The sequence below is a fragment of the Bacillus sp. (in: firmicutes) genome, assembly GCA_017656295.1.
In the GTDB taxonomy this organism is placed as follows: Bacteria; Bacillota; Bacilli; order Bacillales; family JACDOC01; genus JACDOC01.
Genome location: JACDOC010000018.1, coordinates 1 through 57,256 on the forward strand (window position 1 = coordinate 1; position 57,256 = coordinate 57,256).

Below are 57,256 nucleotides of genomic sequence, written 5' to 3' on the forward strand. Positions count from 1 at the left end.
TCTACGAAACGTCGATGCTTATAAAAATCAAAGAAATTTAAAGAAAAAACGAGTAAATCAATATTTTATAGAGGGAGGAGAGAAAATGAGAGACATCTTGCAAAAGTTTTTCGGCCGACCACAAGGTTTTTAGGAAGCATTGGTGGAAGGATTATGGCATTTACGAATAAGGAACTTAACGAATGGACATTGTCATTATTGAATATACGAAATTCTGATAGGGTATTAGAGATTGGATTTGGTCCCGGAATCGCAGTAGAGAAGATAAGTAATGTTATCAAAGAAGGAATAATCGTAGGAATTGATCCTTCAGAGGTAATGCTTTCTCAAGCGCAAAAGAGAAATGAGGTGGCCATAAGCGAAGGAAAAGTAAAGCTACATCTTGCAGAAATTGAGAATCTGCCTGTATTTGACGAGACATTTGATAAAATTTTTTCGATTAATTCAATTATTTTTTGGAATCAACCTATAAAAAGACTAAAAGACTTACGCAAATTGATGAAGCCAAACGGATTGATTGCCATTACAATCCAACCACGCTCTAAGGAGGCTAATAATGAAATCGCACTCGAGGAAGGTAAAAAATTAGTACAGTATCTCAAAGAGGCAGGGTTTTCACAAATTCAACTGGAAGTCAAAGAAATGAAGCCTGTTTTAGCTGTATGCGCTATGGATGTTAATCCATCGAGTTAGCAATCCGTTTGCAAATAGTTCCATTACTTTGTAAATAATAACAAAATGATCATTGAATTTATGAACGAATCAATATAGTTTATACAAAAAAAGTCAATTTGTAAGTAATATTTTTGTCTTTAAGGTAATCTAATAAATAAGTCACATGATTTAGCAATCATTCATTATGAAAGGAGAACCACACATGCCGAGCCAAAAGCTTGTTAACGCACTTGTTGAACAAATGAATTATGAATTCGAATCAGCCAATATTTATTTAGCGATGGCAGCATACTGTCAAGCGGAAAATTGGGATGGGTTTGCGAACTTCCTTTTAGTTCAAACAGAAGAAGAACGCTTTCACGGAATGAAAATTTTCCGTTACTTAAAAGATATTGGGGAGCGTGCGATGATTACAGGTTATGATACTCCGAAAAACGATTTTGAATCGATTTTAGACTGTTTTGAGTCTGCTTATGAACACGAAAAAGAAGTAACTAAGCGCATTTATGCTCTTTCTGACTTAGCCCTCGATGAACGAGATCACGGTACGATTCATTTCCTTAAATGGTATATTAATGAACAAATCGAAGAAGAAGCGATGTTTGATCACATTATTGTTCAATTAAAACGGCTTAATAACGATACCAATGGAATGTTTTTACTTGATCGTGAGTTTGCTGCAAGAACATTTAATCCTCCACAAGAATAAAATTTGGGAAAAACGGGGAAATGTTCAATTCGACCTTTTCTTTCAAATAGGATTGTCCTAAGAAACCAATCGTTGTTTTTAGTTCTTTTAAATGGAGATGGGGATTAGTAAAGCTTGGAACGAAAATCCAAGCGTTTTTCTATTTAAGAAAAGGGTAAATGTGTAAAAAAGCAAGAATGACATTCATGTGCATTAAAATGTTAATGGTAATTGTGAAAAAAGGGAGGGACCAATTATTCTAAAATACCTAATAATATATACTCTCTTTTAGTTACTACACCCGTTTCTGGTAAATGATGAACTCTTTGAAATAAATGAACAGCTCTCTCAGTTGTCTTATCAAAAATTCCATTTATCTTCCCATGATAAAAGCCCATTAGTTTTAGTCTTTCTTGGACGATTTGAACCAAATTCCCTTTTGAACCGAGAGATAAATTTTTTAAATCTCCATTTCCAATACCTGTGATAGGTCCTACTATATGTACAACCGTACCTTCAGATACGATTTCAAATAACTCTTCCACATCCTCGTTTCGCATTCTGATACAACCACTGCTTACATTATTACCGATCAACCAAGGTTTATTTGTTCCGTGAATTCCATACTCTCCCCAAGGTACGTTTAATCCTAACCAGCGAGTGCCAAAACCACCTCCCCACGATCTAGATTTTTTGGTAATCATAAATGTTCCAATAGGCGTAGGCGAATCCTCAGTTCCAGGTGATATTTTATATCTCTTGATGACTTTTACACCTTCAATTACGTAAAGCTCTTTCGTCCATAAATCAACCTTAATGTAAATTTTTTGAATTTTTTCACTGTGGACTTCACTAAATGGAGATATAGTTAAAAAGATGATCATAGAAATAAGAACAAAAAAATTAGTTCTTCTTATTTTGTTTTTCATCTCGATATAACTCCTTCAAAAAGTATTGTCCGTCTATATACCAGCGATCAATGATACTATCTCTTCTAATAATGAAATGGATATCCATTTTTTCTCTACCTTTATTTCTCTTATAGAATTCAACTTCAACTGGGATTTTCATTAAGATTTTTTCGTTCATGTCGTTCACAGGTGATAATGAACTATTTGTGATCTTAAAATAAGTAAAATCGTTTATTATTTTGGTCAACGGAGATAGGGTCTCTTTCGCAACCGTTAGTTCTAATAGTTGGTGATCGTGAGTGTTAATAGCTATTGCAAATATTTGAATTAGTTCATATGGGTCGATGCGATTCATGTAATCATGAATCTTTCCACCAGCTTTTAATATCATTATTTTATGAGATAAATCCATATGATCTGATCGATGGGTTGTACTTCCCCAAAAATGAATACAAAAATGTCCCGGAAAACCATTTTTAATAGCACCTGCACCATGAGGCATTCCATGCATGGATGCAGCAATCATCTGGTCATCAATAAGAACGATGATGGCTCTCCTATTCCAACTCCATTTTCCATTGTATATTTCTTTCATTATTTTTGTGTCTTTTCTACTTAGTGGTTGGACATCAGCATGCTTATTTCCCGCTCTTCTTTGAACTCTAAATTGTAAACCTGTTTCCACATCAACAACTGTAAAAGTTGTTCCTTTAGGCAGAATTTGATTGGCGATTTCCCAATGCAAAACTTCAATCATATAACTAATAGGGGTATCGTTGTCTTCATAATAATCTTCATTAGCTAATGCTTTCATTGGAAGGATCAAAAAAATAATAGAAAGGATCATCATATGAAATCTTAACTTCATCATTACATATACCTCACATTACATAAATTTCTTTTTTATTTTTAGCTACAAGAAAAACGAAATTGACGGTAATTATTAGAAATTGATGTTTGTTTAAAAATTGGACTCGGAGAACAGGGAGAAGATAATAAACTGAGTGAAAATAGGTTCGACCAAAATGGCGAATGACGAAGATAAGATGGCTTTTCTTTTAGAGGTTTTTGTAAGAAGACTTAGCTATTATAAAGAGAAGATAGACAGTCATATATCTACTGTGGACTGTTTATTTGAAATTATTGTGCGCGAGGAGGAAACGATCAAAGAACTACTCTTACAGGAAATAAAGGGGAAAGAGAAGATCGGCCGCGGAGATTTTGCTCATTTTTTGTTAAGAGGGCTCGAGTTCGTGCGAAACAATCCGATCATTCGCCGCGTTTATTTTGAAGGAGAACTTGACATGCTGATACGAAAGCTGCCGAAGGAACGAATTGAAAACCACATGGAGAAAGATGCCCATGTACTTTTTCCGCTATTGGAAGAGTGGGAGAAAAAAGGGGTGTTAAAGGAAACGAATCGTGATGTTATTATGAGTGTCATTCGTGCTTATTATTTTGCCTTCGTTCATGAGCAGCAAATAGGCTCTGAACATATTTTGCAAACTGCGCAATTTCTAGCAGAAGCGATCGCTGAAAAACTAATAAAGGATGAAGAGCAATGATTGAAGTGAATGAGGCCGTGAAATTGTTTGTAAATAACACCAATGAATGGTTTTGGGTGCAGTTTGTTATTGGTTTATGTATTCATATTTTGGTTATTGATTTACTGTTGAAGAGATTTCAACGAATGATTGGTTGAATCATGATAAAAGATGATGAGAACCTTTTATATTATTACCTATTTAGAGCACACTATTAAGAAACTTATTAAATACAGGAGTGGGAGCATGAAATTACAGGGAGACATTATTTCTGGTGAGTTTAATCAGCTGAAGAATGAATTTTATTTACAAAGAGTGAAACATTTTACGACAAATTCAACACTTAATGAAAATCAGTTAAAAACACTTTATGATTATTTAAATAAACATAAAAATGAAGCTGATGGACAAATCCTTACTTTGTATGATCAAATGCCTGTCCGTTTGAGTCAAGAAGAAATCAACCAATTGATGAATGAGCTGGATAAAATAAAGAATTGGTTTCATGAATGATAATTAATCAAAGCGGGGGAATTGAGTATTAAAATTTGTTATTATTTAAAGTGAGATGATAAATCACATGATAATATTCAGAACGTAAACGATATTCGTTTTTCTGTTTGTAAATTAAAAATGGAGGAAATTATGATTATTTCCTCCATTAATATTTATCGTGCGTTTGGAAATACACGCAGAACCATTTCATTAAATTCTTCAAAAAGTCCTTCGATTGGTTCTCCACGTTGAAGTTTATTTGTATAATCAGTCATACGATCAACAAAATCAGGGTTCGTTGAAACAAAAACATTTTGAATATTTCTGTCTGCTTGTTTTACTGCGTTTGAAATTTTATTTTCAACAGCTCTTGTCATTTCCCCTTTTGGTTGATCATCAAGCATTACTGCAACATAGGCATTGCGATTTGTGACAATGACATTTGCTTGGCGTACTCCTTCTAAGTTTTCTACACGATTAGCGGCTTCTTCTGCTATTTCCATTCTAGTTTGTTGGTTCGTACGGGGGGTTATATCCTGAGCTCGATTGTTGTCCCTTTGGTCATAGCGGACATTTTGTACATTGTTGTCCATATTCCTTGCTTCATCGTTAAAATTTGTTGCACAACCAAATACAAGTGGAATGGTTAAAGTAAATGTTATCACTAACTTTACATGTTTCATCAATATTCAATCCCCTTTCAAAATGATATTTATTGTTAATTTGCTTCTATTTTTCTTTTTTATGTACTGAATAGAAAGTATTTAGAGAAAAAAACGAAAAAGTTGAGTAATCATAAAGAAACTCGATGCAAATATTAATAAATCAGGTTTGACAATTCGAGTTCATTCGTACATTGATGAGATAAGTCATGCGGATGCAGTTTTATTTGCGAGTGGTCCAGGAATAAGGAAGCTTTGTAATGATGAAAATTATCTAAAAAGATTAAAGATAGACCCATCTAAACAGTTGGTAGGTTCTATGTGTTCAGGCTCTCTTATTTTAGGAGCTCTTGGTTTGTTAAACGGCAAGAAAGCAACTACATATCTAACAGCAAAAAGGGAGTTAGAGAAGTTTAATGTTTATGTAGTTGAAGAATCATTTGTTGTTGAAGGTAATATTGCAACTGCAGCTGGTTGTTTAGCAGCACAAAATTTAGTTGGATGGTTTATTGAAAGGCTTTTGACTAAGAAAGTAAGAGATGCAGTATTAAATTTAATTCATCCTGTTGGACAGGGGTTATCTTTAAATAAATGATTAACTTATTAGCAGGTAGCGAATGTTTAGTGAAGCATTTCTACTCCGAGATCTGTTAAACCGAAACAAATAAAGAATTTATGAAGAGGAGAAGAATCTCTCATTTTGAAAAAAACAGAGATAAGACAAGTTTATTTCCATTTTTCACACTTTCGATTGAATTTTAAAGATTATGTTAAAGTCGGTTTTTTCTCTTGTTTTAAATAAGTATGTAGTTATATACTTATTAAAGAGATCGTTACACTACAATATCTAAGTCATGGATATGTAAGATGTGACATCATTTTTTTAGAGTAGATGAAAAAATGGAGTAATTTCTTTCATTTCTTGCCTGCATATAAGGAAATAGTTATATAAATATACATAACAGGAGGTGTTCCTATGGCAAAAACAGTGGTGGAGATCGAAAAAGCATCATACGTTTTAAAGTTACTTGGTGATAAAACACGTTTGACGATCATGGCAATTTTAAATCAACGTGAGTGTTGTGTATGTGAACTTCATGAAGTGTTTGACATGAGTCAACCTTCTATTAGTCAGCATCTTCGCAAGTTAAAGGATGCAGGATTAGTAAAAGAGAATAGAAGAGGGCAGTGGATTTATTATTCACTTAATTCACAAAATGAGTTATATGATTTCATTCAAATTATTTTGGAACATATTCCAGATCAAACAGAGAATATTCGTAAGATTGAGGAAACCAACCCTACGCTCCGATGCGATTGTTAATCTAAAATGATATCTGTGGAAGCGCTTATTACGTTCATTTAACAAGGCATAATGGTTTCAACGGAAATATTAAAAAAATAACAACAAAGGTGGAATGAAACATGAAAAACAAAAAGACGATCTACTTCTTATGTACCGGTAACTCTTGCCGTAGCCAAATGGCTGAAGGATGGGCAAAGAAATATTTAGGAGACGAGTGGGAAGTTTATAGTGCAGGACTCGAAGCACACGGTTTAAACCCTAATGCAGTGAAAGCCATGAAAGAAGTAGGAATTGACATTTCTAATCAAACTTCTGATGTTATTGATCCAGAAATTTTAAATAAGGCTGATTTAGTGGTGACATTATGTGGACATGCTGCTGATCACTGCCCTGTTACTCCACCTCACGTAAAACGTGTACACTGGGGGTTTGATGACCCAGCAAGAGCAGAAGGTACGGAGGAAGAAAAATGGGCAGTGTTCCAACGTGTACGTGATGAAATCGGAGAGCGCATTAAACGATTTGCTGAGACTGGAGAATAGTCCATAAAAACCATATAAACCGAGAGATTTTTCTCTCGACTTTTTTAAAAGTGTAAATAAGTATATTATTATAAACTTTTTAAAGCGGGATGCACAACATACAAAATAATGATGTTAGGGGATGAAAGTAAATGAAAAAAGTCGAGATTTTTGATCCGGCGATGTGTTGTTCTACAGGTGTATGTGGGCCGAGCGTAGATCCGGAATTAACAAGAGTAGCATCAGCCGTATTTTCTTTAGAAAAGAAAGGTTTTGATATTAAACGATACAACTTAGCTAACGAGCCAGATAAATTCGCGGAAAACACAGAGGTTTCTAAAGTACTTCATGAAAAAGGTCCAGATGCTCTCCCTGTCGTATTAAGAGATGGGAAAGTGGTAAAGGTTGGTGCTTACCCGACCAATGAGGAGCTGGCAGAATGGTTTGGTGTTAATCCTGAAGAACTAAAAGCTGAAAAACCTCGTGTTCGTCTAAAATTAAATCTTAATAAATAAAGGAGGGATAAAAGGATGTTTCAATCCTTTCATCCTTATCATACGATTCAGACGCCTTTTCTCTTTTTTACTGGAAAAGGTGGGGTAGGGAAAACCTCAACAGCTTGTGCAACAGCTGTGGCATTAGCCGATGCCGGGAAAAAAGTGTTAATTGTAAGTACAGACCCGGCTTCTAATTTACAAGACGTATTTGAAATGGAATTAGGGACGAAACCAGTTCCTATACCCAGTGTAGAGAATCTATTTGCATGCAACATAGATCCTGAAGAAGCAGCGAGAGCCTATCGTGAAAAAGTAGTAGGACCCTATCGAGGTAAACTTCCAGATTCTGTCCTGACAACCATGGAAGAACAGTTATCTGGGGCATGTACAGTGGAGATTGCGGCTTTTGATGAGTTTACCAACTTAATAGCAAATGAAGAATTGGTTAGTCAATTTGATCACATCATTTTTGATACAGCTCCAACGGGTCATACGCTTCGGTTGCTTCAATTACCGATGGCTTGGACAGGCTTTTTAGAAGAAAGTACACATGGAGCTTCCTGCTTGGGCCCATTATCAGGTTTGAATGAGAAAAAGCAACTTTATGCTAAAACGATGGAAGTGTTGGAGAATCCAGAACAAACTACTTTATTGTTGGTTGCTCGTCCGGAACTCGCTTCTTTACAAGAAGCAAACCGAGCGTCCAAAGAATTAAAAGAAATTGGAATAAAAAACCAGTTATTAATTATTAACGGTCTTATGCAACAGTATTTAGAAAACGATAAGGTTTCAGTAGCCATTTATCAAAAACAACAACGGGCTTTAATAACAATGCCAAAAGAATTAAAGCAAATGGGCATTTATTCGTTACCGTTTGTTTCTTATTCTTTAACCGGAATCAAACATCTTCGTTATTTATTTAAAGGATACACGTTTTCGGCGAATGAGAATCAAGACATAGACTTAGCAGAAGTAAATCTTCACCATTTAACAGAAGTGGTTAACGAATTCTCTGAAAAACAGCCAAAGGTTATTTTTACAATGGGCAAAGGTGGCGTAGGCAAAACAACCATTGCTTCGGCCATCGCGGTGGGGTTAGTCGAAAAAGGACATCGGGTTCACTTAACAACCACGGACCCTGCAGCCCATTTGGATTTTATGTTTCCAAATCAAAATCATGATGTAAAGGAACTTCTTACCATCAGTAAAATAGATCCAAAAGCAGAAGTAAAAGCCTATACACAAGAGGTATTGTCAAAGGCGCTGGAAGAGTTAGAGGAGGAAGAACTCGCTTATTTAGAAGAGGATTTAAAGTCACCTTGTACGGAAGAACTCGCTGTATTTAGAGCGTTTGCTGAAGTAGTCGCCAAATCCGAAGGAGAAATCGTGATTATTGATACAGCTCCAACGGGACATACCTTACTCTTATTAGATGCGGCTCAATCCTATCATAAAGAACTAGTCCGTTCGACTGGAGAAGTACCTGAGAGTGTCGCGAAGTTACTGCCCCGTTTACGAAATCCAAAAGAAACTAGTGTTGTTATTGTGACTTTGGCAGAAGCAACACCTGTTCTAGAGGCACAACGCTTACAGGAGGATTTAAAAAGAGCAAACATTGAGCCGAAATGGTGGGTTATCAACCAAAGCCTATATGCAACCGAAACGATTGATCCCGTATTAAGAGGAAGAGCACATGCTGAAAAAACATGGATTCAGAAAGTCCAACAAGATTTAGCTTCTCATTGCGCTATTATCCCTTGGCAGCCAGAAGAGAAAATTGGATACGACAAGGTAAAAGAATATACTCAAGATTAACAAAGCTGATCCTACCCGGAGAGAATCGTATGATAAAAATACCGTACATCACAAAAATCAAATTTTTATCGGTGGAGCAGATGACGTAGAAAACATGAAATGAAAGAAATATTGAAACGTTTGTTTCACCAGAAGGTTAACGAAAAACCACTTATTAAGAAAGGAGAAGGGGAAGATGGTGATTACTGATCAAGCAAAACTAGCATTACAAGATATTTTAAAGGAAAACGGTAAAGAAGGGATTCGTCTTTACTCTGCAGGTGAAGGATGTTGCGGTCCACAACTTGGTTTATCATTAGAAGATCCTCAAACTACAGATCGGGTGGAGAAAATGAATGGTATTCAGGTAGCGATTGATGAGCAAGTGTCTTCTATCATCGAAGGAATTACACTAGATGCAGAGGAAACAGGAGAAGGTATCCATTTTGTCTTATTAGGGTTAAATCAAAGTTGTTGAAATCAAAATAAATAGGCAAAAAACGCTGACGACGTAAAAAAAGTTGTCAGCTTTTAATTTAAGCTAATAAATATACTCTAAATATTAAATTAAAAGATTACATTAAAAGGCAAAGCATTGAGACCAGTCATGGTGCTCCTTATTAGCTCAGAACTGGCAGGCTTACCGGAATGAACATATTACACACTATCTTTAGAAAGAATCTAGTCTTTTCGTTTGTAGGTTTGTCATGACGATGCCGACGTGATCAGGATCTTTATTATATTCCATTGAAGGAGGAACTTCATTTGAACATGTTGAAAATTATATTTGTCAATTAATAAGAGAGAAAGGGTGATACTATTCAAATCATTGAAGTGAAAGAAAGCCAAGATGATGCAAAAAAAGATGTTATTAATAGTGAATGCTGCCCATTTTCATCTATTTGTGATTGTTGTTAATTGTATTTTGAAAAGCGTGATGACCCATAGCTAGTTCCTTTACTGTATAGAATAGAAGGAGTTGATTAATCGTTTGAATATTCGTGGCTTTTGTAAAGAGGATTGGTTGCAAGTGAAGGAAATTTACGAGCAAGGAATGGCAACAGGACAAGCAACGTTTGAAACGGCAGTACCATCATTAGAAAAATGGGAATCGACTATTGCCGCAAATTTATGTTTAGTTGCTGAAGACGAAGAAGGCATTCAAGGCTGGTGTAAGATAAGTAAAGTATCGGATCGCTGCGTGTATGAAGGAGTGGGAGAGGTTAGTGTGTATGTTCGAGAAGTGAGTCGAGGAAAAGGAGTTGGCAAACAACTTTTACAAGCTATTATCAAAGAATCAGAGGAAAAAGGATTTTGGACATTAACTGCAGGCATTTTCCCTGAAAACATACCAAGTTTACGTTTACATCAAAGTGTTGGATTTCGTAAAATCGGCATCCGACAACGGATAGGAAAGTTAAATGGGGTATGGCGTGATGTCGTGTTACTCGAGCGTCGTAGTCAAATTGTGGGTATGGATTGATATGACTATTAGGTGAAATTACTATTTGCCTATAAAAATAGTGACAGCGTTATTCTAGGATTCGATTTCAAACCAAATAATTCTGTCAAAAAATTAGAACTAAGTAAAATGGTGTCATTTAGCCAAGTGATATTCATTGTAAAATAAAAATTAAATTATGATTCATGTGTTCCATTTTCACGGTCATGCACTATGAATTACTTTTGACAACAAGCTTGATTTCAACTTTTGGAAAACAACAACCAAGCCGGATATATGTAAACTTTCCATTGATGGAAATTTCAATTATTGATTGTGTTCGGTTGTGGAAAGACTCGTATTTTACTAATTTTTATGGAGGATAAAGAAGTTGATTAAAGCACTAGTATTTGATTTTGATGGATTAATTGTAGATACTGAGTCACTTTGGTTTGATGTGTATAAGGACGTACTAGTCGAATATGACTGTGAGTTAAAGTTAGAAGATTTTGCATTAAGTATCGGAACGAAAGATGACGTGTTGTACGAACGGCTGACCAAAATAGCACGAAAGCCTATCAATCGGATAGAGATCGATCGAAATACACATGAGAGGTATCAACAACAAATGAGTCAATTACACCTACGTGAAGGGGTAAATGAGTATTTAAAAGCGGCAAAAGAACTTGGTTTGAAAATAGGTCTGGCATCTAGTTCAAGCAGATATTGGGTGCAAGGCTTTTTAGAGAAGTTTAACATCAAGGAATATTTCGAAGTTGTAAAAACATCAGATAATGTTAAAAAAGTAAAGCCTGATCCTGAACTCTACTTACAGGCCATTCAGGAGCTTGGAGTGAAACCATACGAGGCTTTGGCCTTTGAAGACTCAAAAAATGGTCTGATAGCAGCTACTAAGGCAGGGTTACATTGTGTTATTGTTCCAAACTCAGTTACCAGCTTTTTAGACTTTTCCGGACATTTACACCGCCTATCATCCATGGAAGAAATTGAATTAAAGGATTTGTTGCATTTAATCGAATCCAAATTAGTGAAAGAATGAAAAATAATTTAGCTAAAAATGATGTGTTTATTGAACCTATATAAAATAGGGTATAAATTCGTATAAAAGTTTCCTGAAAAGGCGTTTTTTTAGAAAAGGACAATGGCGAGCAGGTACTACCCATATACATATAAACGAGTTTAAAATCGAACATGAATGATAATATTGTGTTTATAAATTATCGGCAGTTATGTTCAATAGCAATATAAAGGTAATTGCGTCCTGTTATAAATCACCCAAGTGGGAGCCACGGGTTTGATGTTCGTGATGATAACAAGACATCTCGTATAGCTATTGAGCGAGTTTTGGAGTTCTGTAGAGAACATTTGATTCAAATTGAGGATATTGATTAAATCTTAATTACTTCAGAAAACGTTGGTTCGATTTATAACATCAATAAATCAAGCTAGCTTCAAAATAGTCTTCAACAGACTGGTGCCATTCTTTAATAAGAATCGGCACTTTTTCATTTTATAAGCGAAACCGCAAAAAAGATCAAAATGTTAATCTTCGTATAAGTATAATATGGATAAAAGGAATAAACAGGAAGTGGTGAAGATCTTGAGTTACTTGAAGCAAATACAAAGGGCGGTTGATTATATTGAAGAAAATCTAAGTAACGAACTATCGATTACGGAGATATCACAACAGGTAAATTTCTCAATGTACCATTTTCATCGAATTTTTCAATCCTTTGTTGGAGAGTCATTAACAGAATATATAAGAAGGCGCAGGCTAACGGCTGCAGCTCACTTACTTAGAAACACAAATCTTCGCATTATTGATATCGCTTGTGAATATGGATTTAATTCTCAAGAAGCATTTACGAGAGCATTTAAAAAAATGTTTGGCATCACCCCCGGAATGTATCGCAGACAAAAACAGAGACTTTTGCTAAAAGAAAAACCGCGTTTAACAATTTCAATGTTAAAACATTTTGAGGGAGGCTTATTAATGGAACCAAGGATTGTAATTAAAGAAGGATTTACTGTAGTCGGCATGAAGTGTTCAACTACATTAAAAAACAATAAAGTTCCACAGTTGTGGGATGAATTTCTCTCAAGAATACATGAAATAAAAAATAGATCAGATGATAAAGTAGCCATGGGAATTAGTGAATTTTGCCAGAATCCACATGACGAAGAATTCACTTATGTTGCATGTGTACCTGTAATGAGAATCGACGAAATCCCCGAGGGAATGGTAGTAAAGACCGTTCCGAGAAATAAGTACGTTGTTGTTACGCACAAAGGGAGTATGGAAACGCTTGGGAACGCATATGATTTCATTTATGCTACTTGGCTTCCAAAGTCCGGTTATGAACTTGCCGAAGCGGATGATTTCGAAGTGTACGATGAGCGATTTCTTGGACCAGAAGATGAAAAGTCTGAGATTGATATATATGTACCCATAAAATAGCGTTGTGTATAAGCTTAATGGGCAATATTTGAATACCTTTAATCGGATAGGGTACTAGACTAAGAATTATTTCATAAATTTGGAATTAATATAATTTATTAAGCAAAAGAGCGCGATGCTTAAATAAGGCATCGCTTCATATGTTCAATCGGGGCCAGCGTCCCAGTAATAATATGGGGCCTTTTCTTTCTCAAGAAACTAGGGATTGGCTGCTTTTTTGATCACAATTATTAATAAGAGGTTTTAAAGAAATGAGTGCGTTACGAGGGAGATTATAGAGTGAGATTAGTCTAATAATAATATATCTGGGGTAATGAATAGGTAATTGGTAAAAATAAGAATGACTGGACAGATTCGCACGTTAATGATTTAGAAAGGAGAAAAAAATGGACAAAAAACGAATGGAGAATAACCAATCTAAAGAGTTAAAAAAGAAGCCGGAAGATGATCTTTATGGAATCGATACTGAGACTAGCTTACAGTCAGTTAACTTCGCAACAACTGAAAATCCTTATTTAAACCAACATTTCCAAGAAGAGCCTAATGACTAAAAAATTTTTCGTTTCGATTTTAAGCATATAACGATTTTAAACCCTAGCACGCTTCATAAATGGGATGGACCATTCCATGGAAGACCGGAGTTAGTCGAACAAATGACAGAAGAATTAAGAGAATTGCTAAAGTAATCAATATCACTCAAGTTCATGTTTTTTCTCTAAGCGAAACGTTGCAGCTAGCAAACTTCTTGAGAATCCGAAAACGTTGATGGATTAACGATATATAACATCCTGTATAAACAATAAATTCAGAAATACTAAAACCCCTTGAGCTTCAAGGGGTTTTGTAGAATAGAACTACCGAAAGAAATAATGATGATGTTATCTAATTTTTATAGAGTACATTCAAGAGGGGGACTTATTCACCATAGCTCTGAATCATATTCGCGATATGAGTATAAGCACCACCTGCTCGTAAAGCGGCTGCTACTAGAATAGCCTCCGAGAGCTCTTCTTTAGTCGCACCTTCTTTTTGAGCAGATTTTGTATGAACGTCAATGCAGTATGGACATTCCGTGGTATGGGCTACAGCAACAGCAATTAACTCTTTTAGCTTAGCACTCAATTTTCCTTCTTTGGTCGCTACATTGCTAAAATTGTTAAATGCGCTAAAACCATCAGGGGCCCATTGTTTCAAATTAGCTAGTTTTTTTAGGTTCGAACGGCGGTAGAAGGTGTCATCTGCTTCCTGATCTAGTGCATTTTGCATATGGGTACTATGAGTCATTGCTCCACCAGCTTCAATAGCAGCTGTTACAAACGCTGCTTCCACCAATTCTTCAAGGGATGCGCCTGCTGCTTTTGCATTACGGGTATGCACATCAATACAATAAGGACATTCAGTAGCGTGTGCCACAGCGACTGCGATGATTTCTTTCTCCTTCTTTGTAAGCGCGCCTTCTTCCATCACAGCATGGTTAAATTTTTGAAAAGCTTGATATTGTTCAGGAACTAAATCTCCCAGCTTAGCAAAATGACGTAAATTTTCCTTTTGATATAAGTTGTTTGCCATTATTCTGCGTCCTTTCTTTATGGTCTTAGAGTTAATTTTTTAAAATCCGTTGTATTATATGTAGATGGTCTGGTTATTTAGAAGAAATCAATCGATATAATCGCTTAATCGTTTCGACATGTAATGCTTCATGGTAAAAGCTAAACAATAATGTCTCACCCAATGTGTAAAACGTAGTGCCTGCTCGGTTTGTAAATGGAGTTGGCAGTTTTTCATGCAAACGTCCTTGAATAAAGTCTTTTATTCTTGTTTTTTGTTCTGTCAAGACCACGGCAATCTCTGCTAATGATGGCGGCGTTCCTTCCCATTCTGCCGGTTTCGTTCCGGCACCGAAAAACTGCTCATATTCTTTTGGAATACCCATTTCTTCTCCTAAAACTCGAAAGACGAGCTTTTCCTGAACGGATGCAATGTGACCAAAGTTCCAGCGAATATTGTTGTTAAAACCTTTTGGAACGATATCCGAAATCTCTTCTGGAATTTTTTTTATCATTTGCTCAGTAATCCCACGCACGGTTTCCAAATGACGAATAATTGTTGGTTCCAAGAAAAACCCCTCCCAACTTTTTAAAGATCTTAGAATAACTATTTCTTGGTCTTCACGTTTATTCCTTTCAATAGGAAGTTTTTTTAGGTCCGAATTCTGGTTTCGGTATGAAAATCAATGCAGAAATTAAAAAAAACATAAATTTTTCCTGGTTCTAGTGTAAAAAATCAATTAAAGACCTAAGACATTCTGACTAGTAAGGACAAATGATAAATTTAAATATTCTACGTGATTGGGAGGGAGATTAAAATGTTATTATTTAGATGGTTAAGCGGAAGAAGAAGATTGCTCTTTAATTAAAATAGTCTCTGCTATCAATTGTTGTTAAATTTTGACCAAAAGAAAAACCGCATGATGAGCGGTTAATTGAACGATTGAACCCCATGTGAAGTAACTAAATATATCGTTAAACTGTTACTGAACCGACAAACCCGATTCTTTTATCTCAATGTTTTTGAACTAAAGTCTCACCATCATGATTCTCCCCATAACCGTTTCGTTATCATCCGCTCCCACCAGTTCCACGGAAGAACATTTTTTAAGATAATTCCTAATTTCACGCCTTTGCCAACCGGATACCGCAATTTTGGAGAGGGAGACTTTGCCACTTGCACAATCTGTTGGATCACTTCATCCGGAGGAGGTGCCGTGTCAGCAACGTGGTTGACATATTTCCATATGGACTTCATCTTTTTAACATAAGGGGAATTCGGATTGATCGTTACCGCTTCTAACCCTTTTGACCAGATATCCGTTTTATAGGATCCCGGTTCAATCAACACAACATGAACGCCGTACGGTAGCATCTCCAAACGCAAAGACTCACTGAATCCTTCTACCGCAAACTTGGATGCTGCATAAGGCCCCATAGAAGGGAATCCGATCCGTCCGCTGATACTGCTTATATTCACAATCTTGCCGCTTCTGCGTTCTCTCATCGACGGCAAAACCGCTTTTGTAACTGCTACTAAACCGAAAAAATTGGTTTCAAATTGCCGCCGCCATTCTTCAACAGCAAGTTCCTCCGTGAAGCCGCCTGTTGCATACCCCGCATTGTTCACCAACAGATCAATTCGACCATAACGGTCGATCACATCCTGAATTACAGTTTCCACAGCGGAAAAATCGGTTACATCCAATTGGACAATTTCCATCTGATTCGTTACACCTGCTTCTTTCGCCACCGCTTCCAGCCGTCCTTTGTTATCCAAGTTCCTCATAGAAGCTAGCACACGATAGCCTTCGCCGGCAAGTGCTACACATGTCAGCAACCCAAAGCCGCTTGAAGCTCCTGTAACAAACGCAACCGGTTGTTTGTCAATAGTTTGATTCACAATATTCCCTCCAACGTCTTACCGTTTCTTTCTCCACTCGAACCCTCTTTGTATAACCGTATCTCCATATTTTTCAACGAGTTGTTCGATTGCTTGTAATAAAGGTTCGCGTTTAGCATCTTCTTCATAGGAAAATAAATCAAGCTGTTTAACAGCGTGTTTTCGATCGACGACATCAAGAGCCGTAACCCCTAATAGTCGCACAGGGTCTCCTGTCCAATGTTTTTTAAATAGTTGAACGACATGATGAAAAATATCTTTCATGTGAAGGGCGGGATTCTCTAACTTTTTGCTTCGGGTGACGGTATGAAAATCAGAGTAGCGAATCGTAATTTGAATATTCTTCGTTACAACCGATTTTTGTTTCATTCGTTCACAGACAGAACTAGTCAATTTCTCCAACGTTTCTACCAGTGTCTGCTCATCAATGACGTTATGCGGTAGTGTGGTAGAGTTTCCTATACTTTTGATCTCGGCAGCAGCATTCGGATCCACCGGATGATGGTCAACACCGTTCGCACGTTCCCGAAGATAGACACCATTTATCCCTAAGGTATTTTTTAATAAGCCTTCCTGTGCTTTTGCTAAATCCCCGATGGTATAAATACCGATTTCATGTAATTTTCTTGCAGTTTTTTCGCCAACTCCATGCATTTTTTGAACGGGAAGCGGCCACAAGATGTTGGGAACATCCCGCTTGCGAAGAACGGTAATTCCTAATGGTTTTCTCATGTTACTAGCCATTTTCGCTAAAAACTTGTTTGGTGCGATTCCAATACTTACGGGAATTTGGTAGGTCTCAAGCAGCCCTTTTTGAATCCGATTGGCAATCTCTAAAGGGGTTCCCATTTCGTAACAATCCGTTATATCCATATACCCTTCATCAATCGATGCCGGCTCTAAAAGAGGGGAGAAGTTCGATAGAAAATCAAAGATTTTTGCACTCATTTCTCGATACAGGTCAAAATTCGGAGGACGTACTACCAAATCTGGGCACTTCTTTTTTGCTTCCCAAAGTGACATAGTAGTATAAACGCCTTTTTCCCGCGCAAGATAGTTGCAGGTAAGGATAATTCCACGGCGTTCTTTTGGGTTTCCAGCTACGGCTAATGGTTTGTCACGAAGAGAAGGGGAGTAAGCAGCTTCTACAGATGCGAAAAAAGCGTTGCAATCAATATGAAGTATTACCCGTCCATTTTTGGGATACATCTCTTTCATAGAACCACCTTATTCCAATTTTTAAAACCATGCCCACTAAGATGTGTACCAAACATTTCTATGAAAATATTAACACTCCACACGCCTGAAGAAGCGGGATTCTTGAGTAATTTGAGAGATGTATTTTCCTAGCATCTCAATATTGTTTGACGGACTTAATTGATGATACGCTCGTAATCTACTTTATGTTCGAGCAACCTTTTCCAACGAACGAACACCTGTTTTTATTTTATCACCATCATGCGCTGTGGAGCAATGAAGCGGTTATAAGACAGCCTTTGCTCGGAAGAGAACTACAAACTTTTTTCAATATTTTGGATGTATTTACTTAAAAAAAGAAAAAATTGAAAAAATTAATTGTAAAGCGCTTTCATATTGTTTATAATGCAACTAAACCGGTTTATTAAAAAAGGACATAACGAACTAAATCGATTTAGTTAAAGAGAGAAGGGAAATCCTTGAAAAAAGTAACCATGGCCGACGTTGCGAAACGGGCGAATGTTTCAAAAAGTACAGTGTCGCAATATTTGAACAAACGCTACGATTATATGAGCGAGAAAACAAAAAAGCGTATTACAAAAGCGATTGAAGAATTAGGTTATCAACCAAATTTTATTGCCCGAAGCTTAAAACAAAAATCGACAGCAACGATTGGCGTTATCGTTTTCAATGTTTTGCAAATGCTCACAACACAGGTGCTGCGGGCAATCGAAGATGTCTGCCAGCAACGTGATTTTCACGTCATTGTCTGCAATACAGATGATGATCCAGTGAAAGAGAAAAAATATATTGAAATGCTGCGCGCGAAGCAAGTCGATGGATTAATTATTTTCCCAACGGGGAAAAATGTCAATCTATATGAAAAAATGGTGGAAGAACAATTTCCACTCGTGTTTGTTGACCGAATGGTTCCTGAAGTAGAGGTAGATGCGATTCTACTTGATAACCATCAGGCGGCAGCATTGGCTGTCGATTATTTTGTCCAGCAAGGATATGAACGAATTGGCATTGTTACGCCGCCGATCGCACCCCATGTTATTCCAAGGATGGAGCGAATTGAGGGGTTTCGTCAAGCACTTTCCGACAATAGGCTTCCGATTATGGAAGAGTATATGGTGGGGTTGGAAATTCCTTCGATAAAAGGACGGTTAGCCAACTTGTTTTCTTCCTCACACCCTCCGGAGGCGTTATTTGCCATTAACGATTTAACATTGATGGAAATTCTAACTTTTGTTAAGGATCATCATTTGAGAATACCAGATGATATAGCACTCATTAGCATCGACGATGTGCCGTTTGCCCATATTTATACACCGGCATTAACAACGATCGCCCAACCGACATTTGAGATGGGGAAAAAAGCAGCAGAGCGGCTGTTTATGCAAATCGAACAAAAAACGAAACATCGTCCGCAAATTTTACGCTTTCCACCTACGTTTATCGAACGGGGGTCTGCGAAACGAAGAACGTAACATGAAAGAGGGAAACGACAGTGAATAGAGAAGTTGTTATTGGAGTTGATATTGGAACAACAAGTACAAAAGCAGTCGTGTTCGGGGAACATGGACATGTGCTTTCATCTCACGCGGTGGATTATCCGATTGTGCAGCCGTATCCTAGCTGGGCAGAGCAAGACCCGGATGTGATTTTTTCTGCTGTTGTCGAAAGTGTAAGCGTTGCCATTGCAAAGGCGAATGTGACTTCCAAGCAAGTCAAAGCAATCGGATTCAGTGCGGCGATGCATTCGCTAATAGCACTAGATGCATCAGGCCATCCGCTTACCCGCTGTATTATTTGGGCGGATAATCGCAGTGTTGAGCAAGCGGAGCGTCTATTGAACGAGATGGACGGATTAGATATTTATAAGCGGACGGGAACGCCGATTCATCCGATGTCGCCCCTTCCAAAATTGCTTTGGTTCAAGGAAAGTATGCCGGAGTTATTTGATAAAGCCGATAAATTTGTTTCGATAAAAGAATATGTGTTGTACCGGTTATATGATCAATACGTGGTCGACTATTCCATTGCCTCGGCAACGGGACTGTTCTGTTTAGATACGCTCGATTGGGATGCGGAAGTTCTCCGCCTTCTTGGTATTTCAAAAGCTCAGCTATCGAATCTTGTGCCAACGACACATATAATGCGTGGAATGAAAAAGGAATGGGCAGAACGAATGGCGCTTGCTCCTGATGTACCTGTTGTTGTCGGAGCTAGTGACGGCGTGCTTGCAAATATTGGCGTCGGTGCGGTTTTGAGTGGCGAAGCTGCCATTACGATCGGAACGAGCGGTGCGGTCCGTACAATTTCATCCGTGCAAAAAACCGATGAAAAAGGACGAACATTTTGTTATGCGCTTACACCAGATCATTGGGTTGTCGGCGGACCGACCAATAACGGCGGAATATTGCTGAGATGGCTGCGCGATGAGTTTGGCGGACAAGAGCGTGAGGTGGCGAAAAAACTTGGTGTCGATCCATATGACTTATTGACAAAGTATGCTGAGCGCGTTCCTGCCGGTGCGGAAGGATTGCTGTTTCTCCCGTTTTTATCAGGAGAGCGCGCACCATACTGGAATGCAAACGCAAGAGGCACGTTTTTTGGCATTAGCCTTCATCATAAGCGGGAACATTTTATCCGAGCCGTGATGGAAGGGGTATGCATGAGCGTCTTATCTGTAGTGTTAGCGATTCGTGATGTCACAGGACCGCTGTCGGAAATTCGCGTTTCGGGTGGATTTGCGAAATCGGCGTTTTGGCGGCAAATGCTTGCCGATATGATGGGAAAAGAATTACTTGTTCCCGAAACGCATGAAGCTTCTGCTTTAGGGGCTGCTTCACTGGCTTTGTATGCCCTTGGTGAAATTCCGTCATTAGATACAGTCAAATCATGGATTCGTATTTCATCCCATCATATTCCAAATGAAGCCAATACATTTATCTATTCGGAATTATTCGGTATGTATGTACGTTTATATGAACGGTTAAAAGATGAATTTGATAGTATCGCTTCGTTTCAGCAAAAGTATTCTTAAACGGGGCGAGATTTTCCCGAATACTAAATCGGTTTAGAAATCGAACATTAGGGAAGTTTGCGATTGTCAAAGGTGCCATTGTTGGATAGTGATTAAAATGCATCACTTTTTTTGTAAACGGTTACTTATATACCAGATTACTATCAATCATGATGCAATATCGCTCTTTAAATGAAGGCATGTTGTGGACAAGTGATTGCTGTATGCAGAAATGAGTTTGAAAATCATAAAATAAATAATCATTTAAGGGAATGGGGGAGTTAAAGTTATGTCTGGATCTGCTTTAATTTTAATCGTGATCGCTGGAATTAGCTTACTTTTATTTCTCATCATACGTTCTAAATTACATGCATTTGTTGCCTTGTTATTAGTAAGTTTGCTCGTAGGTGTTGCAGCTGGTATGCCATTAAAAGGGGTCATTGAATCTATTCAAAACGGAATGGGTGGTACCCTTGGTTTTGTTGCCGTTGTTGTTGGTTTAGGAGCGATGTTCGGACAAATGTTGGAAGTATCAGGCGGTGCAGAGCGGCTGGCGCAAACGCTCATAAAAAAATTCGGTGAAAATAAAGCACAATGGGCGCTTGGTATTACTGGATTTATCGTTGCGATTCCTGTATTTTTTGATGTTGGTTTTATTATTCTTGTTCCGATTGTTTATGGATTGGCAAAGAAAACAGGCCGGTCTCTTCTTTACTACGGAATTCCGCTGTTAGCTGGCTTAGCAGTTACACATAGTTTTATCCCGCCAACACCTGGGCCCATCGCTGTCGCCGAGTTAATTGGTGCTGACCTTGGTTGGGTTATTTTATTCGGATTTATTGCTGGTATTCCAGCTATGATTCTAGCAGGTCCAATGTTTGGGAAATATATTGCGAAAAAAATCCATGCGACGATACCAGATTATATGGAAATCGAGGAGAAAAAATTTGATAAAGATCTTCCGAGCTTCGGACTCATTGCTAGCATTATTTTCATTCCTTTAGTGTTAATTTTAGCTAATACGGTTTCTGGTGTTGTCCTTCCAGAAAAAAGCGGATTGCGTTCTTTCTTTACATTCTTAGGGCATCCATTTGTCGCTTTAACGATCGCAACACTACTTGCTTTTTACCTGTTGGGGCAAAAAAGAGGGTTCACGAAACAAGAAATTCAAGGTATTGCGACAAAAGCATTGGAGCCTGCTGGAATTATTATTCTCGTAACAGGGGCAGGCGGCGTGTTCAAGCAAATTTTAATTGATTCTGGCGTTGGGAACGTGTTAGGAGATATGATGGCTTCTTCTTCACTGCCGCCAGTTTTATTGGCATTTTTAATTGCAGCAATTGTTCGCGTGTCACAAGGTTCAGCTACAGTAGCGATGGTAACGTCTGCCGGTTTGATTGCTCCTTTGATTGAAACGCTTGGCCTTACTGGACCAGTGCTAGGTTTGATCGTTATCGCTATTGCGGCTGGTGCAACAATCCTTTCCCATGTGAATGATTCTGGATTTTGGCTTGTCAACCGTTATTTCGGCTTAGATGTAAAAGACACGCTAAAGTCATGGACGATTATGGAAACAATTATTGCTATTGTCGGTTTTGCGGTCGTATTGGTTCTTAGTTGGTTTATTTCATAGTTTGTATGCATAATTAATTACCCAGAAGTAATAGACCGTTATAGTAGATTAGGTAGGAGGAATAGCCAGTGAATAAAACTCAATTAATTGAAGCCGTAGCAGAAAAAGCAGGGTTAATAAAGAAAGATGCAACGAAAGCAGTAGATGCAGTATTTGAAGTTATTCAAAACTCATTAGCAAATGGGGATAAAGTACAGCTAATTGGTTTTGGAAATTTTGAAGTTCGTGAACGTGCTGCTCGTACGGGTCGAAATCCTCAAACTGGGGAAGTAATTGAAATTCCGGCAAGTAAGGTTCCTGCGTTTAAGCCAGGTAAACAATTAAAAGAGACGGTAAATAACTAGGTATAGTCTTGAGTTTTTATTATAGGCTCTGTTAAAGAACATTGTTGAAATTTGAAACCCAACCAAGTTCTTGCTTTAATTGCAATTAGAACAAAGGTTCGGGAGTGTAAATGATGGACAAAGCGTTCAGTAACCTATTAAAGTACATCGACAAGTTACCCCATACTAAAAAGGAACAAGTTTATCAATGGTTAAATCGTTATGTTGACCCCACCTCTTCCGTTGGTGGTCGATTAATTAACGAAATGCGGGAAACCCGTTTTAAAGATGGTTTCGAGTGTCCCCATTGTACATCTGAACACGTTGTTCGATTCGGAAAAGTCAAGAGTCGTCAACGGTATCGTTGTAAAAGTTGCCTTAAAACCTTTACGGATACGACTAACACTGTTCTTTATCGCACCCGAAAAGGTGACGAATGGATTATATTTGTTGACTGTATGTTCAAAGGCTACTCCCTTCGAAAATCGGCTGAAATCGTAGGGGTTACTTGGGTTACGCTTTTTTACTGGAGACATAAACTGCTGTCTGCCATAAAAAAATGGATTTTGACCATTTTGAAGGTATCGTTGAAGTTGACGAAACCTATTTCTTATATTCACAAAAAGGGCAACGTGGCATTACGGAACGTAAACCTCGTAAGCGTGGCGGTAAGTCTAAACATAGAGGAATCCGCCATGAACAAGTATGTGTTCTTGTTGCAAGAGACCGTACAAAAGCAACCGTCTCCAAAGTATCTTGTATGGGGCGTATTGTGAAAACCAAAGTTGAAAATATCATTGGTTCTAAACTATCGTCTGACAATGTGCTTGTTACCGATACTTGGAGAGCATACAAAACCTATGCAAAAGAAAAAGGATTAGAGCATTACCGAATCAAATCCGATGGTGAAAAGCACGTGATAAAAGGCTTATATCACATTCAAAATGTCAACAGTTTTCATTCTCGGATGAAGAAGTGGATTGACCGTTTTAAAGGTGTCGCTACCAAATATCTTGATAATTACCTTGCTTGGTTCTTGTTTGTAGATAGTCGCAGTAACGAAAATACCAAGCAACATATAAAAGAGCTTCTGCTTACATCATCTGTATTTGGAAATGACAGAAACTTATGATAGTTTACGTCTATCTAAGTTCAGTGCTTAAAAAAGTCATTAACGGGCAATCGGCTTAAAAATATTGGGAGAGGAGAACTCAATTTATGGAAATAAGGAAACCAAACGATTCGGAATATAAAAAGATTTTATCACTTTCACCACAAGCATTATTCGATGGTACATTAGGCGAGGCAAAACCGTCAGATGAAAAAGTCAAACAACTTATTGAACCATTATTGCAGAAAGGAAGCTATTATTTAATAGCAACTGAAGGTGATATTCTAATGGGTTGGATTCTTATAGGAACAAGTAAAGACCAATTTACTGAAAAGATATATGGATTTATTTATGAATTGTTTGTGTTAGAAGAATTTAGAGGAAATGGAATTTCAAAACGATTGATGGAGACTGGTATCGAACATCTTAAACAAGATGGATATTCAGAGGTTCGTTTAAGTGTATATGCAGGAAATCAAGCCATTAAACTGTATGAAAAATTGGGATTCAAAATTAGAACCTTTACAATGAGTATGCCCATTTAAAACAACTATCTTTATTTAACAGCTAATAGGCAGGTTTTTGAGAATTGGGGAACCAATAAAAATGGTTTCCCAACATTTTATCGAAAAATCAACATTAAACATTAACAGAGCCTTATTATAAAAAGGGTCATGTAAAAATACCTTCAATGATTTCCATTGAAACGAGCTGAATAAATAAGAAAAAGCCGCGAGCCACATTCGCGGCTTTTTCTATAAGCTTTTATTCTGTTGAAAAAAACAATGAGGAGACTATAAAGATAGAAATACGCATGAGGGGAAACGAAAATGTATATTAGAGATATCATTTTTCAGTCATTTACAATTTTGATTTCTGTTATCGTCGCAAATAAATTTTTTGTTTATTCATCAAAGAAGTAGTAAATACATTGTTTTCATTTTAGCAACAATTTATAAGAAAACACCAAAAAAACGGAGTCAGTTTTTATTCAACCTGCTCCTTTAAATTACCTATATATTCATGTAGTTTGCTTTCTTCATACTCATTTAGTTCTCTCATAGGAATAATCGATTGAGAAGCAGGATTTGTTCCACGAACTTCAGCAATCAATTGATTACCTTTGAAGATATTGTACGTTGGTTTTCCATCTGAACTTTCTATTGGTTCGTGACGAAACATCGATTTTGACTTACTTTCTTCCACTTAAATACATCTCCTTTTTTTAAAATACTTTTTTATAGAATTCGTAGCATAACTATAGTCAAATGTTTGATATAGGGGGGAATGCATAGCCCAACGAACCAAAACTTTTAAGGTATAGAGCTAGTTGGGAAAGGTTTATTTTGGCCTTCATATGAGTGTCTGTGATCAACTGCTTTTATTGTTCTTTTTGTGTAAATGGTATAGGTAAGGTCATTTTTTATTTTCCCTTTTATCCATCTAAGTATCCGTAAAATGTCATCTTTAAAGTGATTAACACAAGATTCCATCGGAGTTTTCTTTAAATAAGTACCAAAACTCCGTAAATTGACACCTATATATTAAAGAGAATGAAATATTACCACTTATGCATACTATATATAAAAAGGAGAATGTCTCTTATGAGTAAATGGAACAAAGAAAGTTCACCAAACAACAACTTATCTGCAGCTGAATTTAAAATTTCTGAAGTCGAAACAGAGCATGAGTTTTCAGAAGAATTATCAGATGGAATGGAAAGAAACGAGTACATAAAGGACCAACAAAGAAAAAATAAATAAAAAACTCCTAGTCATAAAACCTGCTGTTATAAATGAAAAAAGTTTTAAAAGATATCTAAAAAAGGAAAGAGGCCTTAAATGTTTGTAGAACCGGGTCGCGAGGAAGGATATTTGAAGTACCGAAAAGCAAATAAGTTGAGACAGGTGAAACTCCTGTAGGTTAATACTGTGGGGGGCGTAATCTCTCCTAGCCTTTACATACGAAAGGAGTGCATGTTTGAATCCTGTCGGAGGCATCATCTTTTTCTCGGGTTAATCGACGAACAGGTGCGATGCTTAATGAACGGGCATCGCCTTTGTTATTTGTAAACAAAAGTATGGTATGGCCCAGGGCTTTTAAGGTAATAGCAATCATACAAATCATACAAACCGTTTAAAATATTTGGGATGGATGAACACTAGTGAGGTCAACACTTAAGATGACATCATAACAATCATTTGTCAGGAGGATAAAAGTGGAATTCTTAGGACTTGATATGTCAACACTCATGAAAGTTATTATGGTTGATCTCATTCTTAGCGGAGATAATGCAGTTGTAATTGCATTAGCTGCTAGAAATGTACCTGCAGAACATCAAAAAAAAGCGATCTTTTGGGGAACATTCGGTGCGATTGTTTTGAGATTAATTTTCGCAGCCATTATTGTTTGGTTATTGAGAATTCCGTTGATTTCTGCAATTGGCGGAATTTTGCTTGTTCGAATTGCTTATAATTTACTCGCCGGAAAAGAAAAAGAACACAAAGCTGGGGGGACCACGGTGGCATCAGCAGTTAAAACAATTATTATTGCAGATGCGGTTATGTCACTAGATAACGTTTTGGCATTAGCGGGTGTTGCACACGGGTTCCTACCAATCTTAATTGGTATTTTAATTTCTATTCCAATCATTATTTGGGGAAGTCAACTCATATTAAGAGTTATGGAAAATTTTCCTATTATTATTTATGCGGGCGCTGGTCTATTAGCTTATACTGCAGGTGAAATGATTGTTGGAGATCAAAAAGTAGATGAATTTCTCCATTCTATAGCTCCAAACTTAAAACAAATTATCCATGTTGGATTACCAATTGCATTAGTAATTATTGTAGTAGGAATTGGGTACTTGAAAAGAAGTAAAAAAAATGATTGAAGCCTGTACGAAGATTAAACGAACGGATGGGAATGTTTAGTGGAAATGAAAAAAGGTTTTCGATTTATCCTTAGACAAAAAAGTGCATACATTTCAAAATTAGTGGTAATCCTTTTCTTATTGAAAGATTGGACGCTTTCCTTTTGGAAGGCGTCTTGTTTTGTTTTTAGGACCATATAGTTGAATAATCATCCATTTTTTGGCAATAGAATGGGATACTTCAAATCGGTATCGCTGTATATCTAGAATTTATTTCCTATCCTCATTTAGGTAAATGTTCTTATTTTATTTTTTTGTATTGATTTTGATAATCATTATCATTTATCCTGTTAATGTATAACGAAAATGAAAATCATTATCAATTAACAAAAGATATGATTTTCAAAAGAGGAGTGTTTAACTATGGAAGCAACCATTTATACTCATCCAAGTAATGAAGCATTATTATCTATTCAAGCACAAAGGGAATCAAATGCACGATCCTATCCAAGAAGATTGCCTCTTGCTATTAAAAGAGCAGAAGGAGTTTATGTTACAGACATGGATGACAAGCAATATATAGATTGTTTAGCGGGAGCAGGTACACTTGCGTTAGGTCATAATCACGCGGTTGTCCGTGAAGCGATTGAAGAAGTATTAAAGTCTTATTTGCCATTACATACACTTGATTTGACAACGCCAGTTAAAGAGGCCTTTATTGATGAATTATTTGCTTCTTTACCACGTTCATTTGCGGAAAAAGCAAAAATCCAATTTTGCGGGCCAACAGGCGGTGACGCAATAGAAGCTGCCTTAAAGCTAGTCAAAACGGCAACTGGCAACAGAGCGATTCTGTCGTTTCATGGGGGATATCATGGTTCCACACATGGCACCTTGAGTGTTAGCGGGACTACTGATCCGAAAAAGAAAATTCATGCACTTGTACCAGATACGCATTTTCTTCCATATCCATATGAATACCGTTGTCCGTTCGGGATTGGAAAAGATGGACACCGTATTAGCAGTACGTACATTGAGAATTTACTAGATGACCCGGAAAGCGGAATTGTCACTCCGGCGGGTGTCATTGTAGAGGTGGTACAGGGTGAGGGTGGTTCAATCCCCGCTCCAATAGAATGGTTAAAAGAGCTTCGCCGCATCACAAAAGAACGAAACATTCCACTTATTATTGATGAAGTACAAACTGGCATCGGCCGAACAGGAAAAATGTTTGCATTTGAGCATGCTGGAATCGAGCCTGATGTTCTTGTTCTTTCAAAAGCAATCGGAGGAAGTCTACCGCTCTCCGTTGTGCTTTACGACCGTCGTCTTGATAAATGGGAACCTGGGGCCCATATCGGAACATTCAGAGGAAATCAAATGGCGATGGCTGCCGGTCGAGCCACAATACGGTTTGTGAAGGAGAATCAACTGCCGGAGTACGCACATAATATGGGATCTTACATAATCAAGGAATTAACATCCATTCAAAATCAAGTTCATTCAATTGGTGATGTAAGAGGGAGAGGGCTCATGATTGGTGTAGAAATCATTAATCCAATGAGGCAGCCAAACCAAATTGGTAGTTATCCGGCTTATCCTGAGCTAGCTAAAAACATTCAACAAGAATGCTTTAAACGAGGGGTTATTTTAGAAGTTGGAGGGCGTTTTAGCAGCGTCATTCGTCTACTGCCGCCATTAATCATCACACAAGAGCAAATTGATGAAGTGTTGGACCGTTTCTATCAAGCGATAATAAGCGCCGAATCCCAATTTGGATTGCGTTAGAAGGTGAACATATGAATACAAACTTTGCTCATTGGTTTCTTCATCCTAGTGGTGAAAGTATAAAAACATACCGTGCACTTATGGATTCGGTTGTTACGGTAATTGAGAATGAAACAATGAGGATTAATAAACCTTTTTCGGGAGCTTCTCGTCAAGAGATTGAGTCAAAAGTAAAAGAGATGTTTAATTTCTCAACTGTCGCTCAGAAGATGGATGTTGTGCTGGAAGAGATTCGAAATGTCATTGTGAGAAATTCTTTATGGATTTCTCACCCATCATCTATGGCGCACCTTCATTGCCCACCTTTACTTCCGTCAATAGCTGCGGAGGTAGTAATCAATGCACTCAACCAATCCATGGATTCATGGGATCAAAGCCCTGCTGCTACTTATGTTGAAACGGAACTGATCAAATTCTTCACCAAGCAGATTGGTTATTCTCATGATTCGGATGGGATCTTTACAAGTGGAGGAACTCAATCCAATTATATGGGATTGCTGCTCGCTAGAAATAAAGCTTGCCAAACAAACTTTTCGGTTAACGTTCAGGAGGAAGGTCTTCCGATTGAGGCGAAAAGATTACGAATTCTTTGCTCGGAGCATGCTCATTTCACGGTCCAACAATCGGCGGCACAGCTTGGATTGGGAATGAATGCGGTCGTAAAAGTTGCGACAAATGACAAGCATCAACTGTGTATAAATGATGCCAGGAATAAGATTGTCCAGCTTCGGCGACAAGGATTCCTTCCATTTATGATCGTGGCAACAGCAGGGACAACAGATTTTGGAAGTATCGATGGTCTAAAAGATATAGCAAATTTAGCGAATGAAGAACAATTATGGCTGCACGTCGATGCCGCTTACGGAGGAGCCCTGTTATTTTCCCATCAATATCGGCACTTGGTCAGCGATTTACACTTAGCCGATTCGATTACGATCGATTTTCATAAACTTTACTATCAAACCATTAGCTGCGGAGCATTTTTTGTAAAACATAAACAGGACTTTAAGCAAATTGCTTACTTTGCAGATTACTTGAATCCTAAAGAAGATCAGAATAACGGTATCATCAACCTTGTGGAAAAAAGTGTTCAAACAACCAAACGGTTCGATGCCTTAAAACTTTTGTTCACTTTTAAGTTGATGGGGACTCATTTGTTTGGAGAGATGGTCGATTACACGATTAATCTTGCGAAAGAAACAGCCAAACTGCTAAAGAACGATTCTCGTTTCGAGGTACTAAATGAACCAAAAATCAATGCTGTATTATTCCGTTACATTCCATCACAACATCGGGAAGACCCATCGTATGTTGACAAAATCAATCTTGAGCTTCAACGTGCTTTCTACCAAAGCGGTGAACTAATTATGGCAAAAACAAGGCAAGACGGAAAAGTGTACTTGAAATTTACAATGCTCAATCCTCTCAATACAATCAGCAAGATGAAGATGCACATTGAACGAATCAAGCAAGCTGGGGAAAAAATAGAGAAAGAGCAAGGAGCGAATAGGTATGAATATTCCGTTTATTACTAATCATCTTACCATACAAAATTTGATTAATTGTTATGTGAAAGAAACAGGAAAAGGGGAGTGGAAGCTTCCAAATGAGGTTCCTATTCTAATAGAAGAAAAAGAGATTGAGCATGTATTAGTCATTCCGTTTCATCATCTGTCTGTTACATTATACATTCCCGTTCGATATAAATCTGTAACAGAACGTCATCTGTTTTCACCTTTTATGTATTATCAAATGAAGAATGATCATGTGAAACAACTTGATTTCATTACATTAATTACTTTCATGCAAAAAGAATTCTCTCTCACATCCAATAAGCCCATTCAAACGGAGGAGCTTATGATTCGGACAATTTTAAGCTATCAAAATATGAAAAGAATTATATCAGAGCGATTCGATAGCTTAGAAGAATGCTATCAGACGGAAAAAACGTTTCTTCAATCAGAACAATCCTTGTTAATCGGACATCAACTGCATCCGACGCCAAAAAGCCGTCAAGGAATTGATGAAGATGAAGAACATATTTTTGCGCCAGAGAGGAAAGGGGCTTTTCAGCTTCATTATTTCCGTGCAGCAAACGATATTGTAGAGGAAGACTCTATTTTGTCCCAAAAGGCTTCGATACTTATAAAAGAAGAGTTAATGAATGACCCTTTCGTTGCTCAATCATTTAAAGAAAGATATTGCCAGGACGATGGTTTTTCATTGATCCCTGTTCATCCGCTGCAAGCGAGAAAGCTGTTGGGACGAGAAGATGTGTGCCATCAAATTCAAAAAGGAAAGCTTGCCTATTTAGGACCGCAAGGCCGAAAATTTTATCCGACATCTTCCGTTCGGACGGTGTATCATCCGGAAGCACGATTTATGTACAAATTTTCGATTCCGGTGAAAATCACCAATTCGTTGCGCGTAAATAAGCGGAAAGAGCTGGATCGCGGTGTTGAAGTGAGCCGTCTACTGCAAAATGAGCTTCGTGAACAACTGGCAGCGCACCATCCGGCATTTCATATCATTCAAGACCCTGCTTTCATAAACTTAAAGCTTGAAACAGAAGAAACAGGGTTTGAAGTGGTGATCCGTGAAAATCCGTTTCAAAAGGGCAAGGATACACGCACGACGTTGCTTGCCGCACTTTGTCAAGATCATATAACGGGGGGCGCTTCCCATTTAGCAAATATCATTTCTGAAATAGCGAGCAGGGAGGACATTTCAACCAGCAAGGCAAGTGAACAGTGGTTTACTCGCTATTTGCAAGTGAGTTTAAGGCCGCTTTACTGGTTATACGCAGTTTATGGGATCGCTCTGGAAGCACACCAGCAAAATTCTGTGATAAAACTCGATGAACAAGGCTATCCATCAACCTTTTATTATCGTGATAACCAAGGCTATTATTTTATGGAATCAAAGGCTCAAAAATTAAAACAGCTCGTTCCATCATTAAATGAAAAAAGCGATACGATATGTGCTGACTCTATCGCAGAGGAACGATTCCGTTATTATGTCTTTTTCAACCACTTGTTCGGTTTGATTAATGCATTCGGAGTCAATCAATTGATCAATGAAAAGCGATTATTATTATTGCTGAAAGAAGAACTGAAAGACCTCAAAAAGAATTTAGGTGATCATACGAACTTATTGGATTCTTTATTAAATGAAAAAAAGTTGCCATGCAAGGCCAACTTACTGACAAGATTGCACGATATGGATGAGCTTGTCGGACCGCTTGAGACTCAATCTGTTTACGTAAATGTAAACAATCCATTGGCTTTGACTGTAGGTGAGTTGTATGAAGTCTAAAGTTTTCATCAAACAAGATTATCCTTTTGAGCGATACGATCCTATTATCAAAAAGACGATTACATTTCGTCAAGTAAATATGAAAGAAGATTTAAAACGGCTTCACTCATGGATGCACGAAGAACATGTCATCCCTTTTTGGAAGTTAAACATTTCACTTGCAGATTATGCTGATCATTTACAAAAGTTTTTACAGGATGATCATCAAACTCTCTTGATTGGTGAACTGGATGGTGTACCGATGAGTTATTGGGAGTCATACTGGGTGAAGGGTGATATTATCGGTAACTATTATGAGTTTGATGAATATGATCAAGGCATTCATTTACTGATCGGACCGAAAGAGTTTCTAGGAAAAGGTTTCATCTATCCGTTGATGATGACAATTTTATACAAAAAACTACAAATACCAGAAACAAAAAAAATCATTGCAGAACCGGATATTCGAAACGAAAAAATGATTCATGTATTCAAAAAATGCGGTTTTCAACCTGTAAAGGAGGTCCAATTGCCTGACAAAACAGGGTTATTAATGGTATGCGAGCGGAAGGTATTTGAAAGAAGGTGGACAGATTGGCAAATGAACCAATTTTAGACGTGATTGGAGTGGGAATCGGTCCTTTTAATCTAGGATTAGCAGCATTGCTTGATAAGACGGAATGCCAGTCACTATTTTTTGATAAAAAACCATGCTTTGAGTGGCATCCAGGAATGCTTTTGGAAGGAACAACCTTGCAAGTGCCGTTTATGGCCGATGCTGTAACCATGGTAGATCCGACAAGTCATTATAGTTTTTTAAATTACTTACATGAACACAAGAGATTATATCGATTTTACTTTTTTGAAAAATTTCATATTCCACGAACAGAATACAATCATTATTGCCAATGGATTGCCCGGCAGCTCCCACAGCTTCAGTTCGGGGTCGAAGTGCAGAATATTGAGCAAACAGATGAAGGGTATTTTCGTGTTACCGTATACTCCAATAACGAAAAGAAACAAAAAATTTATCAGGCCAATCATGTTGTATTAGGAGTAGGAACGAGACCGTATGTTCACGAGAATTTTCAATCATTGCTTGGTGACCAAGTATTTCATTCTTCACAGTATTTGTACAAGCGGGAAAACATCCTAAAAGCGAGCTCGATTACAGTCATCGGTTCGGGACAGAGTGCAGCCGAAATTTTTCATGACCTATTATTAAAACAACCGGATCATGATTATCAATTGTCATGGTACACAAGGTCCAAAGGATTTTATCCGATGGAGTATTCAAAGCTTGGGTTGGAACATTTCTCGCCTGATTATACACGTTACTTTTATCAATTGCCGCAACAAAAGAAAAAAGCCGTCTTAAGCAATCAGTCTTTACTGTACAAAGGAATCAGCTTTTCCACGATTGCTAATATTTATGATTTATTGTATGAGCGAACCGTTGGTAACAAAACACCGAACGTTCATCTGCAGGCATTGACTGAACTGGTGTCCATTGAAGAATGGAACAATCGATATTATTTATCTCTGTATCAGCACGAACAGGAAAAAGGGATAAACATAGAAAGTGATGTAGTCATTTTAGCAACAGGTTATCAGCCTTATATCCCTAATTGTTTAAAAGGAATGATGAATATCGTCGAGTGGGATGAATCAGGCCAGCTTGTCATTCAAGAGGATTATAGAGTGAAGTTAAAAACCGAAAGTCAAAACCATTTATTTATTCAAAACGGAGAGCTTCACACGCACGGCGTGGGAGCCCCTGATTTAGGACTCGGAGCGTTTCGAAATGCGACCATTATCAATCAAATAGTAGGAAAAAAAATATATCAAACATATGAAACCAATGTATTTCAACAGTTTGGTGTATAGGGCGAAAAAATAGATGATGCATTTCGGAAATACAGTTTGAAGAATCACATAGTTAATTTATTGGAAGGAAGTATGCATTCGTTTCCATTTTATTTAAATCTATTAAATCAAAAATAAAAAGGGAGTTGAACATGATGGGAATTTGTGAAACACCTCTACACATGTTAACAGAGAAAGCTTGGAACGACGCCGATCAAAAGCTGTTAGCGAAAATGCTTCAAGAGTTCATGTATGAAGAAATTATCACTCCAAACCTTCTTAGTGAATCAGGAGACGTTCAAACTTACGAATGGATAGATAAAAAGAAAACAGTATATCGTTTTCAAGCAAAGCCCCGATTGTTTGATAGTTTCTACGTAATACCAGAGAGCATTGAAATAATAACAACTGAAGCAAAATATATACCGTTGTCTCTTTCTCTTTTACTTAGCATCCAGGAAGAAGGAAACATGTCAAGCTCAACTGCAGGACATTTAATAAAAGAATATTTACATACCCTAGTAGCGGACACTCACTTAATAGAAAAATCAAAAACGACAAATGAGCTGATTGAATTAGATTATGCTGAACTGGAAGGGGAAATGACTGGACATCCGTGGATTACATATAATAAAGGCCGCATCGGTTTTGATTATGATGATTATGTAATGTATGCGCCTGAACAAAAGAGAAAGGTGCAGCTTTCTTGGATTGCCGTTCATAAAAACATCGCCACGTTCCATTCAGTTGAAGGATTGTCATATAACCATGTCATGGAACAAGAGCTTGATGAAAAAATACGTCAACGCTTTGTAAAAAAATTAGAGGCAAGGGGAATACAAGAAAAGGATTATTATTTTATGCCGATTCATGCTTGGCAATGGAACAATATCATTGTTTCCATGTTTGCAGCAGAAATTGCAAGAAATGAGATCATTCCTCTAGGTGAAGGGGAAGATGAGTATCTTCCTCAACAGTCGATTCGCACATTCGTGAATGTAACAAATAAGAAGAAATACCATGTTAAGCTCCCGATGAGCATATTAAATACGCTCGTATACCGTGGATTACCAAGCGAGCGAACGGTCATTGCACCTAAAGTAACAACCTTTATAAAAAACATACTGGAAAACGATTCGTTTTTAAGGGAAGAATGCCGTCTTGGTTTATTAGGTGAAGTAGCGACGATCAATGTCAACCATCGGACTTTCGAGAAGCTACAGGGAGCTCCATACCAATATCTTGAAATGCTAGGTGTTGTTTGGAGGGAGAGCGTTTATAATAAATTAAAAGAAAATGAACATGCTATAACACATGCGGCATTGTTACATGTCGATCATGAAGGAACGCCGTTTGTGTCAAAATTAATTCACAAATCAGGTCTCACTGTCGAACAGTGGGTTCAAAAACTCGCAAAAGCGATTTTGCCACCGCTTCTTCATTACTTATATCAGTACGGTACTGTATTTTCACCGCATGGCCAAAATACAGTGCTTGTGCTAAGAGACTACAAGCCAGAACGCATCATTATGAAAGATTTTGTAGATGATGTAAATATTAGTGACCAGCCACTTCCAGAACTAAAAATTTTAACGCCTGAGTTGAAAAAAGTTTTACGCAGTGAGCCTCCTGAAGGGTTAACTCAATTCATTTTAACCGGATTATTCATTTGCCACTTCCGTTATTTAAGCAATATTCTTCAGGAAAACGAACATTTCTCTGAATATCGTTTCTGGAGTATTATTCGAGAGGAAATTCTTTCTTACCAACGAAGATTTTCTCATTTACAAGAGCGGTTCAAGCTATTTGATTTATTGCGTCCGACCTTCACGAAGCTTACGCTCAATCGAAATCGTATGTTTGATTACGGTTATGAAGACGGAGATGACCGTCCACATGCGAGCGAATATGGAACCGTCACTAATGCCCTTAATCAAGTAGCCGTTCAAGAAATAAACTCAGTTGAGCGATAAAAGAAATTAGAGTGTGTAATTCCTTTACAAATACTTATGCGAACTCCTCTAGAAGTAAAGCTAGAGGAGATTTTTATATGATCCTTTCCATAAAGTTGACGGTTTGAGCTAAGCAGTAATATAACTGTCTATTTTACATATATATATAATTGTTAAAATTTCCGTATCATAGTTTTTGAAGTCTGTTCATCTTGTTTATGATTTGTACCTTTCCTATTCGCTCAAAAGTAACATGAGTGAACTGAAGGGTTAATTTTTTTAAAACCAATTTTTTTCTTGATGCAAATTGACAGAACTTTTAGATTAATAATTGAATAAACCTGTGAATGCTTATTTTGAACAATTAAGCGGCTGTAGAAGGTGATAAATCAATCATTTCAGGTAAGTGCAGTTTTACTTTTTTTGCAAAATTTATTTCAGCTTCTAAGTTCGATGCAGATGATTAGCAGCATAAATCGTCCAGCAGGCGGACAAAAGCTGGAGAATTTATTCTCATCGGGAGGGAAAAGTTGATGAAAAAATATCCTCTCATCATGATCAGCATCATTATTCTTTTAATAGGCTGTTCAAATGAACAACAAGAAGATCTTCAAGAGGAACTACAGGTAAATAACAACAGTAATATGGAAATCATCGCGCAAGATTTAAGTGTGCCATGGGCGATCGACTGGGATGGTTCATCTTTTTATATTTCAGAGCGGACTGGCTCAATAGTAAAAATTACAGGCAATAAAAAAATTAGACAGAATCTACATTTAGAAAAGAAGCTTTCAACAGCAGCTGAAGCTGGTGTATTAGGTTTTGTGCTTCATCCTGAGAAAAGGAATACCGCCTTTCTTTACTATACATATGAGGATGAAAGCGGGCGATTTAATCGAGTTGTAGAAATACGAGAAAAGAATAATGAATGGTTTGAGGAAAAAGTTTTGCTTGATCACATTCCAAGCGGTGACCTTCATCATGGTGGAAGAATAAAAATCGGACCTAACAAAAAATTGTACGTCACAACTGGAGATGCGACAGTACCGATGATTGCCCAAGACAGGACATCTCTTAACGGAAAAATTTTACGCATGAATCTTGATGGTACCATACCGGACGATAATCCTTATGCCAACTCCCTTGTCTATAGCTATGGACACCGCAACCCACAAGGCTTGGCATGGGATGAAACGGGTCAGCTTTATAGCTCTGATCATGGCTCAATCGGACATGATGAAATCAATCTAATTAAGCCGAAAGGAAACTATGGCTGGCCTATTATTCAGGGAGATGAGACAAGAGAGGGGATGATCGCACCTTTGTTCCATTCGGGGGATGATACATGGGCGCCATCTGGAATTGCCTATCATCAAAGGATATTGTATGTTGCACAGCTCCGAGGGGAAGGGATTTTAGCATTCGATTTAAGAAATAAAACATATAAACAAATTGTTTCCAACGTAGGTCGCGTGCGGGATGTATTCATATTGGGAGATCATTTATATTTTGTCACAAACAACACGGATGGAAGAGGGACGCCAACCGTTCATGATGACAAATTGATCAAAATTCCACTACGGAAAGCTTTTTGATGCAATTTTAGTAATTTAGGTTGATGCAAAAGAAGTGTTTTGAACTTTATTTTTTAAACCTCAATTACTGATTTCGCAAGGCATTTTAGGGTAACATACCCATCACTCAATGTAGAACCGTGTATCGAATTTTGATAGCGAATATGGTGTTTCTGAAGTAAGTATTTATAATTGGATTCTAAATACGTAATTGATTACTGCATCCTACACCAAACTAGTGTAAAGTTCAGTAAATAGGGAGACTAAGGTAAAGGGTACTAGGCACGTGTCGAAAGCGATATTCAGGCATGGTTGATGTAAAAACATTCTTGTTCAACAATCGGGCGCATTTCTGTAGGAACGCGCCTTTTTTACTTTTGGGCCAGATTCTTAAATAAAAGAGGGTAATTCTTCAAAGCAATTTTTTTAACCGGGGCAATTTAGTCGAAGTTAATCATTTAAATAGATGAGGATATAAAGGAGATTAAATTTATTTGAAGGTAAATGTATTAAATTTTATGAGTTGGGAAGCACTCAAAATGCATAACTGTACTATCTAACTGAATAAGATGGCGATAAGCCTTCTTTTTATAGCTCAGGGTCTGATAAACATTGTTTAGGAGGAAAAGAATGTCAAGTTATATATATATCCTGAGTTTCACCTAATCAAATGAATTCGATCATCAGAAATGGACTTAAAAAAACCGAAATTCCCAAGAAGATCATCATTGTTGGTGCAGGTATGGCAGGACTCGTCTCGGCCTCTTTACTTAAGCAAGCTGGACACCATGTTACAATTCTTGAAGCTTCCGGAAGGGTGGGAGGACGGGTCTATACGCTGCGAGCCGATTTTAGGGATGGGCAGTTTCTTGAAGCTGGTGCGATGCGTATTCCAAATAATCATTTCTTTACTTTGGAATATATAAAAAAATTCCAACTTCCGGTTAACGAGTTTATCAATTCGACTCCTAACGACATTATCTATTTAAGAGGAAAAAAAGCTCGTTTAAAGACATATGAACAGAACCCTGATATTTTTGGCTTTTTGGTAGCCCCACATGAAAGAGGGAAAACCGCTACGGAGTTGCTTCAATCAGCAATAAAACCCGTGACAGATTTTATTAACCAAAACCCACGGAAAAATTGGCCTGTGGTGGTAAAACAATTGAATCAATACTCGATGGAAGCTTTTTTGAAAGATAACCCGTTTGGAGTATCGTTATCTCCGGGGGCCGTCGATCTACTCAAAGTACTTCTTACAATAGAAGGATTTCCTGAGCTTTCTTTCCTGGAACTGTTACGTGAACTATTGGTTTTGTTTGCCCCTAATATTCGCTTCTATGAGATCACGGGCGGTAACGACCTACTTCCTAAAGCTTTTCTCCCTCAATTGAAAGATAATATTCTGTTCGGACAAAAGGTGAAGAAAATTGTACAGCACAACAACCAAGTAACCATTCATGCTGTCAATAAAATTTTCGAGCCATTTCAAATCACCGGTGATCTTGCGATTATAACTATTCCTTTTTCAGTCTTACAATTTGTGGAGGTTGAACCAGTTAACTCTTTTTCTCACGAAAAATGGAAGGCGATTCGAGAACTTCACTATGTGGGCTCTACGAAGATCGGTATCCAATTTAAGAGCAGGTTCTGGGAAAGGGAAGGGATGTATGGTGGAAAAACAGCTTCTGATCTCCCTATTACGCTTACTCATTACCCGAGCTATGGCCTCGGTAAACCAGGACCGGGTGTTGTTTTGGCTAGTTATACATGGGAGGATGATGCTGTACCTTGGGACAGTTTGTCCGATGAAGATCGCTTCGAATATGCATTAAAAAACTTGGCTACCATCCATGGTAAACAGGTGTATCGTGAGTTTGAAACAGGAGCGTCCCACAGTTGGATTCGAGATCCATATTCTGGTGGAGCTTTTACGATGTTTAAACCATATCAGGCAATGGAACTATCTCCTTATATTTCCACTCCCGAAGGAAGAGTTCATTTTGCAGGCGAACATGCCTCATCTACCCACGCTTGGATCCAAGGTGCAATCGAATCCGGAATACATGTTGCACATGAAGTCAATAACTTACCAAGAACTTTCTTCAGTCCTAGTCACTTATAAAAAAGAGGATAATAGTGTAGAAACATTACCCTTTAATATACTTTTACCTGTTTTGCACAAAACTAAAACTTACAATTATTGGCATGATCAACATAATTATGGATTATCGGTAGTTCATCTTTCCATTTAGTGGTGCCGTTAGCATAAGAAAAAAATTGAATATCAAGGCGTTGAGAAAATTAAATATAAAAATTGATTTTATCTTTATAGTCCTTCCTATATTTTTCCTTGTTTTTTTAATTTATGATTATTTTACAGGTTGTGAAGGTTGCGTAAAGATTGATTTACGTTACTTTTTTTATTCATTAATAGCTTTAATAATCTATTTTGTATCTAAAAAAAGAAAAAATAAATCATAATTTCTTAAACCAAAGGGTGCTTTCGTTTAAGAATTAGATACTTAAGGTTGACCAATATTTTTTAGTGAAATTTAGGTCACCCTTTTTTTATTAACAAGGTTTTCATGCAATCATTTGTCTTGTAACCAATAACATAATAGTATTTCAGACCGCAGCTTAAATTTTTTACTTATGTCGGTTTTCCAATTTGAACTTAAATAGTTGCTATTACAAATTCTATACAAGCAAAAAAGGAGAGCCGTTCACTTCTTACAATGACGAGCTCTCCTTCTTTTTTATCCTATCAATCTTTTGACAAACTTCGGGCGGTGTCTGGCACGTCATCCACCTTCCGATATTTAATGAAGGTTGGATTTAGTCCGTTTCCGAGTGTGCCGTATGCGTGCCCTTGGCGCGGTTCGATGAGTTCGTGCTGCTGATAATACACACGCGGCGTCTTCCAAAGTGCAATGAGCGCTTTTCTCATCGGCATTTCATGATAGCGATCCGGCCACATTTTTTTGAGATGTTCTTTCACGAGCGGATAATATTTTGAACTCATCGTTGGAAATATATGATGCTCGGTGTGATACGAAAAGTTAAAATGCAAGACATCGACCCATTTCGGAACGGTAACCGAAAGGCTGTTTGCAAGCGGATCGTTGACCGGTACTAATGGATTTAAACGATGATTGGTCGAAATGTAACTCATGACGATGAAGTTTCCAATCAAGAGCGGCAAGAAAAAGGCAAAGAACCACTTTCCAAATCCGATGACAAACAACAAGCTAATCCACGTCGCCCAAGGCAATAGAAACTGCCAAAACACGACTTGACGATTTTTCGGCTCAAAATCTTTGAAAAAATAAAACAGCATCCGAATGGAATGAAGCGTAAATGTGATCGTCAATGCACTAAAGGCAAAGAACGCGCGAATCACAAGCGGAATTCGATATACCCAGTGCAATAAACGACTTTTCGCTAACTTTTCTAAACTCGGCCATGCATCAGGGTCCAATTCCTCATGTTGGGTATACACATGATGATTGACGTTGTGCCACTTTCGCCACAACTTCGGACCTGTGCATAATGGCCAAAATGCAATGGCTCCAAAGAAATCGCGCAACCACGGACGACGAACGACCGTACCGTGTAAAATTTCGTGACCTAAAAACCCTAGTGACGCAAAACAAAAACCAAGTACGAGAGAAATGAGGAAATTCCACAATGGATGAAGATTCATCAAGGAAATGACAAAGAGTCCACTGATCGCAATGATGAGGTAGACAAGACCACCAAACAAACGAGAAGGAACGGGCTGAAACACTTCCTTCGGCAAGTGCGGCGAAATTTTCGACGCATACCAACCGAACGTATAAAATTCTTTCATTCAAATAGATCTCCTTTCAAATATACCGACCATTCTTACGGAATGGATGCACTACTCCGTAATGAGAGGCGCGAAATCACACACGAAAAATATTAAGAATTTTCAAACCAAATCGTTCGTTTTTATCGTAACACCTGTAAGTTTATCCTGTCAAACTTTTTTATTACTTGGTAATATTATCTAGTATCAATTCCTTTCTCTTTCTGAGATGAGGAACTAACCAATATATGGGATAAAACGTGTGAAAATATGAATTGTTTGCGGCTGAAAATAGTAAAAATTTTAAATGGGATGTATGAAAATAATAAACGTAGATAAAAGCGAAGTCGAATGTTTGAAAAAAATAGTTCGAACATTAGCTAGTATAAATGGTTTGCGTGCGATGTTAGATAATGACATTCATTAAAAAATGCTTTAAGGAATTAGAACCACTGCCCGGTACAAAAAAATAATACTGATCGCTAATATATTTTTTAAAGGGTGCCAGGCACGTGTCGAAATTCTCCTCTTGTAAGCGACGTAGTTGTTTTTGTAACTTGGCATAATCATCTGGTGTGACAGTTGATTCATCTTCCAAGTTCATAGGGGAAAATCTCTTAATCCATTTATAAATGCTTACTTCAGAAACGTCATATTCGCTACTTAAGTTTTTAACAAAAGTACCTGAGTGATAAAGTTCAACAACTGTTCTCTTGAAATCGTCATTAAATGATTTTGACACTACTTTCCCCATAAGGACACTTCCTTTCACTTTATAGTCTTGTAAATTTATCAAGAACTTAACTAAGATGTGTCCATGAAATTATACTAACACCAGTGATTAAAATTATTTTTCATTATAAAAATTTTTGAAAACTCACGGATTGTCTAAAAAACTTTGGGAAAGGGTTGAAGATAAGAATTATCGGAAATGTGGTACAGAAAAGAAATTAGAGGTGTTTAAGAAGGTGCAAGCAATTGTCGTTACTTTCGTATGGAAGTCCGAACTCCATACGGAAAATGTTGCTATTATGCATTGAAAGCCTCTAACAAACGATTGACTCGAAAGGAAGCCGAGGAAATGGTTCGCAAGATGGTCCATAAGTATGAAGACCATCGAATGTATAGAGAATGGTTGAAAAAGGATTTGATTTTTATTTGTAGAAATTATTGGTGTGGAAAATAGTTCTTTTTAGAAAGGAAGTAATAAGATGCGACAAATCATTGCTCTAGGCGGCGGAGGGTTCTCAATGGAACCGGATAACCCGTTATTAGATCTGTACATATTGAAACAAGCAAAGAAAACTACTCCAAAGATTTGTTTTATTCCTACTGCTAGCGGGGATTCAGATATTTATATATCAAGGTATTATAACTTTTTTAATAAACAAAATTGTAACCCTTCTCATTTATCTTTATTTAAACCGCCAACAAGGGATTTAGAGGGGTTTTTACTGGAGAAGGATATTATATATGTTGGTGGAGGAAATACAAGAAACTTATTAGTTTTATGGAAAGAGTGGGGGTTAGATAATATTTTGAGAAAAGCTTGGAACCAAGGGATTGTTTTAGCTGGCATTAGTGCTGGTTCTATATGTTGGTTCGAGGAAGGCGTCACAGATTCATTTGGAGAAGGATTAGAACCAATTAAATGCTTAGGATTTCTAAAGGGCAGTAATTGTCCGCATTATGATGGAGAGTCAGACAGAAGACCTTCGTATCATAAACTAATTGATTCTGGAGACTTACAAGCTGGTATTGCAGCGGATGATGGAGTTGCTATCCATTATATAGAACAAAACATAAGTAATATAGTTAGTTCTAGACCAAAGGCAAAGGCTTATAAGGTTTATTTAAATCACAAGGATATGAAGGTTATTGAGGAAGAGCTTCAGACGAATTTTTTGGGTGAAATGAGAAATTAGTACCCAGAAAGTTTGAATAATTGGTAAAATTCTTTTATATATAAAGATACAATGGAGAGGAAAAGGGATGGGATTATCAGAACAGCTAATCAAGAAGATATTCCGCAACTTTTAAATTTAATGTATCAATACATTGTGGATTTTTATAAAAGACCTAAACCAACGGAAGAGTCATTTAAAGGATTGATGCAACATGTGCTGGATAACCCTTCTAGCGGAATACAATTTATTGCAGAACAAGATGGAAGAGTATTGGGTTTTGCAACCCTGTATTTCTCCTTTAGCACTCTTCAGTTGAAAAAAATGGCTATTTTAAATGACTTGTTTGTTATACCCGAAGCAAGAGGTTCAAAAACTAGGTGAGAAACTCTTTAAAACGTGCTTGTCTTATATAAGAGAGAATGATTTTGCCTACATGACATGGGAAACTGCAAAGGATAATTTAGTTGTTCAATCTCTTTACAACAAAATGGGAGGTCAATTGTCTGAATGGTTAGTTTATGAAATCAGTTAGTGTATCCAATAGTTTTTTATTAAGCTATCCTGAAAATTAATATTTTCATTCTTCTGATGGTGCCGTATAGATGTGGCATGGGTGGCTATGATTCAAAAAGTTATTATCAACAAAAGGGGGGATTTTATAGTGTTAGACAAGAAAAAAGTAGGAAATATATTAGGTGTCACGTCTTTGTTGCCTGTAATCATAAGTATCATTATTTTCTATGTTGAAAGAGGTCCAAATGCTGATGTTTATTTCGTGATCACAATTTATGGCATCATATCAATTATTGGTATTTTATTCGCGGTGTTCTCGTGGTTGATGACGAAACGTTTCTTTCTGCCAATTATCAGCTTGATAGGAAATGGAGCGGTTTTGGCCATTACTTTTCTTTTGCTATTGGCAATGGGGATTAGTGAACCATAAAAAAATATTCTTATTCAAAGATTCTGCCCGTAGTTGCAATATTTCTTTTTCTCCTGTAAATACACGAAAGTAGGTGGCATATAAAATATAAAAATGGAAATGAGTAAGTTTATACTTCATGGCGATATATTGATTATGAAAGTAAAGATTGATGGTGTTGATTATACATTTAGCATTAGGTGGAAAGCACCGAAGAAACCTTATGATGAAACTTGGGAACTTGTATCATATAAGTAAGCTTAAAATTCTGCAAAACATGCTTGCTCCCTCGAATACGCTCCTCATTTCATATTCTGTATAACCTGATATATGGTGTGGAGAATCCAGAATGGAAAAAGTATGATGCTCCTTATTATCCGCTTGAATTTTGTACCTTTGGAAAGTTTTCTAAGAAAATGGAAGAAAAAATGAATGTTACGGATGTACCAAGCCAAATGATTATGGAATATCAAGGTCAAATTATAGGCATGGTTAGCTATTATTGGGAGGTTAAGCGTACACAATGGCTTGAAATTGGGATCGTCATATATTCTCCTGAACATTGGAATGGTGGATTTGGAACGGAAGCATTATCTTTATGGATTGACTATCTCATTGAAAATCTACCCATCGAGAGAGTGGGGCTGACGACTTGGTCTGGAAATCCACGAATGATAAGATGTGCGGAAAAATTAGGAATGCAATTAGAAGGGAGAATGAGAAAATGCCGCTACTATAATGGCGAATACTATGATTCCATTGGGATGGGTATTCTTCGAGAGGAATGGGATGAGTTTAAAAAGAATAATCCTTTATTCAACTTCCATGAAAGAACGTGTTAACTTTTATCATCTGTGGTGAGGCTCGTTTGATGGTTAGCTACGGGCGACATTAGCTGAATAAGAAAATTATTCAACTCGTGGTTAATTGGCTCATTCAAACTACCAATTAGAACATAAACTGTTGAGTTTTGTTACAATGTTAAACAACAGGAAGGTGTAATACAATGACATATTTTATGTACATATTTTGCTAAATAGTATGGGGACTTAATTTTATTGCGGTGAATTGATATGTTTAAAGATGCCGCTCATTCCGTCATGATTAGCTTTCATGAAGAACCATCCAAGTATGCTTCTGAGTCTATTTCCTTCTATGAAACGAAAATTATTAACAAACTTTTTTATCTAGCAAAAAAATATAATCCTTGTAATATTACGACATAACCTAAATAAAGAAAGGATGATTTGTATGAACACTGAATCAAATGTCAATGTAAGGGTCACTCGTCAATTTAGCGTATCTCCTGAGAAAGTTTTCGACGCTTGGCTGGATCCTGAGATGATTGGCAAGTGGATGTTCGGACCTGATCTCCGTGATGAAGAAGTGGTGCGCATTTCCCTCGACCCGCGCGTAGGAGGATCGTTTTCTTTCGTTGTGCGTCGACAAGGGCAGGAAATTGATCATGTAGGGGAGTATCTTAAGATGGACCGGCCTCGCCGTCTCGTGTTCACCTGGGGGGTGGCGGACGTAGAGGGAAGCTCACGTGTGATGATCGACATCGTACCGCTGAAGAATGGGAGTGAGCTCACCTTGACCCACGAGTTGCATTCGGACTGGGCGGACTTCGCGGGCCGTACCAAGGATGCCTGGACAAAAATGCTCGATGTGCTAGCAGAGAAACTTAGCTAAGAGATAAAACCATACGAAGGAGTATTTAAAGTAGATTATTCGGGTGGAATGCGGTGAGATTAAATAGGAATACTTGAGACGATGCTTACCGATGGATAGACGAGAAAGGTATGAGTTTTGCGTTCGTTCTAGCATTGATCTAAATGAGAAAAATCGACTTATTGCGGGTTAGATTTTTTAAAGATCGGCACTTCACTGGCTGTGTTTTCCATTTTAAAAAGTAAAATATGCCAAAAAAATAAGCTGTTTGAACATATTTGTAGCTAATATGTTCAAACAGCTTTTTTATATTCATTAGACAAAAAAACAACTTTTCCTCATCTAAGGTACTGCCGCAGTATAGCTAGCTAATAAGTTTTGTTAGTTACAATAAGTATTGTTATTTATTCGGCTTCAGCCGTTTTAAGCATTTGAAACATCGGTAGCATCACCAGAATGCCAATAATGAAGATTGCGGCAGAGGACTGATAAATCGTAAAAAGGGAGAATTGTTTTTTCAACAGACCAGCCAAGCTCATCGTAATCACCATCGATCCCATGAACAGTGGGGTTAATATTCCGTTAACACGACCTACGAACGTTTCGTCGGTATTATTTAGTATAATCGTGTTTATGCCGATATGGAGAGCAGGCATGAATAGACCGATAAAAAATTCAGCCAACAAGGTCAGCCAGAACATGGTAGACCAACCCATAACAAAAATTCCTGCAGCCATACTTCCCATCCCCAGCATCAGCAGGACGTGCGGCGCAATCCGATTGGAAAATACCATCGCTAAAGCGCCACCGATGATCATCGCTGCTCCATGGGCTGCAAACAGCCATTGCAAGTATTCTTCTTCCAGACCAAGACGCTCTGTTACAAGAAAGATGGCCAACGGGTGGATTAATCCAAGCCCAAACCCAGCAGCCATGAAGCCGCCTCCCAAAGTCACAAGAATCTTGCGCGACCACACATATTGAAAGCCGAGCTTCATTTCATGCCAGAGCGATGTCTCACTTTGGTCCTTCTTCTCTATCCGATCGGGAGGCAATAAGGTCAGTACAAGAGCAGATAATAGAAATGCTATACCTACTACCGCCATAGAGATGTTGATACCGAATTGTTGAAAGACGAAGGTGCCTAATATCGGACCAATGATCATGAAAATAGCCATCATTGTCTGGAATAAGGACATTCCCGCCTGCATCTGTTCTCCCGAAACGTGTACTTTAAACAGCTTCATCCCCGAAGGCTGAGAGAACTGCGATAGGATGGCGGAGACGAATGTTGCGAGAAAAACCGCCTTCCATGTGCTAAACAGGAGCGCCATTAATATGACAAAAATCGATATAGCACTCAAAAGGTCGCACCAGATCATCGTTCGTTTCGGTCGCCAACGGTCGGCGAACGTACCGCCAATAAAGGAGAAGATAAAAATCGGTGCAAATTCGGCTACTGATATAAGTGAGACGGCAAGCGGATCCCCATTTGTTTTCTCCGTAACAAACAATAGAATCGCAAAGTTACGTACCCAAATGCCAATCTGAATAAACAAGCCAGCCGTCATAATCGTTTGGATGAAACGATTACGTAATAGTGAAACCATAGAAGGATTTGTGTTTGTTGATGACATCAGAATGACCTCTCTAATTTTTAATATGTAAAAACAACATAAATTCTAGTCTCGACAAACGAGCGAATATATGTTCCTATTACCAAATCAATTATCTGTGATTGGAAACAGATTGTCAACTGTTACCATTTTATCTTTTAAACAGAAATATTCACATAAGAAATCCTTGTTTTTGGAACTACTTATGGCGTTGCAGAGAGAATATAAGATAAAGTAAAACGCTTGAAGCGAAATTGAAACAGCTTCGTAAAAGTATATTTTAGCCAGATGAAAAACAAAAATGGATCCCAAGGCACAACTTTAACCATTCAATGGGTAAAGGGGAATGGACATTAAAAAATACACAAAGAAACAAATATAAATTTTGTATTAAGTGACATTGGCTTAAAAATAAGGATCGTAGATGATTCGAAAACAGGTTTGAAATAGATTCTGCACATTAGGCTGAATGAAAACGAAATCGTACGAGGAGCGGAAATACCCTAAATGGTAATGAGCAGAGGAGTAGGGTTTATGATGAAGAATGCGAGCGTTTGTTAACATCTTTAAATATTTCACAAAAATGTAAAAAATTTTTAGCGTATAGGATGGATGAAATTCTTTTGGTTACTTAAGATGATGATAAGGAAAACGAGTGGCATTTTTAAAATGATGGAAGAATACCGCTTGAATATACACTTCCATTCTCCAAAGGAGGAAATACAATGGTCATTTTAGAGGCTAGTAATATTGTTAAAATATACGGAGGATTTGGTGGTGAAAGTTCAACTACTGCGTTGGGCGGAGTGAGCCTATCCATTAATAAAGGAGAGTTTATTGCGATTATGGGTCCATCTGGAAGTGGTAAGACTACATTGCTTAATGTATTGAGTGGAATTGATAAGCCTACTTCAGGTGAAGTAATAATCGCAGGCAAAAAAATAAGTGAAATGGCAGTTGATGAATTAGCTCTGTTTCGTCGTAAACATTTAGGGTTCGTGTTTCAGGAATTTAACCTTTTAGATAGTTTAACAGTTAAAGAAAATATCATTCTTCCAATGATACTGGAAAAGAAAACATCAACCGAAATGGAAGAAAAAGTTCAAAGTCTTGCCAACCTTTTCGAGATTGAATCAATCCTAAATAAATATCCATATCACATATCTGGTGGACAGCAACAAAGAACGGCTGTTAGTCGAGCATTAGTGAACGAGCCTAGTATTATTTTTGCCGATGAGCCAACAGGAAACTTGGATTCTAAATCATCGGCAGTTATTATGGAATGCTTTGAAAAAATCGTTCACGAGCTTTCGACAACTGTTCTCCTTGTTACCCATGACGTTTTCGCAGCTAGCTATTGTCAGAAAGTTGTCTTTATAAAAGACGGTCTAATTCATTCCTACATCGTAAAAAAAGGAAGTAGGAAGGAGTTTATAAATCAAATCATGGATAACCTTGCTATCATAGGAGGAAGGAACCATGTCTTTTAATCAAATTGTGTGGAAAATGGCAAAGGTCCACTATAAAAAATATATTTTATACTTTTTATGCAACAGTTTTGCAGTCACGTTTTTCTTTATGTTTTCAACTGTTTATTTCAACGAGCAAGTAGTACGAGTTAAGAAGTTAGAATCGATCCAATATGTTTTAACAGTCCCAGGGGTTGCCCTTGTTGTTTTTACTGTTTTTTTCATTAGTTATGCACACAATATTTTTATAAAAAGAAGGAGAAGTGAGATCGGACTATTCATGACTTTAGGAATGTCCAATCGTGATATAAGCAAATTATTACTATTAGAAAATGTGATCATTGCCATCTTTTCGATTATTTCGGGTATTTTATCAGGAATAATATTTTCTAGACTATTTTTTTTACTACTAATGAATAGTGTGGGATTACAAGAGGTTCCTTTTCAATTAAATAGCAAAATGTTCGTATATTCGATCATTACTTTTTTAATCGTATTTTTCATTGCAGTTGGGCAATCACTCTTCCTCATACTTAAACAAAGCGTTATTCATAGCTTAAAAAGTGACAAGATTGCAGAAACAATAAAGATGAAAAATCCACTATTGGGTGGTGTAGGGCTGGCTATTATTATTGGATCCATTCTTGGGCTATATTATACGTATTCAGATCCTAATGCGGGTGAGTTCCTGCTTTTTTGGGCAATTGCAACATTAATAGGATTGTACATTAGTCTTTATCAGTTTACTAGTTTATTTATAGAGCTTGCTAAAAAATACAAACCATTTTATTATCGTCGATTATTATTTTTGGCGAGTCTAGATTACAAATTTAAGCAACTGACATCTATACTTATGCTCGTTACTGTCATGATAATGATAACTATACTGTATAGCACAATAATATTATCCACCTACATGTTAAATGAAAAGCAAGTAATTGATAGGAATCCTTTTGATATAGCATTTATCCAAACAGAAAATAAAAATAACTTGGCTTTAGAAGATCTTTACTCAATCGTTGACCAAAAAGAAAATCCCGTCCAAAAACATCTGGTGATACCGATATATACCTATTATCAAAAACAACCATACAGTGACTGGTCCTACGTCTATCATTTTATGGCAGTGGACCATTTTAATCAGTTAACTTCCAATCAGCTTAAATTACAAGATAATGAATTTGTATACTTTATAAATGATGACCCAGAAAGCGAAGGAAGTGGTAATGATTATAATCAAGATGTTATCTTTCCAATCAGAAATGAGAATGTAACTTACACACGAAAGGAAACAATTATAGAAAAAAACATCAACAACCTAAGTAATCTTCATGACTTTATAATTGTAAGTAATTCCGAATTCGAGTCTCTAAAAGATAAATTAGATGGTTTTGAATCAAATCTTCATTTAATCAATGTTGCAAACTGGAAAAAGACAACTAATACTGTTGAGAGACTAGAAAAGAGTTTTAAAAGCTACAATGTAAACACTCCACCAATTGTTGATGTTCGGGTAGAGAATGCTTCAGAAGAAGACTTATTTCAGGTTGCCTCTAAAGTGGAAGATTATAATCACAACAAAAATTCTAATGGTATATTATTCTTTGTAACCTGTTTTTTAAGTGTCATTTTCTTCTTTGGATCGTTTACTCTATTATATTTAAATCTTTTTTCCGAGATTGATAAGGAAAAAGACAAGTATAAAAAACTTAAATATATAGGGATTACTACGAAGGAAGTAAAGCGAATCATTTCAAGAGAGATAACAACCCTATTTTTTGTCCCAACCCTTGTTGGAACTACCTTAGCTTTCCTTTACATCGTTGCTATGGCAAAGGATATTGGTGGAATCACAAAAAATCCTGAAATACTATTACACTTCCTCATTGTTGCAGTAATCTACCATTCCATACAAGTAGGATTTTTCCTATATGGCAGAAAGAAAATGTTTTACTATCTAACTGGACATTAAAGTAAGTGTTCAGGTTAGCGGAGGAAGGACTACATAAAAAAGAGAGTTTAAGTTAATTGGAAAAAGAATATCTTTCTATTGTAATTCAACAGTTTAAACATTTTAAAGAACGAGCGGAACAATGAGTTACAACTGGGGGCCAAGTGGTCCAACATTTCCCTGCAGTTATCCTAAAGATTGTCAAACAAAAACTAAGTATGTACAAAGCTTCTTTTTGTACATTATTTTTTGTCTTTCTTGGATTTAATACAAACCAAAATAATTCTGTCAATTCTATGTGGATCAATACGATAAAATGATTTACAATTTGAACAATGTTCGTTTTAAAGATGAAGGTGGGCGAAGTATAATGATTTACAAGAGTGCTAATTTCCAACACATAATGACATCAATGGAGATGTTGACTCTTACTATGTTTTTAGATGAGACGTTTCCTTTAAATGGTAAAATGAGTATGTAGATTGTTAACAAATGTACTTACATTAGCAGGGCAGGGGTGAATATATGAAATTTGCTACTAAAATAATGATGCTATTACTTATTGTTTTCCTAATGGCTTGTAGTAAACAACTAGAAAGTGGAAAATTGATTCATGAAGAGCAAACTGCCACAAGTGGTCAAAGGGTAGGAGAGAGTACAGTAGTAATAGCTTATAATGATAAGGAATTTGAAGATTTATGGAACTCTTTTAACATTGAAGAAAACCGTCCTGATGTTAATTTTGATAAATATGCTATATTATTTGCACATACAATGGAAAACTCTTGTCCCAAACAAATCAGTAAGTTTCAACTAAGTGATGACGGTAAAAAGTTAATTATTGAAACATCTCAAAAAGGGTCTATTTGTAACGACATTGGTATTCCAAAGTCATTTGTGTTTCAAATGGAAAAAGATATGCTGGATCGTGTGGAGACAATATCTTTTGAAGGAAAATCTTTTGCTCATAGGTGACGAGAATGTTTTTTTAGTGGCAATAAAAACCGCTGAAAATTCTAACATTTTATGGCAGTGGACCATTTTAATCAGTTAACTTCCAATCAGCTTAAATTCACCCGAAGAAATTCCAACAGATGAAAATATTATAAAAGTTGAATGGGTAGATTTAGAATTAGCAGATGAATTAATGCCATATCATCCTGAAGGAATATCTAAATTAATTAGAAATACTGGAGCAAAATACACATTACAAAAATAAGAAAGATTAATTGCTATAAACTAAGAATAGAATAAATGAATTTATTTGCATATTGAGTGGATATATTTGTATCAAAAAACTGACAGAATTATTCCAGGATTAAAAACGCGAAAAATCGCGTTTTTGCATTTTTTGTTCAGTCATCATATATTATGTTGCTAAAATTTTTATTATAGAATACATGAAATTATAATATATTGACGTATTTTCAGAACTATATGAAGTTACAGAGCTGCTCTAAATAGAGCAGTTTATTTTTTTTATTCAAAAATAATTTTTGATTTGATTTCCATATTTTAATAGATGTACATAATTATTTCAAGGATATTACAATTATTGTGTGTTATCCGGATAACCAGAAACTGTTTGAAAGGAGAACATCGAAACATCATGAATAGGAGAAGGTTAAGTATTTTTTCTAAGACTTTATCCATTTTACTCTCGTTCTGTTTACTCTTTAGTCTTATTGGACCAGAATTTGCCCAAGCAGCACCTAGTAAAATAGACAAAATAGCGAAAAAAAGTGAGAAAATAGACGCAGACATTGGTGAGATGCCTCGTGAACTCCCATCGGAGAAATTAGAGCTAAAAAGTAAGCGGACAAAGTTTTCCAAAAGGTATTTAAATCCGGATGGTAGTTTTACCGAGGAAATCTTTTTAGAGCCTCAATTCTATCAAGATCAAAACGATAAACAATGGAAAAAAATCGATAATACTTTACAAGTGGGTGAAAAGCACCAAGACAAATACGAAAACAAAAGTCATGCCATGAAAGTGTTTTTCACCAAACAATATAAGCAAAACGAATTAGTTGAAGTCACAAAAGACCATTTTTCTATCAAAATGATACCAGTCAATGGGAAACAGTCAAATGGGGTCATCAACAAAAATAATATTACGTATTCAGACCTGTTTGAAAATACGGACGTAACCTATAAAGTTCAAGGCGATTCCGTTAAAGAAGATATTATCTTGAAAAGCAAGCCTACTCATAACATCTTTACATTTGAATTGAAATTAAAAGGGTTGTCGGTCGACACCAATGAAGAAGGGACCATTGTCTTTAAAGATGAAAAGGGTCAAGTTCAATGGTTCTTTGAACGTCCATTTATGACGGATGCCAGTGGAAAATACTCGGATCACGTGGACTTAATACTTAAAAAAGAAAATGGAAAAACATATGTGGATGTTGTGGCGGATGAAGAGTTTTTAAATGACGCATCTACACAATACCCGGTTGTGATAGATCCAACTATTAATAATTGGGATGTATTAAGGGACAATTTTGTGTCTAGCACCTTCCCAAACTCTATTTATTCTAGCAATACTTATATGAACACCGGATATAATAGCTATTTCGGTTCCACTCGTTCGCTAATTAGATTCTATTTACCAAGTTTACCGAGCGATAGTTTTATTACTTCCGCCACTTTTCATGCGTATCAAACTATTTCGGATTCAACGGAAGTATCAATTGATTTATACCGTATAACAAGTAACTGGGCTTCTTCTGTCACATGGAATACACAGCCGACTATTGGAGCTTCTCCAGAGTCAACCACGACGAGTAATTCTGTTAACACCTACTGGCAGTGGGAAATAACGCAATTAATCAAAGATTGGTACAACGGCGTACAACCAAACTACGGGTTCATGTTAAAACAACAAAATGAGACTACGTCTCCATATCGTTCCTTTAACACAGTTAATAGTGGAAATAATACACCAAGAATTACGATTAACTATACGGTTGATCCTATTGGGTTAGAGGATTTTTGGAGCACAACGGAAGAAGGGATAAATCCTGCCAATGGTAACTTGGTACTTCAAGAAACAGATATATCTGTTCCAGGACGAGGATTTGATGTTTCAATTACTCGTACCTTTAACAGCCGTAAAACGTGGCATTCCGGAATGTTTGGATTCGGCTGGTGGAGTAATGTCGAAGCTCGATTAGTCGATAGTGGAGATGGTCCCATTACTCTCATTGATGGAGATAACACCCGTCATATTTTCGGCCAAAAAGTGGGTGGGGGCTACACAACACCTGGTGGTATCTACCTTGACCTTGTGAAAAACGGAGATGGTACGTATACCATTACTGAAAAAGATGGAACGAAAGTCCATTTTAATACATCGGGTCGAATCGCTTCGATTGTGGATACGAATGGGAATACCACGACCTTTACGTATAATGGTTCTGGTCAATTAATCGAAATTGAGGATGCTTCCGGACGAAAAACAACCATTCAATATGGTGCCAATGGATATGTTTCTTCCATTACCGACCCAGCGAACCGCACCACAACCTATGAATACGATGGACAGGGAAATTTAATTAAAGTCATTGACCCAGCCAACTTTGAAACGACTTACGGATATGATGCTGATCATAACATCACGTCCATCACAGATGCAAAGAATATAACGACAACCATTCAATATACAGACGATCAAGTAACCAGTATTAGTCGCCCAATTACCATTAATGGTACGGTCGAAACAAGCACAACTACCTACTCCTATGACACACAAAACGAAATCACAACAGTCGTAGACGGAGAAGGAAATCGGGTAGACTATAAATACAGCCCAAATGGAAATATCGAAGAAATCATTGAAAATCCATTAGATGCTCAAAACAAAGCTGTCACATCGTTCTATTATGATAACCATAACAACTTAACAAAAGTGGTTGATGCCAATACGAATCAATCCAGTGGCACGCAAGCTTATATCTATAGTTACGATGAGAATGGAAATATTACTTCCGTTCAATTACCAGAAAATCAGACTGAATCCTATACCTATGATGACAAGAATAACCTGATTCAAGAACAAGATTTTAACAATAATCTTCAACATTATGACTATGATGATAAGAATAACTTAACAGAATCAATTGATTCTTACCAACAATCAACCGCGACTCGATATGATCAGTACGGAAAAGTATTATACACCACACATCCGATGTCGGTCGCTGACAATCTTGTCAAAAATTCAAACTTTGAAATCGATGAAGACAACAACAGCTGGCCAGATGGATGGAATACGATCCAGCAATCCGGAACAACAGCCACGATAAACTGGTCAACCGTTTCAAAATATTGAAATCGTAGTGTGAGTATTTCCAATCCAACAGGTTGGGCGAATGTATTCAGTGAAATGGCTCCTTATCAAGCTAATGAAGAATACGTTGTTAGCAGTTTTGTGAAAACCGAAAACACAACCGGCTTAGCTCAAATCAAAGTAGAATATTTCGATGATTCAAACAATTGGTTAGGCTTTTCCATGTCATACGGAATAAAAGGGACTCATGACTGGACTCGTTTACAGTTAGTAATAGATAACGAAAATGTTCCTTCTGGTACGAAAAAAATTCGGGTAGCTGTAGGGATGGATGCTAGTTTAGGTACCGCCTATTTTGATGGTGTTCAAATCGAAAAAGGAACCGTCCTAGGTGCATACAACTTAGTTGAGAATTCAAGCTTTGAACGTAGCAATAACGGTCAAATACCTGATGATTGGGAAACCAGTGGAAATTTATCAGCGAATGACCAATTGGATTCGTCTGAATATTACGTTGGAAGTCAGTCCTTTAAAATCACGGGTGAATCCGGAAAGAATAAGTTTATTAAACAAACGATTCCGATTTCTGGAGATGAAAACTCCCGATTCACACTTTCTGGATACTCGAAACAAGTCGGTGCTAATCCGAACGGAGGGCACTATGCCTTACAAGTAGCCATCCATTATACAGATGGTTCTACAGATTGGAGCAATGCCAACGACTTTGATAAAACAAAGGAAGGCTGGCAGCATGTAGCCGCAGAAATTAAACCAGATAGAGCCTTTGACTCAATTGATGTGTATTACTACTTCTTCGATCAATCGGGTACTGCTTGGTTTGATGCGATGCGTCTAGAAGAAGGGGCTTCGCATACCTTCTATACGTATGATACGAATTCAAACTATGTCACTCAAATCAAGGATCCTTTAGGTCATACCGTATCATACAGTTATGACGCAGCCGGAAATCAAACCAGTGTCACTGATGGAAAAAGGAAAACGACTTCTTTCGAATATAACGCAAAGAATCAACTAACAAAAGTGACAGATCCAAATTTAAATGAGACAACCTATGGATATGATGGTGTAGGAAATCGTACATCGGTAACCAATGCGAAAAATCATACAACAAACTATACGTATAATGAATTTAATCAAGTATCAAGCTTTACCAATCCATTAAATCAAACCACATCTTTTGAGTATGATAAAAATGGAAATTTAACGAAAGTCACATATGAAAATGGGGATACGGTTTCCTATAGTTATAATGCGCTTAATCGCCTCGTGTCGATAGCACATAATGGGGTAACCAAATGGACCTTTACGTATGATGCCAATGGAAACGTCACATCCGTGACGGATGAAAATAATCAAACGGTAACGTATTCATATGATAAAAACAATCGCTTAACGCAAGTTGATAAAGGTACGAGTTCATCGCTAACACTTGGATATGATGACAACTCTAATATCACATCAAGAGAAATAACGGATGGATCGACAACCACAACATTCGGTTACAGTTATAATCCGTTAAACCAACTTGTTGCCTTGTCCCGAAATAGTGCCAACCTTGCTAAGTTGACGTATGATGAACGTGGAAACATTTCGGCGATTCTAAAAGCAAATGGAACGTATACAGCCTACGAGTATAACGATGCGAATCTATTAAAGTCCATTAAAAACTTTGATAAAACTGGAAGTGTCTTGAATTATTTCATTTACAGTTACGATGCCAATGGAAATATTACAAGTGTGGAAACCGAAAGTGGAACGATTACGTATCAATATGATGCATTGAATCAATTAATTGAAGAAACTCTATTAGATGGAACAACCATTACCTATGAGTACGATTCCGTTGGAAACCGTACAAAGAAAATCGTAACGGATGGAACAGGTTCAACGACCACAACCTATACGTATGACGCAGCCAATCAGTTAACAGCAGTAGACGGACAAGTATACACGTATGATGTCAATGGGAACTTAATCGATAATGGCGAGTATACCTTTCTTTACAACGATGACAACCGTCTTGTAGAAGTAAAAGATGCAACTAATACAACGATTGCAACCTACACGTATGACCATCAAGGAAGAAGAATCAGTAAAACAACGTCATCTGGAACGACTTACTACCACTATGACGGTGACTCGATTCGATTGTTGTATGAAACAGATGAAAACAACAACATCATTGCGGAATATACTTGGGATGAAAATGGTCAACCACTTACGATGACGAGAAATGGTGTAACGTATCATTATCATGTAAATGGTCACGGTGACGTAACGGCATTAACCGATGCCAATGGAAATATTGTTGCGGAATATGATTACGATGCATGGGGAAATGTCCTTTCACAAACTGGCTCAATGGCATCACAGAATCCAATACGGTATACAGGGTACTATTTCGATGAAGAAACAGACCTATACTATTTGATGGCGCGTTATTATGATGCCAATATCGGTCGTTTCCTCACA

48 protein-coding genes and 3 pseudogenes are annotated in these 57,256 nt (G+C 37.1%); 40 read left to right on the forward strand and 11 right to left on the reverse strand.

Annotated features, from left to right (window positions below; genetic code table 11):
* The first annotated feature begins 153 nt into the window (after positions 1-153).
* Positions 154-693 carry a class I SAM-dependent methyltransferase gene (locus H0Z31_12435; protein ID MBO8178251.1) on the forward strand — a complete coding sequence of 180 codons (540 nt, stop codon included), beginning with the start codon at positions 154-156 and terminating at the stop codon, positions 691-693.
* 184 nt (positions 694-877) lie between these two features.
* Positions 878-1,384 (forward strand): ferritin, encoded by a 507-nt coding sequence (locus H0Z31_12440; protein ID MBO8178252.1) that lies wholly within the window; start codon positions 878-880, stop codon positions 1,382-1,384.
* Positions 1,385-1,617: 233 nt separating this feature from the next.
* Here H0Z31_12440 and H0Z31_12445 read toward each other — a convergent pair whose 3' ends face one another.
* Together H0Z31_12445 and H0Z31_12450 are read right to left on the reverse strand one after the other, a co-directional pair.
* Positions 1,618-2,292, reverse strand: a complete 675-nt coding sequence (locus H0Z31_12445; GenBank protein MBO8178253.1) for a L,D-transpeptidase family protein — start codon at positions 2,290-2,292, stop codon at positions 1,618-1,620.
* Positions 2,267-3,142, reverse strand: coding sequence for a hypothetical protein (locus H0Z31_12450; protein MBO8178254.1), 876 nt, complete (start codon positions 3,140-3,142; stop codon positions 2,267-2,269). Before H0Z31_12450 ends, H0Z31_12445 begins: the two co-directional genes overlap by 26 nt.
* A gap of 136 nt (positions 3,143-3,278) precedes the next feature.
* Between H0Z31_12450 and H0Z31_12455 the strand changes: the two genes are divergently transcribed.
* The 3 genes from H0Z31_12455 to H0Z31_12465 all read left to right on the forward strand — a co-directional run bounded on the left by H0Z31_12455 (position 3,279) and on the right by H0Z31_12465 (position 4,331).
* The gene (locus H0Z31_12455) at positions 3,279-3,839 is read left to right on the forward strand and encodes a hypothetical protein (protein ID MBO8178255.1); all 561 of its coding nucleotides are present in this window, start codon (positions 3,279-3,281) and stop codon (positions 3,837-3,839) included.
* Entirely contained in the window at positions 3,836-3,976 is a 141-nt protein-coding gene (locus tag H0Z31_12460; GenBank protein ID MBO8178256.1) for a hypothetical protein, read from the forward strand. The genes H0Z31_12455 and H0Z31_12460 overlap by 4 nt, the downstream gene beginning before the upstream one ends.
* A gap of 88 nt (positions 3,977-4,064) precedes the next feature.
* Positions 4,065-4,331, forward strand: coding sequence for a hypothetical protein (locus H0Z31_12465; protein MBO8178257.1), 267 nt, complete (start codon positions 4,065-4,067; stop codon positions 4,329-4,331).
* Positions 4,332-4,486: 155 nt separating this feature from the next.
* On the opposite strand, the gene H0Z31_12470 is transcribed toward H0Z31_12465, so the two are convergent.
* Positions 4,487-4,996 carry a YhcN/YlaJ family sporulation lipoprotein gene (locus H0Z31_12470; protein ID MBO8178258.1) on the reverse strand — a complete coding sequence of 170 codons (510 nt, stop codon included), beginning with the start codon at positions 4,994-4,996 and terminating at the stop codon, positions 4,487-4,489.
* Between the two features lie 148 nt (positions 4,997-5,144).
* Here H0Z31_12470 and H0Z31_12475 point away from each other — a divergent pair, with 148 nt between their 5' ends.
* The 10 genes from H0Z31_12475 to H0Z31_12520 all read left to right on the forward strand — a co-directional run bounded on the left by H0Z31_12475 (position 5,145) and on the right by H0Z31_12520 (position 13,564).
* Entirely contained in the window at positions 5,145-5,570 is a 426-nt protein-coding gene (locus tag H0Z31_12475) for a DJ-1/PfpI family protein (protein MBO8178259.1), read from the forward strand.
* 381 nt (positions 5,571-5,951) lie between these two features.
* Positions 5,952-6,299: a winged helix-turn-helix transcriptional regulator gene (locus tag H0Z31_12480; protein ID MBO8178260.1), complete on the forward strand. Its 348-nt coding sequence runs from the start codon at positions 5,952-5,954 to the stop codon at positions 6,297-6,299.
* Positions 6,300-6,400: 101 nt separating this feature from the next.
* On the forward strand, positions 6,401-6,823 hold the full coding sequence (gene arsC, locus H0Z31_12485) for an arsenate reductase (thioredoxin) (protein ID MBO8178261.1): 423 nt from the start codon (positions 6,401-6,403) through the stop codon (positions 6,821-6,823).
* 131 nt (positions 6,824-6,954) lie between these two features.
* Positions 6,955-7,317, forward strand: a complete 363-nt coding sequence (arsD, locus tag H0Z31_12490; GenBank protein MBO8178262.1) for an arsenite efflux transporter metallochaperone ArsD — start codon at positions 6,955-6,957, stop codon at positions 7,315-7,317.
* Between the two features lie 15 nt (positions 7,318-7,332).
* On the forward strand, positions 7,333-9,114 hold the full coding sequence (gene arsA, locus H0Z31_12495) for an arsenical pump-driving ATPase (GenBank protein ID MBO8178263.1): 1,782 nt from the start codon (positions 7,333-7,335) through the stop codon (positions 9,112-9,114).
* Between the two features lie 175 nt (positions 9,115-9,289).
* Positions 9,290-9,571 (forward strand): adhesin, encoded by a 282-nt coding sequence (locus H0Z31_12500; protein MBO8178264.1) that lies wholly within the window; start codon positions 9,290-9,292, stop codon positions 9,569-9,571.
* 513 nt (positions 9,572-10,084) lie between these two features.
* Positions 10,085-10,576, forward strand: a complete 492-nt coding sequence (locus H0Z31_12505; GenBank protein ID MBO8178265.1) for an N-acetyltransferase — start codon at positions 10,085-10,087, stop codon at positions 10,574-10,576.
* 352 nt (positions 10,577-10,928) lie between these two features.
* Entirely contained in the window at positions 10,929-11,594 is a 666-nt protein-coding gene (locus tag H0Z31_12510; protein MBO8178266.1) for an HAD family hydrolase, read from the forward strand.
* A gap of 561 nt (positions 11,595-12,155) precedes the next feature.
* Positions 12,156-13,013, forward strand: a complete 858-nt coding sequence (locus tag H0Z31_12515) for an AraC family transcriptional regulator (GenBank protein MBO8178267.1) — start codon at positions 12,156-12,158, stop codon at positions 13,011-13,013.
* A 386-nt stretch (positions 13,014-13,399) separates the two neighbouring features.
* Positions 13,400-13,564: a hypothetical protein gene (locus H0Z31_12520; GenBank protein MBO8178268.1), complete on the forward strand. Its 165-nt coding sequence runs from the start codon at positions 13,400-13,402 to the stop codon at positions 13,562-13,564.
* A gap of 364 nt (positions 13,565-13,928) precedes the next feature.
* On the opposite strand, the gene H0Z31_12525 is transcribed toward H0Z31_12520, so the two are convergent.
* From H0Z31_12525 to H0Z31_12540, 4 genes are all read right to left on the reverse strand, one after another.
* Positions 13,929-14,582, reverse strand: a complete 654-nt coding sequence (locus tag H0Z31_12525; GenBank protein ID MBO8178269.1) for a carboxymuconolactone decarboxylase family protein — start codon at positions 14,580-14,582, stop codon at positions 13,929-13,931.
* Between the two features lie 73 nt (positions 14,583-14,655).
* Positions 14,656-15,129: a DinB family protein gene (locus H0Z31_12530; protein MBO8178270.1), complete on the reverse strand. Its 474-nt coding sequence runs from the start codon at positions 15,127-15,129 to the stop codon at positions 14,656-14,658.
* Between the two features lie 473 nt (positions 15,130-15,602).
* Complete coding sequence (locus H0Z31_12535; protein ID MBO8178271.1) at positions 15,603-16,463, reverse strand: SDR family oxidoreductase; 861 nt, start codon at positions 16,461-16,463, stop codon at positions 15,603-15,605.
* Positions 16,464-16,481: 18 nt separating this feature from the next.
* Positions 16,482-17,681, reverse strand: coding sequence for a DNA polymerase IV (locus H0Z31_12540; GenBank protein ID MBO8178272.1), 1,200 nt, complete (start codon positions 17,679-17,681; stop codon positions 16,482-16,484).
* A 458-nt stretch (positions 17,682-18,139) separates the two neighbouring features.
* Between H0Z31_12540 and H0Z31_12545 the strand changes: the two genes are divergently transcribed.
* From H0Z31_12545 to H0Z31_12570, 6 genes and pseudogenes are all read left to right on the forward strand, one after another.
* The gene (locus tag H0Z31_12545) at positions 18,140-19,153 is read left to right on the forward strand and encodes a substrate-binding domain-containing protein (protein MBO8178273.1); all 1,014 of its coding nucleotides are present in this window, start codon (positions 18,140-18,142) and stop codon (positions 19,151-19,153) included.
* Between the two features lie 20 nt (positions 19,154-19,173).
* Entirely contained in the window at positions 19,174-20,712 is a 1,539-nt protein-coding gene (gene gntK, locus H0Z31_12550) for a gluconokinase (GenBank protein MBO8178274.1), read from the forward strand.
* 268 nt (positions 20,713-20,980) lie between these two features.
* The gene (locus tag H0Z31_12555; GenBank protein MBO8178275.1) at positions 20,981-22,324 is read left to right on the forward strand and encodes a gluconate transporter; all 1,344 of its coding nucleotides are present in this window, start codon (positions 20,981-20,983) and stop codon (positions 22,322-22,324) included.
* Between the two features lie 68 nt (positions 22,325-22,392).
* Entirely contained in the window at positions 22,393-22,668 is a 276-nt protein-coding gene (locus H0Z31_12560) for an HU family DNA-binding protein (GenBank protein ID MBO8178276.1), read from the forward strand.
* A 113-nt stretch (positions 22,669-22,781) separates the two neighbouring features.
* Positions 22,782-23,810 (forward strand): annotated as a pseudogene (locus tag H0Z31_12565) (IS1595 family transposase).
* A 55-nt stretch (positions 23,811-23,865) separates the two neighbouring features.
* Positions 23,866-24,303, forward strand: a complete 438-nt coding sequence (locus H0Z31_12570) for a GNAT family N-acetyltransferase (protein MBO8178277.1) — start codon at positions 23,866-23,868, stop codon at positions 24,301-24,303.
* A 442-nt stretch (positions 24,304-24,745) separates the two neighbouring features.
* On the opposite strand, the gene H0Z31_12575 is transcribed toward H0Z31_12570, so the two are convergent.
* Entirely contained in the window at positions 24,746-24,964 is a 219-nt protein-coding gene (locus H0Z31_12575; GenBank protein MBO8178278.1) for a hypothetical protein, read from the reverse strand.
* A 398-nt stretch (positions 24,965-25,362) separates the two neighbouring features.
* Between H0Z31_12575 and H0Z31_12580 the strand changes: the two genes are divergently transcribed.
* From H0Z31_12580 to H0Z31_12625, 10 genes are all read left to right on the forward strand, one after another.
* Positions 25,363-25,521 carry a hypothetical protein gene (locus H0Z31_12580; GenBank protein MBO8178279.1) on the forward strand — a complete coding sequence of 53 codons (159 nt, stop codon included), beginning with the start codon at positions 25,363-25,365 and terminating at the stop codon, positions 25,519-25,521.
* 476 nt (positions 25,522-25,997) lie between these two features.
* Positions 25,998-26,651: a TerC family protein gene (locus H0Z31_12585; GenBank protein MBO8178280.1), complete on the forward strand. Its 654-nt coding sequence runs from the start codon at positions 25,998-26,000 to the stop codon at positions 26,649-26,651.
* A gap of 402 nt (positions 26,652-27,053) precedes the next feature.
* Complete coding sequence (locus H0Z31_12590) at positions 27,054-28,418, forward strand: aspartate aminotransferase family protein (protein ID MBO8178281.1); 1,365 nt, start codon at positions 27,054-27,056, stop codon at positions 28,416-28,418.
* 11 nt (positions 28,419-28,429) lie between these two features.
* Positions 28,430-29,953 carry an aspartate aminotransferase family protein gene (locus tag H0Z31_12595; protein ID MBO8178282.1) on the forward strand — a complete coding sequence of 508 codons (1,524 nt, stop codon included), beginning with the start codon at positions 28,430-28,432 and terminating at the stop codon, positions 29,951-29,953.
* Positions 29,931-31,733, forward strand: coding sequence for an IucA/IucC family siderophore biosynthesis protein (locus H0Z31_12600; protein MBO8178283.1), 1,803 nt, complete (start codon positions 29,931-29,933; stop codon positions 31,731-31,733). Before H0Z31_12595 ends, H0Z31_12600 begins: the two co-directional genes overlap by 23 nt.
* Positions 31,723-32,328: an acetyltransferase gene (locus H0Z31_12605; protein ID MBO8178284.1), complete on the forward strand. Its 606-nt coding sequence runs from the start codon at positions 31,723-31,725 to the stop codon at positions 32,326-32,328. The genes H0Z31_12600 and H0Z31_12605 overlap by 11 nt, the downstream gene beginning before the upstream one ends.
* Positions 32,298-33,599: a lysine N(6)-hydroxylase/L-ornithine N(5)-oxygenase family protein gene (locus H0Z31_12610; protein ID MBO8178285.1), complete on the forward strand. Its 1,302-nt coding sequence runs from the start codon at positions 32,298-32,300 to the stop codon at positions 33,597-33,599. Before H0Z31_12605 ends, H0Z31_12610 begins: the two co-directional genes overlap by 31 nt.
* Positions 33,600-33,733: 134 nt before the next feature.
* Complete coding sequence (locus tag H0Z31_12615) at positions 33,734-35,551, forward strand: IucA/IucC family siderophore biosynthesis protein (GenBank protein MBO8178286.1); 1,818 nt, start codon at positions 33,734-33,736, stop codon at positions 35,549-35,551.
* Between the two features lie 512 nt (positions 35,552-36,063).
* Positions 36,064-37,125 carry a PQQ-dependent sugar dehydrogenase gene (locus tag H0Z31_12620; protein ID MBO8178287.1) on the forward strand — a complete coding sequence of 354 codons (1,062 nt, stop codon included), beginning with the start codon at positions 36,064-36,066 and terminating at the stop codon, positions 37,123-37,125.
* A 649-nt stretch (positions 37,126-37,774) separates the two neighbouring features.
* Positions 37,775-39,229, forward strand: coding sequence for a flavin monoamine oxidase family protein (locus H0Z31_12625; GenBank protein MBO8178288.1), 1,455 nt, complete (start codon positions 37,775-37,777; stop codon positions 39,227-39,229).
* Positions 39,230-39,871: 642 nt separating this feature from the next.
* Here H0Z31_12625 and H0Z31_12630 read toward each other — a convergent pair.
* Both H0Z31_12630 and H0Z31_12635 read right to left on the reverse strand, forming a co-directional pair.
* Positions 39,872-40,957, reverse strand: a complete 1,086-nt coding sequence (locus H0Z31_12630) for an acyl-CoA desaturase (protein ID MBO8178289.1) — start codon at positions 40,955-40,957, stop codon at positions 39,872-39,874.
* Positions 40,958-41,342: 385 nt separating this feature from the next.
* Complete coding sequence (locus tag H0Z31_12635) at positions 41,343-41,690, reverse strand: transposase (protein ID MBO8178290.1); 348 nt, start codon at positions 41,688-41,690, stop codon at positions 41,343-41,345.
* 457 nt (positions 41,691-42,147) lie between these two features.
* Here H0Z31_12635 and H0Z31_12640 point away from each other — a divergent pair, with 457 nt between their 5' ends.
* The 5 genes and pseudogenes from H0Z31_12640 to H0Z31_12660 all read left to right on the forward strand — a co-directional run bounded on the left by H0Z31_12640 (position 42,148) and on the right by H0Z31_12660 (position 45,457).
* On the forward strand, positions 42,148-42,861 hold the full coding sequence (locus tag H0Z31_12640) for a Type 1 glutamine amidotransferase-like domain-containing protein (GenBank protein MBO8178291.1): 714 nt from the start codon (positions 42,148-42,150) through the stop codon (positions 42,859-42,861).
* Between the two features lie 51 nt (positions 42,862-42,912).
* A pseudogene (locus tag H0Z31_12645) lies at positions 42,913-43,375 on the forward strand (GNAT family N-acetyltransferase).
* A gap of 129 nt (positions 43,376-43,504) precedes the next feature.
* Complete coding sequence (locus H0Z31_12650; GenBank protein MBO8178292.1) at positions 43,505-43,786, forward strand: hypothetical protein; 282 nt, start codon at positions 43,505-43,507, stop codon at positions 43,784-43,786.
* A gap of 260 nt (positions 43,787-44,046) precedes the next feature.
* On the forward strand, positions 44,047-44,607 hold the full coding sequence (locus H0Z31_12655; protein MBO8178293.1) for a GNAT family N-acetyltransferase: 561 nt from the start codon (positions 44,047-44,049) through the stop codon (positions 44,605-44,607).
* Positions 44,608-45,016: 409 nt separating this feature from the next.
* On the forward strand, positions 45,017-45,457 hold the full coding sequence (locus H0Z31_12660) for an SRPBCC domain-containing protein (GenBank protein MBO8178294.1): 441 nt from the start codon (positions 45,017-45,019) through the stop codon (positions 45,455-45,457).
* Between the two features lie 383 nt (positions 45,458-45,840).
* Here H0Z31_12660 and H0Z31_12665 read toward each other — a convergent pair whose 3' ends face one another.
* Positions 45,841-47,073, reverse strand: a complete 1,233-nt coding sequence (locus H0Z31_12665) for an MFS transporter (GenBank protein ID MBO8178295.1) — start codon at positions 47,071-47,073, stop codon at positions 45,841-45,843.
* 704 nt (positions 47,074-47,777) lie between these two features.
* Between H0Z31_12665 and H0Z31_12670 the strand changes: the two genes are divergently transcribed.
* From H0Z31_12670 to H0Z31_12685, 4 genes and pseudogenes are all read left to right on the forward strand, one after another.
* On the forward strand, positions 47,778-48,542 hold the full coding sequence (locus H0Z31_12670) for an ABC transporter ATP-binding protein (GenBank protein MBO8178296.1): 765 nt from the start codon (positions 47,778-47,780) through the stop codon (positions 48,540-48,542).
* Positions 48,532-50,493, forward strand: coding sequence for an ABC transporter permease (locus H0Z31_12675; protein MBO8178297.1), 1,962 nt, complete (start codon positions 48,532-48,534; stop codon positions 50,491-50,493). Before H0Z31_12670 ends, H0Z31_12675 begins: the two co-directional genes overlap by 11 nt.
* A 504-nt stretch (positions 50,494-50,997) precedes the next feature.
* Positions 50,998-51,447, forward strand: coding sequence for a hypothetical protein (locus H0Z31_12680; GenBank protein MBO8178298.1), 450 nt, complete (start codon positions 50,998-51,000; stop codon positions 51,445-51,447).
* A gap of 634 nt (positions 51,448-52,081) precedes the next feature.
* Positions 52,082-57,256: pseudogene (locus H0Z31_12685) on the forward strand (DNRLRE domain-containing protein).

Excerpts from the sequence above, each read along its gene's own strand:
- H0Z31_12435 (MBO8178251.1), top strand. The coding sequence starts at position 154 with ATGGCATTTACGAATAAGGAACTTAACGAATGGACATTGTCATTATTG.
- H0Z31_12440 (MBO8178252.1), top strand. The coding sequence starts at position 878 with ATGCCGAGCCAAAAGCTTGTTAACGCACTTGTTGAACAAATGAATTAT.
- H0Z31_12445 (MBO8178253.1), bottom strand. The coding sequence starts at position 2,292 with ATGAAAAACAAAATAAGAAGAACTAATTTTTTTGTTCTTATTTCTATG.
- H0Z31_12450 (MBO8178254.1), bottom strand. The coding sequence starts at position 3,142 with ATGAAGTTAAGATTTCATATGATGATCCTTTCTATTATTTTTTTGATC.
- H0Z31_12460 (MBO8178256.1), top strand. The coding sequence starts at position 3,836 with ATGATTGAAGTGAATGAGGCCGTGAAATTGTTTGTAAATAACACCAAT.
- H0Z31_12465 (MBO8178257.1), top strand. The coding sequence starts at position 4,065 with ATGAAATTACAGGGAGACATTATTTCTGGTGAGTTTAATCAGCTGAAG.
- H0Z31_12470 (MBO8178258.1), bottom strand. The coding sequence starts at position 4,996 with ATGAAACATGTAAAGTTAGTGATAACATTTACTTTAACCATTCCACTT.
- H0Z31_12480 (MBO8178260.1), top strand. The coding sequence starts at position 5,952 with ATGGCAAAAACAGTGGTGGAGATCGAAAAAGCATCATACGTTTTAAAG.
- arsC (MBO8178261.1), top strand. The coding sequence starts at position 6,401 with ATGAAAAACAAAAAGACGATCTACTTCTTATGTACCGGTAACTCTTGC.
- arsD (MBO8178262.1), top strand. The coding sequence starts at position 6,955 with ATGAAAAAAGTCGAGATTTTTGATCCGGCGATGTGTTGTTCTACAGGT.
- arsA (MBO8178263.1), top strand. The coding sequence starts at position 7,333 with ATGTTTCAATCCTTTCATCCTTATCATACGATTCAGACGCCTTTTCTC.
- H0Z31_12500 (MBO8178264.1), top strand. The coding sequence starts at position 9,290 with ATGGTGATTACTGATCAAGCAAAACTAGCATTACAAGATATTTTAAAG.
- H0Z31_12520 (MBO8178268.1), top strand. The coding sequence starts at position 13,400 with ATGGACAAAAAACGAATGGAGAATAACCAATCTAAAGAGTTAAAAAAG.
- H0Z31_12525 (MBO8178269.1), bottom strand. The coding sequence starts at position 14,582 with ATGGCAAACAACTTATATCAAAAGGAAAATTTACGTCATTTTGCTAAG.
- H0Z31_12540 (MBO8178272.1), bottom strand. The coding sequence starts at position 17,681 with ATGAAAGAGATGTATCCCAAAAATGGACGGGTAATACTTCATATTGAT.
- H0Z31_12555 (MBO8178275.1), top strand. The coding sequence starts at position 20,981 with ATGTCTGGATCTGCTTTAATTTTAATCGTGATCGCTGGAATTAGCTTA.
- H0Z31_12570 (MBO8178277.1), top strand. The coding sequence starts at position 23,866 with ATGGAAATAAGGAAACCAAACGATTCGGAATATAAAAAGATTTTATCA.
- H0Z31_12580 (MBO8178279.1), top strand. The coding sequence starts at position 25,363 with ATGAGTAAATGGAACAAAGAAAGTTCACCAAACAACAACTTATCTGCA.
- H0Z31_12585 (MBO8178280.1), top strand. The coding sequence starts at position 25,998 with ATGTCAACACTCATGAAAGTTATTATGGTTGATCTCATTCTTAGCGGA.
- H0Z31_12590 (MBO8178281.1), top strand. The coding sequence starts at position 27,054 with ATGGAAGCAACCATTTATACTCATCCAAGTAATGAAGCATTATTATCT.
- H0Z31_12595 (MBO8178282.1), top strand. The coding sequence starts at position 28,430 with ATGAATACAAACTTTGCTCATTGGTTTCTTCATCCTAGTGGTGAAAGT.
- H0Z31_12600 (MBO8178283.1), top strand. The coding sequence starts at position 29,931 with ATGAATATTCCGTTTATTACTAATCATCTTACCATACAAAATTTGATT.
- H0Z31_12605 (MBO8178284.1), top strand. The coding sequence starts at position 31,723 with ATGAAGTCTAAAGTTTTCATCAAACAAGATTATCCTTTTGAGCGATAC.
- H0Z31_12615 (MBO8178286.1), top strand. The coding sequence starts at position 33,734 with ATGGGAATTTGTGAAACACCTCTACACATGTTAACAGAGAAAGCTTGG.
- H0Z31_12620 (MBO8178287.1), top strand. The coding sequence starts at position 36,064 with ATGAAAAAATATCCTCTCATCATGATCAGCATCATTATTCTTTTAATA.
- H0Z31_12625 (MBO8178288.1), top strand. The coding sequence starts at position 37,775 with ATGAATTCGATCATCAGAAATGGACTTAAAAAAACCGAAATTCCCAAG.
- H0Z31_12630 (MBO8178289.1), bottom strand. The coding sequence starts at position 40,957 with ATGAAAGAATTTTATACGTTCGGTTGGTATGCGTCGAAAATTTCGCCG.
- H0Z31_12635 (MBO8178290.1), bottom strand. The coding sequence starts at position 41,690 with ATGGGGAAAGTAGTGTCAAAATCATTTAATGACGATTTCAAGAGAACA.
- H0Z31_12640 (MBO8178291.1), top strand. The coding sequence starts at position 42,148 with ATGCGACAAATCATTGCTCTAGGCGGCGGAGGGTTCTCAATGGAACCG.
- H0Z31_12660 (MBO8178294.1), top strand. The coding sequence starts at position 45,017 with ATGAACACTGAATCAAATGTCAATGTAAGGGTCACTCGTCAATTTAGC.
- H0Z31_12665 (MBO8178295.1), bottom strand. The coding sequence starts at position 47,073 with ATGTCATCAACAAACACAAATCCTTCTATGGTTTCACTATTACGTAAT.
- H0Z31_12670 (MBO8178296.1), top strand. The coding sequence starts at position 47,778 with ATGGTCATTTTAGAGGCTAGTAATATTGTTAAAATATACGGAGGATTT.
- H0Z31_12675 (MBO8178297.1), top strand. The coding sequence starts at position 48,532 with ATGTCTTTTAATCAAATTGTGTGGAAAATGGCAAAGGTCCACTATAAA.
- H0Z31_12680 (MBO8178298.1), top strand. The coding sequence starts at position 50,998 with ATGAAATTTGCTACTAAAATAATGATGCTATTACTTATTGTTTTCCTA.